The organism is Microbacterium invictum, assembly GCF_014197265.1.
Classification (GTDB): domain Bacteria; phylum Actinomycetota; class Actinomycetes; order Actinomycetales; family Microbacteriaceae; genus Microbacterium; species Microbacterium invictum.
The window spans coordinates 508,114-563,054 of record NZ_JACIFH010000001.1; the positions used below are offsets into that span (position 1 = coordinate 508,114).

The following is a 54,941-nucleotide window of genomic DNA, read 5'->3' on the forward strand; positions in this document are numbered from 1 at the left end:
GCTACCTCGGCGGCCCGAACGCGCACATCCTCCCCGTGCCGCTGTTCAACGTCATCAACGGCGGCTCGCACGCCGACAACGGCATCGACTGCCAGGAGTTCTTCCTCGCGCCCATCGGCGCCGAGACGTTCTCCGAGGCGCTGCGCTGGGGCACCGAGGTGTACCACGTGCTGAAGGGCGAGTTGAAGGCGGCCGGGTTCGCTACCGGTCTGGGCGATGAGGGCGGCTTCGCGCCCGACCTGCCCAGCAACCGCGAGGGCCTCGACTTCCTCATGCGGTCGATCGAGAAGGCCGGCTTCACGCCGGGCGCCGACATCGCGCTGGGCATGGATGTCGCCGCGACCGAGTTCTACGACGACGGCACCTACACCTTCGAGGGCAAGCCGTGGACGGCCGATGCGCTCACCGACTACTACGTCGACCTCGTCGCGTCGTACCCGATCGTCACGATCGAGGACCCGCTCGATGAGGACTCGTGGGACGCCTGGAAGGCCCTCACCGACAAGCTGGGCTCGAAGGTGCAGATCGTCGGAGACGACCTGTTCGTGACCAACCCCGAGCGCCTGCGCAAGGGCATCGACCTCGGCGTGGCGAACTCGCTGCTGGTGAAGGTCAACCAGATCGGAACCCTCTCCGAGACGCTGGATGCCGTGGACGTGGCCCACCGCGCCGGGTACACCGCGATGCTCTCGCACCGTTCCGGCGAGACCGAGGACACCACGATCGCCGATCTGGTGGTGGCCACCGGTTCGGGTCAGATCAAGAGCGGCGCGCCCGCGCGCAGCGAGCGTGTGGCGAAATACAATCAGCTTCTGCGCATCGAAGAGGAACTGGGTGACGCGGCGGAGTTCATCGGCCGCCGGGCCTTCCCCCGGTTCAAGGGCTGACCCGCACACGCGACGAGAGGAGGGAGCCGTGGTGAAATCGACGGCTCCCTCTTCGCATGCCCGGGCCACGGTCGACGTCCGCGACTGGGTCGGCCGGGTGCGCCTGTCGGCGTTCACCGGGATCATGCTGGGGCTCGTCGTGCTGGCGGCGCTGGTGCTCGTGCCGACCATCGGAACCTACGTCGACCAGCGACAGCGCGTGGCTGCGCTCGAGGAGAGCGTGCGACTCACCGAGACCGAAGTGGCCGCTCTCGAAGCCGAGCAGGAGCAGTGGTCGGATCCGGCCTACATCACCGCACAGGCCCGCGAACGGCTGTACTACGTGCGGCCGGGCGAGGTGGTCTACCTCATCGACGACGACCTGCCTGCCGGCAGTGTTCCCGCCGAGCAGGCGGCGGTCAGCGAGGACGTGCAGGAGACGACGAACGACTGGATGTCGCAGCTGGTGCGCTCGGTGACCGGAGCGGGCCTCGCCCGATCCGTCGGCGTCACGGGAGACGGCGCCACCGGCACCGATCCCGCGACGCCCTGACCGGGCGGCGTTCGGCACCAGTCCAGCAACGGCCCGGTACCCTGGTGCGGTGCATCCCGCGTCCCTGACCCCTGCCACCGCGCCCGACATGCAGGTCCTGCGCGAGCAGCTCGGACGTCCGGCGCGCGGGGTCATCGGCATCGCGGCCCGCTGCGTCTGCGGCAACCCCACGGTCGTGGCGACCGAGCCGCGCCTGCCCGACGGTACGCCGTTCCCGACCTTCTACTACCTCACCCACCCGGGCGCGACGGCGGCCATGTCGGCTCTCGAGGCGACGCAGGTCATGCGCGAGCTGAACGATGAGCTCGCGGCCGACGATGAGCTCACTGCCGCCTATGCCGCCGCACACGCCGCGTACCTTGCCGATCGCGCTGCGCACGGTGATGTGCCGGAGATCGCCGGCATCTCCGCGGGCGGCATGCCCACGCGTGTGAAGTGCCTGCACGCGGTGGCCGCGCACGCATTGGCCGCCGGCCCCGGCGTCAACCCGATCGGCGATCGCGCACTGGCCCGGGGGGACTGGTCGCCGGCCTGTTGCACGTGCGCGAACCCCGCCGCGGCGGGCGCGCACGACACGAGGGTGCTGACCTGATGCGCCGCGCGTGGGGTGTGGTCGCCGCGACCGTCGTCGCGGTCATCGGCCTGACCGGCGCGGCGGCGGCGCCCGCCGACGCCCCCGCCCAGACGCCCCCGCCCGATCCGGTGCGCGCGGCCGAGTACTGGCTCGATGACTACGGCATCACCGATGCCTGGGAGACGACGCGTGGAAAAGGCGTGCGGATCGCCGTGATCGACACCGGCGTCGCCCGTGGTCCGGTCGAGTTCGAGGGCGCGGTGAGCGGCGGCGCGGACTTCTCGGGCGTCGGAGCGGCCGACGGCCGCACGCCCGTCGGCGCGGTCGACGCCAACCACGGCAGCTGGGTGGGATCGCTCGCAGCCGCCCGGGGCACGGGTGAGGACACCGGGATGATCGGTGTCGCCCCCGAGGCGACGCTGCTGTCGGGATCCATCGGGTTCGGCTCCTCGGCATCGGTCCCCTTCGTCGATCAGGTCGCGGAGGCGATGCATTGGGCGGTCGACAACGGGGCCGACGTCATCAACCTGTCGTTCACGACGAACACCCTGGAGTGGGACGAGAGTTGGGACGAGGCGTTCCTGTACGCGTACGAGCACGACGTCGTCGTGGTCGTCGCCGCCGGCAACCGGGGCACCGGCACCGAGCGGGTGGGGGCGCCCGCAACCATCCCGGGCGTGCTGACGGTCGCCGGGGTCGACAAGTCCGGCCGGGTGAGCAGGGAAGCGTCGACGCAGGGCATCACGGTGGGGATCTCGGCCCCCAGCGAGCAGCTGCTCGGCGTGTCGGCGAACGGCCAGATCGTCGAATGGAAGGGCACCAGCGGTGCGGCGCCGATCGTGGCGGGGATCGCCGCGCTGGTGCGTGCCGCACACCCCGAGCTGGATGCCGCGAACGTCATCAACCGGATCATCAAGACCGCGCGGCCCGCAGCCGGAGCCACCGCGGTGCCGGACCGGCTCTACGGCTATGGCATCGTCGACGCGGCGCGGGCCGTCGAGGCGAATGTCCCGGCGGTCGAGGCGAACCCGATGGGCAGCCTGACGGACTGGATCCGGGTGTACCGTCGCGCCGCGGGCCAACCCGCCCCGCAGCCCACCGCGACCCCTGTCGAGGTGCCGTCGCTGCCGGTCGCCGACCCGCCGCGCGACCCCTCGTCTCCGCTGCTGCCGAGCGCGGAGACGCTGATGTACGGAACGGTGCCACTGCTGGCCGGTACCCTGGCGGTTATAATGGTGGGGCTCGGCGTCACTGCTGCTGTCCGACGCATTCGATCGGCGCGCGACCCGCGTACGCCGAGCAGTTGAATCAAGGAGTTCTTCCGAAGTGACCAGCACCGTGCCCAAGATTCTGATCGTCGGAGGCGGCTACGCGGGGTTCTACACCGCGTGGAAACTCGAGAAGCAGCTGCGCAAGGGCGAGGCGGAGGTCACCATCGTCGACCCGCTGCCGTACATGACCTATCAGCCGTTCCTGCCCGAGGTCGCCGCCGGTGAGATCGAGGCGCGGCACGTCATCGTGGGGCTGCGCCGCCACCTGAAGAAGACCCGCATCATCACCGCCAGGGTGACCGGCATCGACCACGCGAACAAGGTCGCCACGATCACGCCCGACGTGGGCGAAGGGTGGGAAGAGGCGTACGACCAGATCGTCGTCACCGCCGGCGCCGTCTCGCGCACGTTCCCGATCCCCGGCATCGCCGACAACGCGATCGGACTGAAGACGATCGAAGAGGCCGTCGCGATCCGCGACCGCATCCTCACGAACTTCGACCAGGCGTCCAACCTGCCGCCCGGACCCGACCGCGACCGGCTGCTGTCGGTCGTCGTCGTCGGCGGCGGCTTCGCCGGCATCGAGGTGTTCGCCGAGGTGCGCGCCCTGGCATCCTCGCTCCTCAAGGACTACCCGCAGCTCCGCTTCGAAGACACCCACTTCCACCTCATCGAGGCGATGGGGCGCATCATGCCCGAGGTCTCGCAGAAGACCAGCGAGTGGGTGCTGAAGGACCTCGCAAAGCGCGGCGCGAACGTGCACCTGGACACCCAGGTCACCGGCGCCGTCGGCGGGAACGTCGAACTGTCGACCGGCGAGGTCATCCCGACCGATCTGATCATCTGGACCGCCGGCGTCATGGCCAACCCGACCGTCGTGCGCGGCAGCGACCTGCCCGTCGAAGAGCGCGGCCGCATCCGCACCCGCGCCGATCTGCGCGTCGGAACCCCGGAAGAGGTCGTCGAGGGCGCCTGGGCCGCCGGTGACGTCTCAGCTGTGCCCGACCTGACGGGCAAGGGCGTCGGCGGGTACTGCGTGCCCAACGCCCAGCACGCGGTGCGCCAGGCGAAGCTGCTCGCGAAGAACCTCACCGCCGTGCTGCGCGGTGAACTGCCCAAGGAGTACATCCACAAGAACCTCGGCGCCGTTGCGGGCCTGGGCCTGTACAACGGCGTCTTCCAGTCCGGTGACCTCGCGCTCAAGGGCTTCGTCGCCTGGGTCGCGCACCGCGGCTACCACGGCCTGGCGATGCCCTCGTGGGAGCGCAAGTGGCGCGTGATCGGCGACTGGTGGCACAACTTCTGGCTGACCCGCGACAACGTGTCGCTGCAGACGGTGCAGAACCCGCGTTACGTCTTCGAGGAGTTCGCCGCGCGTCCGCGTCCGGCTGCTCCCGAGGCGGTGGATGCCGGTGCCGCCAAGGCCCCGGCCGCGAAGGCTCCCGCCGCGAAGGCCGCAGCGAGGACGCCCGCCGCGAAGGCCGCCGCCGCCAAGTAGATCGCCTGCGATTTGCGCCCATGCCCGCTCCGGCGTGCATGGGCGCAAATGCGTCAACGCGGTGGTCTACGCGATAATCGGGGGAGGGCCCCCGTAGCCCAATGGCAGAGGCAGGCGACTTAAAATCGCTTCAGTGTGGGTTCGAGTCCCACCGGGGGTACGACGCGGTCCCGCCGTAGGCTGGTGCCCATGACCCTCGACCTGCTCGCCGCGCCCGATGTCGCGACCGGCGAACCCTGGACGAATGCCGCCGCCTACTGGTCCGCCCGCACGGCGGCCATCGCCGACGTGTCCGGCCCGGTGGCGGCGATCGACGTCGGTGCGCTGCGCTACAACGCACTCGACCTGGTCGTGCGCTCGAGCGGCGTGCCGATCCGGGTGGCCAGCAAGTCGATCCGGGTGCGCGAGGTGCTCGATGCCGCCCTCGCCATGCCGGGGTACCGCGGCATCCTCGCCTTCACGCTGCCCGAGGCGCTGTGGCTGGCCCAGACGCGCGACGACATCGTGCTCGGGTATCCGACGGCCGACCGGGCGGCCCTCGCCGCGCTCATGGCCGACGAGCAGGCTGCCGCGCGCATCACCCTCATGGTCGACGACCTCGCCCAGCTCGACCTCGTCGACGCCGTCGCCGCCCCCGGCTCACGGCCGACCATCCGCGTCGCCATCGACGCCGACGCGTCCTGGCGCGCCCCGGTCCTCGGGCACATCGGGGTGCGGCGCTCACCCGTCCACGATGCCCCCGAGGTCGCCCGACTCGGCCGCGCGATCGCGCAGCGCCCGGGCTTCGCCCTGGTCGGCCTGATGATGTACGAAGCGCAGCTGGCCGGGCAGCCCGACGACACCGGGTCCGGAGATGCCGTCATCCGCTGGATGCAGCGACGCTCGGGTGAGGAACTGCGCCAGCGCCGCGCCGCGATCGTCACCGCGCTGCGGCAGATCGCGCCGCTGGAATTCGTGAACGGCGGGGGAACCGGCTCGCTCGAGACCACGGCATCCGATCAATCCGTCACCGAGACCACCGCCGGCAGCGGACTGCTCGCCGGGCACCTGTTCGACCTCTACCGCGCGTTCACACCGGCGCCCGCGGCGGCCTTCGCTCTCGAGGTGGTGCGCAAGCCCGCTCCCGACATCGTCACCGTGCTCGGCGGCGGCTGGATCGCCTCCGGCCCGCCCGTGGCATCGCGCCAGCCCGTGCCGGTGTGGCCGCCGCGCCTGCGCACCCTCGGCCGCGAAGGAGCCGGCGAAGTCCAGACGCCACTGCAGGGTGCCGCCGCGCGGTCGCTCCGCGTGGGCGACAGGGTCTGGTTCCGGCACGCCAAGAGCGGCGAGCTCGCCGAGCGCGCCGACCGGTACGTGTTGACCTCGGGTGACCGCACTGTCGGCGAGGTGCCCACGTACCGGGGCGAAGGGAAGAGCTTTCTATGACGCGTCCTGGTGGCACATGGGAGAACTGGGCGCGCACCGAGAAGGTCCGCCCGCGCCGCGTGGAGTTTCCGTCGACCATCTCCGCCGTGCGGCGCTCGGTGCAGTCCTCGGCCACGCGCGGGCTGCAGGTCAAGGCCATCGGTGCAGGGCACAGCTTCAGCGGCATCGCGGTGTCGCCGGGCACTCTGCTCGACCTCAGTGACCTGTCCGGGCTGGTCTCGGTCGACCGTGAACGATCGCGGGTCAGGCTGCTCGCCGGCACCCGGCTGCACCGGATCCCCACCCTGCTGAAGCCCTACGGGCTCGCGATGGCAAACCTGGGCGACATCGACCGGCAGTCGATCTCGGGCGCCATCTCGACCGGAACCCACGGCACCGGATCCGCATTCGGCGGCATCGCCACGCAGGTCGTCGCCGCCACGCTGGTCACCGCCGACGGAGAGCTGCTCACCGTCGACGACGACGAGAACACCGACCTGCTGCCCGCGGTGGCACTGGGCCTCGGGGCCCTCGGCATCCTCGTGGACGTCACGCTGCAGTGCGTGCCGGCGTTCGGCCTGCGGGCTGTCGAGCAGGCCGAGCCGCTCGACGACGTCGTGCTGACCCTCACGGACCGGGCGGCCGCCGCCGACCATTTCGAGTTCTACTGGTTCCCGCATACCGACGTCGCGCAGACGAAGACGAATGCCCGGATGCCGGCGGACGAGCCCGTCGAACCCCTCTCACCCGCGCGGCGCTGGGTCGACGACCGGCTCATCGGCACCGCTGTCCACCAGGCGGTGTGCACCGTGGGCCGGATCGTTCCCCCGCTCGTTCCCACCATCAACCGCGCCTCGGCGGCGGTGTGGGGGCAGCGCACCTTCTCGGACCGGTCCGATCGGGTGTTCGCGACCACTCGCGGCGTGCGATTCCGCGAGATGGAGTACGCCGTGCCGGTCGAGCGCCTGGGGGAGGCGTTCACGCAGCTGCGGACGCTGATCGATGACAGCGGGTGGCGGATCGAGTTCCCGGTCGAAGTGCGCACGGCGTCCGCCGATGACCTGTGGCTGTCGACGGCGCACGGTCGTGAGACCGGCTACATCGCCGTGCACCGCTACCTCCGCGCCGATCCGACTGCGTACTTCGCCGCCGTCGAGGAGATCATGCTCGCCCACGACGGACGGCCGCACTGGGGCAAGATGCACACCCAGCGCGCCGCGACCCTGCGCGAGCGCTATCCGCGCTTCGATGACTTCGTCGCCCTGCGCGACCGGCTCGACCCGACGCGCATGTTCAGCAACGCATATCTCGACCGCGTCCTCGGTGGGTAACGGCTGGGAGATCGGTTGCGTGCCGGTCGCCGACGGCGACCGCGGTTAGGATTGGAGCACAACGATGGGAGTGCTATGGAATGGCTGATCCCGGTACTGATCGTCGTCGGTCTGGTCGTGATCGTCGGCATCTACCTCTGGGCGACATACAACTCGCTGGTCGCACTGAAGGTGCGTGTCGATGAGGCGTGGAGCGACATCACGGTCCAGCTGAAGCGGCGCGCTGATCTGCTGCCCAATCTCATCGAGGCGGTGAAGGGCTACGCGGCGCATGAGAAGGCCGTGTTCGAGAACGTGACGCGGGCGCGCGCCGAGACTCTGGCCGTGTCGTCGCCGGCGGATGCCGGGGTCGCAGAGGGCCACATGCAGCAGGCGCTCAAGTCGCTGTTCGCCGTCGCCGAGGCCTACCCGCAGCTCCAGGCGAGCCAGAACTTCCTGCACCTGCAGCAGGCCGTCGTCGACACCGAAGACAAGATCCAGGCGTCCCGCCGCTTCTACAACGGCGGCGTCCGCGAACTGAACACCAAGATCAAGGTGTTCCCGAACAACCTGTTCGCCCGCAACCTCGGCTTCACCGAGCGGGAGTTCTTCGAGGTCGTCGACGGCGCCGCCATCGCAGAGCCGCCACGCATCCAGTTCTGAACCCGCGGCCGGCGTGAGGAGGCCGTGACATGTACTCCGCCATCGCCCGCAACAAGCGGAACACCTGGTTCATCCTCATCGGCTTCGTGCTGATCCTGGGCCTCATCGGACTGGTCGCCGGCTGGCTGGCCGGCAACAACTGGTGGATCACCGCCTTCATCCTGGTCTTCGCGGGCGGGTACGCGACGGTGCAGTACTTCCTCGCCGACCGCGAGGCGCTCGCCCTGTCGGGGGCGCGGGCGGTGACCGCGGCGGACGCACCCCGCTACCACCGGCTGGTCGAGAATCTCTGCATCACGACCGGCAGCCCGATGCCCGCCCTCTACGTGGTGCAGGACCCGTCGCCGAACGCGTTCGCGACCGGGCGCACGCCCGACAAGGCGGCCATCACGGTGACCACGGGGCTGTTCGAACGGCTCACCGATCGCGAGCTCGAGGGTGTGCTGGCCCACGAGCTCGCGCACATCCGCAACTACGACATCCGGGTGTCGCTGGTCGTCTTCGGGCTCGTCGTGGCGATCGGCATGCTGGCCGACATGTTCCTGCGGTTCGCCTTCTTCGGCGGTCGCCGCGCCGGCAACAACCAGGCGGCGGTCATCTTCATGCTGTTCGGCGTCGTCGCGGCGATCGTCTCACCGCTGCTGGCCGGCGCCGTCCAGGCGGCCATCTCCCGGCAGCGCGAGTATCTGGCCGACGCGACGGGCGCGATGACCACCCGCGACCCTGACGGACTGGCATCCGCCCTCGCGAAGATCGCCCAGCACGACGCCCCGCTGCAGCGGGCGCACACCTCGACGGCCCACCTGTGGCTGAGCAATCCGCTGCGGCCGAAAGGCCTGGCGAAGCTGTTCGCCACCCACCCGCCGATTCCCGACCGCATCGCCCGGCTCGAGCACATGGGCGGCCGGTTCTGAGGCCGCCCCGGCGCATTCCCGGTGCGGAACGCGTACGCCCCTAAACTGACACAGTGACTGGCACCGACGACAAAGCTCGGGGCGGATTCCTCGAGGCACTGCGCACCCGGACAGTGAGCACCGAGATCTCCGAGGGTGTGCCGCGCGGACTGCGCGTGGCGACCGCCTACGCGTGGCGGTTCATCGTGATCGCCGCGGCCATCGCTGTCGCGATCTGGCTGATCATCGAGCTGAAGCTGTTGGTGGTGCCGCTGCTGGTGGCGATCCTCGTGGCGGCGCTCGTGTGGCCCGCGTTCTCCTTCATGATCAGGCACCGGTTCCCGCGGTGGCTCGCGATCGTCATCGCCGTCATCGGCACGATCGCCATCATCACCGGCCTGGTATGGCTGGCGGTCTGGCAGATCGGGCTGCAGTGGGACTCAGTGCGGCTGCGCACCGGCGCCGCCGTCGAGGAGTTCCGCACCTACCTGATCGACGGCCCGCTGCACCTGACCGCCGAGCAGATCGACGACATCCTCGCGCAGACGTGGACCCTGCTGCAGGAGCAGGTCGATCTGCTGCTGTCGGGTGCGCTGGCCATCGGCAGCACAGTCGGCCACGTCGTCACCGGTGCGCTGCTGGCGCTGTTCATCCTGCTCTGCCTGCTCGCCGACGGCGCCGGCATCTGGCGCTGGGCGGTGCGGCTGTTCCCGCTGCGCGCGCGCCCCGCGGTCGACGGCGCCGGTCGTGCCGGCTGGCGCACGGTCGTCACCTACGCGCGGACCCAGCTGCTCGTCGCCACGATCGACTCGATCGGCATCTCGCTGGGGGCATTCTTGCTGGGCGTCCCGCTCGCCATCCCGATCGGCGTCCTCGTCTTCCTCGGCTCGTTCATCCCGTTCGTCGGCGCCGTCATCACCGGCGCGCTCGCGGTGTTCCTCGCCCTGGTCTACAACGGCCCGTGGATCGCGTTGTGGATGCTCGTCGTCGTGCTCGGCGTCCAGCAGCTGGAAGGCCACGTGCTGCAGCCGCTCCTGATGGGCGCGGCCGTCAAGGTGCACCCGCTCGCCGTCGTCCTCGTCGTCGCCGGCGGCGCGATGGTCGGCGGCATCCCCGGGGCCCTGTTCGCGGTGCCCCTGGCCGCGTTCGTGAACGTGGTCTGGATCTACATCTCGCGCCGCGCCTGGGAGACGGGCGCGGCCGCATTCCGGTCGGACGATCTGATCTGGAGCACCGTGCCGCGCACGAAGAGGAGCCCCGCGTGACCCACCCCACCCTGGCCGAGTTCGAAGACGCCGCCCGGGCGCTCAGCGACGTCATCCTGCGGACGCCGCTCGAGGACTCGGAGCACCTCAGCGATGTGCTCGGCGCACCCGTGCTGCTCAAGCTCGAGAACCTGCAGCGCACCGGCTCGTTCAAGATCCGCGGTGCCGCCTACCGCCTATCCCGCCTCACCGAGGCCGAACGCGCACGCGGTGTCGTCGCCGCCTCCGCGGGAAACCACGCCCAGGGCGTCGCACGTGCCGCGCAGGCACTCGGCATCGCCGCGACGATCTTCATGCCGCTGGGTGTACCGGTGCCCAAGCTCCTCGCCACTCGGGGCTACGGCGCCGACGTGGTGCTCGAAGGGGCCACCGTGGAGACCCCGCTGCGCCTCGCGGCGGAGTTCGCCGAGCGCACCGGGGCGGTGCTGATCCACCCGTTCGACCACCGCGACATCATCATCGGGCAGGGCACCCTGGGCCTCGAGATCATCGACGAGGTGCCCGACGTCGACACGGTGCTGGTGGGCATCGGCGGCGGCGGACTCATCGCCGGTGTCGCCGCCGCTATCAAGGCACGGGCGGCCGAACAGGGGCGCCGCGTGCGGATCATCGGAGTGCAGGCGGAGAACTCGGCCGCGTATCCGACCTCCCTGGAGGCCGGGCACCCGGTCGAGGTGGCAACGACACCCACGATCGCCGACGGCATCGCGGTGGCCCGGCCGGGAGACGTGCCGTTCGAGATCATCCGCGACCTGGTGGACGAGGTCGTCACCGTCACCGACGATGACATCGCCCGTGCGCTGCTGGTGCTGCTCGAGCGCGCGAAGGTCGTCGTGGAACCGGCCGGCGGCGTCGGGGTGGCGGCCATCCTGGCGGGAAAGATCCAGGCCACGGGAACGACCGTGTCGATCCTGTCCGGTGGCAACATCGATCCCCTGCTGCTGCAGCGGGTCGTGTCGCACGGGCTCGCGGCATCCGGTCGCTACATGACGTTGCAGATCCCGCTGCCCGACCGTCCCGGCCAGCTCGCGCGGGTGTCCGAGCTGCTGGCGATCGCCGGTGCGAACGTCATCGAGGTGCTGCACACCCGCCACGGTCAGGGCCTGCAGATCAGCGAGGTCGTGCTGCAGCTGAGCGTGGAGACCCGCGGTCGGGAGCACCGCGCGCAGGTGATCACGATCCTCGAAGAGGCCGGGTTCAGCCCGAAGCTCGTCGAGGACTGAACCCGAGCAGGGTCACTGGCCCGTGTAGGTCTCGACCTTCACGATCTCGACGGCGATCTCGCGGCCGTTGGGCGCGGTGTACGACGTCTTCTCGCCTTCCTTCAGCCCGAGAATGGCGCTGCCCAGCGGCGACGCCTCGCTGTAGACGTCGAGCTCGGAGTTCGCCGCGATCTCGCGGTTGCCGAGCAGGAAGACCTCTTCGCCGCCGGCGACCACGGCAGTGATGACGGTGCCCGATTCGACGGTGCCGTCGGACTCGGGGGCCTCGCCGACCTGGGCGTCCTTGAGCAGTTGCTGCAACGTGCGGATGCGCGCCTCCTGCTTGCCCTGCTCGTCCTTGGCGGCGTGGTATCCGCCGTTCTCCTTCAGGTCACCCTCTTCGCGGGCCGACTCGATGCGCTTGGCGATCTCTTCGCGACCGATCGTCGAGAGATGCTCGAGCTCGGCGGCGAGGCGATCGTACGCGTCCTGAGTGAGGAAGGTCACCGTGCTGTCGCTGGACACATCGTCTCCTTGATGATGGATGCCGGGGGAACGCCGGGGCGTAAGCCAAACGCCCCGGCGTCGAGCCGGGGCGCGCAATGTTCGGATCAGTTTACGGGATCCAGCAGTTGCTGGCCAATCCCGTGGTCGCCTCCGCAGTGGTCGGCACCGTGACGCTCAGCGCGCGTGAGGTGCTGTCACTGCCGGGGAACTCGACCACGCGCCACCCGACGACGCCGTGCTCGGGGTCCTGGGCCTCGACGGCGCACGCGACCGGTGTGCCGGGCCGGGACGTCACCTGGAAGCGGACCGTGACGCTGTGCGCGTCGTGCAGCTCGTAGCCGGTGGTGTCGTAGTCGACCGAATTCACCGCGCCGCTGACCGTCGTCCAGCCGACATAGCCGATCAGTCCGGCCGCGAGGACGCCGACCACGATCCACAGCCCCCAGCGCGGCCGGGAACGGCCATACCGGTCGGCGAGCTTGCGCTCGATCGCGTCGGTGGTCATGCGGCATCCGTTCTAGGCTGGACTTCCAGGCTAAGCGCTCGCGGGCGGGAACGAGGACACATGGATGCACTGATGTGGCTGGCGACGACTCCGACTCCGAGCCCGACCCCGGTGCTGCCCGATCCGGAAGCTGTGACACCGGGCTTTGCGGGCTTCCTGGCCATCGCGGTGCTCGCGCTCGCCGTCGTGCTGCTGCTGATCGACATGCTGCGGCGCATCCGCCGGGCACGATACCGCTCCGAGATCGGCGAAGACCTCGACGCCGAAGCCGCCGCGCTGGAAGCCGGCGCCGCCGAGGACCGCGCGATCGACAGCGACGAGATTCCGCCTACGCCCCCAGCGAAGGACTGACCGGGTTCAGCGCGATCAGCAGACACGCCGTCCAGTGGCACAGGAACGCCAGGACCGTGCACGCGTGGAAGATCTCGTGGAAGCCGAAGTGGCCCGGCCACGGGTTCGGCTTCTTCAGGCCGTAGACGATCGCGCCGCCGGTGTAGAGCAGGCCGCCGACGATCACGAGGACCATCATGGCGGGGTCGGCGCGGAACAGGTCCACCATGTACATGACCGCCGCCCAGCCCAGCACCAGGTAGAGCGCGACATACAGCCAGCGGGGCGCGTTGATCCAGAACACCCGGAACAGAATGCCCAGGAGCGCACCGGACCACACCAGGATCAGCAGCAGACGCCCCTGCTCCGGCGGCAGGGCGAGCACCGCCAGCGGGGTATAGGTGCCGGCGATCAGCAGCAGGATGTTCGCGTGATCGATGCGCTTGAGAACGGCCTTGGTCCTGGGTCCCCAGTCGAACCGGTGATACAGCGCCGAGTTGCCGAACAGCAGGAGGGAGCTCGCCATGAAGACCGCGCACGCCCACTTCGCCGCGCCGCCCTCCGCGAGCATGATGAGCACGATGCCCGCGGCTATCGCGATCGGGAACGTGGCGGCATGCAGCCACCCGCGCCAGCTGGGCTTGAGCTCCACGTGGGCGCTCACCGCCGCGGCATCCATCAGCGGAAGCTGCGGCATCTCGGCGCCATCGTCGGCCGGGGGTCGGGTCACGAGATGAGCCTACGCCGCGCCATATGCCGGGGCGTACATGCCGGGCTCGGGGCGGTAGCGTAAAGGACGTGGCGCGTGCGGATGGGACTCAGGGGCGAGGACTCCTCTACCGTGTGTACTCGTCGCGGCTCAAGCGGCAGCTGACGCCCGATGCCGTGCCGCGCCATGTCGCGATGATGATCGACGGCAACCGCCGCTGGGCACGTCAGGCCGGGTACCCGACCGCCGCCGAGGGACACCGGGCCGGCGCCGCCAAGATGCGCGAGTTCCTGTGCTGGTGCGACGAGCTCGGCATCCACGTCGTGTCGCTGTATCTGCTGTCGACCGACAATGTGCGCAAGCGCGACTCGCAGGAGCTCGCCGACCTCATCGAGATCATCGCCGAGCTCGCCGAGGGACTCTCGCACGAGCCCGGCTGGCGGGTGAAGCACGTCGGCCGCGCCGAGATCCTGCCGGCTGACCTCGCACGGGTGCTGCACACCGCCGAAGAGCACACCAAGGACAACACCGGCATGCACGTGAACCTCGCCGTCGGCTACGGCGGACGCGGCGAGATCGTCGATGCGGTGCGCAGCATCATCGCGCAGCATCGCGTCGGCGGCGGTTCGCTGGAGGAGCTCGCCGAGAGCCTCACGCCCGAGCAGATCGGCGAGCACCTCTACACCGGCGGGCAGCCCGACCCGGACCTTGTGATCCGCACATCGGGGGAGCAGCGCCTCAGCGACTTCCTGCTGTGGCAGTCGGCGCACTCGGAGTTCTACTTCGTCGAGGCGCTCGGCCCGGACCTCCGCGAAGTGGACTTCCTGCGTGCGATCCGCGATTACGCCACGCGCGACCGTCGCTACGGAAGCTGACGCCTCCGGTCGCGGGGCGTTCGCGTGCCACAATGTGAGGCGTGACCGATCTGGAACCGTACCTCGCCTCGTTCGACGCTGAGCCGGGCTATCTGAACTGGGCGGCGTATGGGCCGCTGTCGCCGGCGGTGCGTGCCGAGGCACTCGCGGATGCCGAGTTGCTGGGCACGGGGCGCTCGGCGGGCATCGAACTGGTCTCGGGACGATCCGTCGAGGCGCGCGAGCTGCTCGCCGAGCTGCTCGACGCCGCCACCGACGAGGTGACCCTGCAGCCCTCGACCACGTACGGGCTGCAGCAGGCGTTCTTCGGCCTCAGCGGCGACGTGCTGCTGTCTCCGCGCGAGTTCCCCGCGATCCCGGTCACCGCGCGGCGGGCGCAGGATGCCCGCGGCCTGCTGCGCGTGCAGGAGCTGGAGGCCTCCGACGGCCTCGTCACCCCTGACGCCGTCCGCGAGGCACTCACCGACGACGTCACCGCGCTCGCGCTGAGCCTGGTCGACTTCCGGACCGGGTACCTCGCCGACCTCACCGCGTTGCGCGATGTCATCGGCGACCGTCTGCTGATCGTCGACGCGGTCCAGGGCTTCGGAGTCGTCGACGCCGACTGGGCCGCCGCGGACGTCGTGTGCGGCAACGGCTACAAGTGGCTGCGCGCGGGCCGGGGCACCGGCTTCGCCCGCTTCTCACCCCGGGCGCGCGAGCGCATCGAGCCGGTCCTGTCGAGCGCAATGGGCATGGACGGCGACGTCACCACCGTCGGCGTTCCGCAGCCGCGCGCCAGTGCTCAGGCGTACACCGTCTCCCCGCCCGACATGCTCGCGTCGGCGCGGCTGGTCACGGCGCTGCGTGAGGTGGCGGATGCCGGGGTGCCGGCGATCGCAGCCGAACTGCGCGACCGCGCGCAGCACGTCATGACGCTGGCCGACCGGTACGGCGTGCAGGTGATCACCTCGCGCGAGCACCATGCCGGCATCGTCACGCTCGCTCCGGCACCGCGGGAGGCCGGCGCGCTGGCGGCGGCCCTGGCCAACCACGGCGTGACCGCGACGGCGCGCGAGGGCATGCTGCGCATCGCGCCCCACGTGGGCACCGGCGCCGACTCGTTCGGCCTGCTGGGCGACGCCCTCGCGGCCGTGGCCGCCCACCGCGTGGACGACGACGCTGCCCCGGTCGTCACCGAGAGTTAGCATTGCGGACAGCCCACGCGGCGTGTCGATTGCGGCTCGCGGGCCGGCTCCGACGTACCGTCAGAGGCATCGGGCAGAGTGCCCGGTCGGGTCGGCCTCTCCACTGACTCGTGGCCCCTGGTCGACTCGAGACTGCCGGGCGGGATCCGCCCGGGGCGGGAGTGGGTCGTGATCACACAGGCACCTCAGCAGCAGCATCTCGAGGATCCGAACCGGCTGGACGACGTCGAATCGCAGCGTGCGGAGCAGGATCTGCGCACCTACGTGCTCGATACGTCGGTGCTCCTCAGCGATCCGCGTGCGTTGTTCCGGTTCGCCGAGCACTCCGTGGTGATCCCGATCGTGGTGATCAGCGAGCTCGAGGGCAAGCGCCACGACCCCGAGATCGGCTACTTCGCGCGGCAGGCGCTGCGCCACCTCGATGAGCTGCGCATCGAGCACGGCCGCCTGGACCACCCGGTGCCCGTCGGCGTCGACGGCACCGTGCGGGTCGAGCTGACCAACACCGATCCGAGCGTGCTGCCGATGGGCATGCGCCTGGGCGACAACGACACGCGTATCCTCGCCGTGGCCATGCACCTGTCCCAGGAGGGACACCAGGTGACGGTGGTCTCCAAGGACATGCCGATGCGCGTGAAGGCCGCCTCGCTCGGCATCCACGCGGAGGAGTACCTCGCCGAGCAGGCGGTGGACTCGGGGTGGACCGGTATAGCCACCGTCGACATCTCCGGCGACGAGATGAGCGACCTGTACGAGAGTGAAGTGGCCACCAGCGATGCGGTCCGCGGGCTTCCGGTGAACACCGGCCTCGTGGTGCACTCCGAGCGGGGCTCGGCCCTGGGTCGGGTGACCGGCGACGGCAGCTATCGTCTCGTCCGCGGCGACCGCGACGTGTTCGGTCTGCACGGGCGCTCGGCCGAGCAGCGGATCGCGATCGACCTGCTGGTGGACCCCGAGGTGGGCATCGTGTCGCTGGGCGGCCGGGCCGGCACGGGCAAGTCGGCGCTGGCGCTCTGCGCGGGCCTCGAGGCGGTGCTGGAGCGTCAGCAGCAGAAGAAGATCATCGTGTTCCGGCCGCTGTTCGCCGTCGGCGGGCAGGAACTGGGCTACCTGCCCGGCGACCAGGGCGAGAAGATGAATCCCTGGGGACAGGCGGTCTTCGACACCCTCGGCTCCGTGGTCTCGGGCAACGTGCTCGAAGAGGTCATCTCACGGGGCCTTCTCGAGGTGCTGCCGCTGACGCACATCCGCGGGCGGTCGCTGCACGATGCGTTCGTCATCGTCGATGAGGCGCAGTCGCTCGAGCGCAACGTCCTGCTCACCGTGCTCAGTCGCGTGGGGCAGAACTCGCGAGTCGTCCTCACTCACGACGTCGGACAGCGCGACAACCTGCGTGTCGGGCGCCACGACGGCGTGGCGAGCGTCATCGAGACCCTCAAAGGTCACGACCTGTTCGCGCACGTGACGCTCGTCCGCTCGGAGCGTTCGGCCATCGCCGCGCTGGTGACCGATCTGCTCGAGGCCGGCGAACTGAGCTGACCGGCCGCGCGAGGGCGGCTGACAGAGGGGAGGGATGCCGCAGGGAGTGGGCGGGGGACCGCTCAGTCCCAGCGGTAGCCCTCGCCGCGCACGGTCACGATGTTCTCGGCGCCGAGCTTCGCGCGCAGGTAGCGCACGTAGACGTCGACCACGTTCGAGCCCGGGTCGAACTCGAGCCCCCACACCCGGCTCAGCAGCATCTCGCGTGTGAGCACTTCGCCGGGGTGACGGAGGAACTGCTCGGCCAGAGCGAACTCCCGCGCCGACAGGTCGACCTCGCGGCCGCTGACGGTGACCCGCCGGGCGAGGATGTCGAGGGTGACCTCGCCGCGCGAGAGCATCACGCCGGCGGCGGGTGCCCGCTCACGCAGGCGTGACCGGACGCGGGCGAGCAGTTCGGCCACGGCGAAGGGCTTGGGCACATAGTCGCTGGCACCGGCGTCGAGGCCCTCGATCGCGTCACGCGTCGAACTGCGGGCGGTGAGCATGATCACGGGGACGGCGCTGCCGGAGGCGCGCAGGTGCCGCAGCACCTCGAATCCGTCCATGCCGGGCAGGCCGACGTCGAGCACGACGAGGTCGACGTCGCCTTCGAGCGCGAGGTCGAGCGCCTGGTGTCCGTCTTCGGCCACGACGGTCTCGAACCCTTCGGAGTGGAGTCCACGCGTGACCAGGGAGACGATGTGGGGTTCGTCGTCGACGACGAGGATGCGGGTCATCCGGTGGCCTCTCGCTGCATGACGACGTCTCCGGCTCGCACCGGCGTGGGAAGATCCGCACGAGTGCCGATGGGGACGTCCAGGGTGAAGGTGGCGCCGCCACCGGGGGTGTCGGCGATCGTGCAGCGACCGCGGTGCGCTTTCGCGATGGCATCCACGATAGCCAGCCCCAGCCCCGACCCGCCCACGACGCGTTTGCCGGGACCGCGGTCGAAGCGCCGGAAGATCCGGTGCCGCATGGCGTGGGGGATGCCGGCGCCGTGGTCGCGCACCCACAGCTGCGCCCCGGCCGCATGGACGGCGCTGCCCAACTCGATCGGGCTGCCCGGCGGTGTGTACTTGGCGGCGTTGTCGGCCAGCTGCAGCCACGCCTGCAGTAGGCGGTCGCCGTCGCCGCGGATCACGACCGGCGCGGTCTGCTCTATGCTCCACGTGTGGCCGGGGATCACCGCCACGAGCTCCGACACCCGCCGGGTGAGCGCGGCGAGGTCGACGTCGCCGATCGAGTACTGGTCGGATTCCACGGCGGCGAGCAGATCGATGTCGCCGATGAGCCGGGTCATGCGGTCGAGTTCGGCGATGCCGAGATCGCGGATCGCCGTCACGTCCTGCGCATCGGTGGGATCCATGACCTCGAGGTGCCCGCGCACGATCGTGATGGGTGTCTTCAGCTCATGCCGGATGTCGTCGAGGAGCCGTCGCTGCGTGTCGAACGCACTCTCCGCGGTGTCGGCGGCACCGGCATCCGGACCCTCGTCATCGGCCACGATCCACACCACCACGCCGAGGACGACCAGCGTGCCGGCGGCCACGGCGCCGTACACGCCGACGGCCGCCCACGGGAGGGGGAGGTCGGTCACCAGGTGCACCACGCCGATGCCCAACGCAGCCACCGCGAAGCCCGCGCCGGCCACGGCCAGGACGAGCCCAGCGGTACGGGTGCGGCGCTGCCGAGGCGCCGAAGTGCGGTTCACACTCTGATTATCAACCAGGGCGGGTCATCGAGAGCAGATCGAGCTTCTCATCGAGCTGTTCGATGCTGATCTCACCGCGCTCGACGTAGCCCAGGTCGATGACCGCTTCGCGCACGGTGATGCCCTTGGCGACCGAGTGCTTGGCGATCTTGGCAGCCGCCTCGTACCCGATGACCTTGTTGAGCGGGGTCACGATCGACGGCGACATGCCCGCGAATGCGGCTGCGCGCTCGAGGTTGGCCTCGAGGCCGTCGACGGTCTTGTCGGCGAGGACCCGCATGGCGTTGGACAGCAGGCGGATCGACTCCAGCAGTGCGGTGCCCATGACGGGGATGGCGACGTTGAGCTCGAACGAGCCGGACGCGCCGGCCCAGGCGACGGTGGCGTCGTTGCCGATCACGCGCGCGGCGACCATGAGGGTGGCCTCGGGCACGACCGGGTTGACCTTGCCGGGCATGATCGACGAACCCGGCTGCAGGTCGGGGATGTGCAGCTCGCCCAGACCTGTGTTGGGGCCGGAGCCCATCCATCGCAGGTCGTTGTTGATCTTGGTCAGCGACACCGCGATCGTGCGCAGCGCGCCGGACGCCTCGACGAGGCCGTCGCGGTTGGCCTGCGCCTCGAAGTGGTCCTTGGCCTCGGTGATGGGCAGCTCGGTCTCGGTCTGAAGCAGCTCGATGACCTTCTGCGGGAAGCCGAGCGGGGTGTTGATGCCGGTGCCGACGGCCGTGCCGCCCAGCGGGACCTCGCCCACGCGGGGGAGGACCGACTGGACGCGCTCGATGCCGAGGCGGATCTGCCGCGCGTAGCCGCCGAACTCCTGACCGAGGGTGACCGGCGTGGCATCCATCAGGTGCGTGCGGCCGGACTTGACGGCGTCCTTCCACAGCTCGGCCTTGGCCTCGAGCGCCACCGCGAGGTGGTCGAGTGCCGGGATGAGGTCGTCGATGAGCGCCTGTGTGACGGCGATGTGCACCGAGGTGGGGAACACGTCATTGGAGGACTGCGACGCGTTCACGTGGTCGTTGGGGTGCACGGCGGCGCCGAGGATGCGGGTCGCGAGGGTCGCGAGCACCTCGTTCATGTTCATGTTCGAGGAGGTGCCCGACCCGGTCTGGTAGGTGTCGACCGGGAACTGGTCGTCGTGACCGCCGGCGGCCACCTCGTCGGCTGCCGCGGCGATCGCGTCGGCGATCGCACCGTCGAGGGTGCCGAGATGCTTGTTGGCCAGCGCCGCCGCCTTCTTGATGCGGGCGAGGGCCGCGATCTGAGTGGACTCGAGGCCCTTGCCCGAAATGGGGAAGTTCTCCACGGCGCGCTGCGTCTGCGCGGAGTAGAGCGCGTCCTTGGGCACCCGCACTTCACCCATGGTGTCGTGTTCGATGCGGTACTCGGCGGTGTCGGTCATGTCGGTCACGTCCTCGTTTCCTCGTGTGTGGTCCAGGTGCCGGCTGCCCGCTGCGGGGTGGCCGGCGCGGTTTCTCAGTCGTCGAGTCCCACGGTCACGTGCGCGACCGCGGTGCCCTCGTCGAGACGGTAGTTGGCGCCGACGATGCCCAGGCGGCCGGCGGCGACGGCATCGCTGATCAGCTTCGACGACTCCAGCAGATCGTCGACCGTGTTGCGCAGGTGCTCGCGACCGACGATCTCCGCGTCGAGCGTGGCCGGGGTCGCACCCGGCGTCGCACGCAGCACGCGCCGCACCGCGGGCACGATCTTCGCGATCAGGCGCCAGATGTGCGGGGGCAGCTCCTCGGCGTCGGGGGCCGTGGAGTCGATCGCCGCGCGCACGGCCCCGCACTCGTCGTGGGCCAGGACGACCACGAGCGACACGTCGAGCATCGCCACCGCGTACTCGAGGCTCGCGATCGCCGAGTCCGAGACGACCTGACCGGCGTTGCGGACGACGAACAGGTCGCCGAGCCCCTTGTCGAAGATGATCTCGGCCGCCAGACGCGAGTCGGAGCACCCGAACAGCACGGCCCGCGGTGTCTGGGTGTGCGCGAGTTCGTGACGTCGTTCGACATCCTGACGGGGGTGCCGGGGGTCACCGGCGACGAATCGCGCGTTGCCGCGGCTCATCTCGTCCCACGCCTTGAGCGGTGTCGGGCGTTCGGTCACTGGTTCTCCTCGCGCAGTTCGCGGATCTGGTCAGCGACGCCGGCGGCGGCCGTCGCGGCGGTGTCGGCCGGGGCCGAGCCGTAGATGACGATCGTGTCGGATCCGGCGGGGGTCGCGATGGCGTACGAGACGTTGTCGTCGGATGCCGTGACGGTGAACTCATCCCATTCGATGCCGTCGATGGTCACCGTCCCCGTGGGGGTCGCGCCGCCGAGCAGCCGCGATGCCGCGGGCGCATCGGCGGCGATGAGCTGCGCGACCCGGATGAACTCGGGTTCCTCTGACGGTGCGTAGACGACGCGCCACATGGCGCCTTCCATGCGCGCGGAGTTCGCCCGCCATGAGTCCGGAACCTCGGGGATGAGCAGTTCGGTGCCGGTCGACCCGGCAGCGGCCTGCGCCGATGCGGCGACGTCGATCTCGCCCTGTTCGTCGTACGCGCCGCGCGGAACGCCGAGCACGACGATCAGGACGACTGCCAGGGTGACCAGCAGCGCCACGAGCAGGTTGCGCATCGTCTGGCTCGACCGGTACGCGTGCGACGAGGCGGCCTTGCGGGCCGCGGTCTCATCCGGAGTCTCGGGTCGTCCCAGTTCGGCGACGACGCGGGGTGATGATGCCATCACGACTCCGAGTCGGCGGTGCGGGCCGCGTCGAGCCGCTGTTTCGCGCCGAGCAGCCACTGCTCGCAGCGGGCGGCGAGGGCCTCGCCGCGCGTCCACAGGGTCAAGGACTGCTCGAGCGTCGGAGCGCCTTGCTCGAGTTCGGCCACGACGCGCACGAGCTCGTCGCGAGCCTGCTCGAACGACAGCTCGGCGACATCGGCAGAAGCGTCGCTGGACATGTCTCCCATCCTAGTTCGACCCCGACGGCGCCGATGTCGTGGCGTCGCCCTCGGCGACGGCACCCTCGGAGCGGGCGGCGAAGGAGCCCTGGGCCACGGTGACCACCAACGCCGTGCCGGCCGGCGCCTGCACGGCGTCTCGCACGATCACCCCGTCGTCGATGTGGGCGATCGCGTAGCCGCGCGCCAGGGTGGCGCCGGGCGAGAGGGCGCGCAGCGATGCGCGCAGCTCTGCGGCGGTGAGAGACGCGGCATCCACGCTCCGGCGCACGATCTCGCGGCCCCGCGAGCTGAGCGTCCAGACCTCCTGGGCTCGCCCGGTGAGCAGCGTCTCGGGGTCGCGCAGGACGGGGCGCGAACGCAGTTGCTCGAGCTGGGCGATGTCGTGGGCCACGCGCTGGGTGAGCCGGGTGCGTGCCCGGCTGCGCAGCTGCTGGACGAGGGCGCGCTGTTCGGAGACGTCGGGCACGACCTTCTTGGCCGCATCGGTGGGGGTGGAGGCCCGCAGATCCGCGACATCGTCGAGAATCGGGTGATCGTTCTCGTGGCCGATGGCCGAGACGATGGGGGTGGATGCCGCGGCGACGGCCCGCAGCAGCTTCTCGTCGCTGAACCCGAGCAGGGTCTGCGGGTCGCCCCCGCCGCGGGCGATGATGATGACGTCGATCTCGGGATCGGCGTCGAGGGTGCGCAGGGCCGCCAGGGTCTCGGGCACGCAGCGATCGCCCTGGACGGCGGCGTGGATCGTGCGGAACCGCACCTGGGGCCAGCGCAGCTCGGCGTTGCGGTGCACGTCCTTCTCGGCGTCGCTGCGCTCACCGGTGATGAGGCCGATGACGTGGGGGAGGAACGGGATCGGCTTCTTGCGTGCGGGGTCGAAGAGGCCCTCGCCGCGCAGCTGCGCGCGGAGGCGCTCAAGCCGCTCCAGCTGGTCACCCAGTCCGACATGCCGCATGTCCGAGACGGTGAAGCTGAACGAGCCGGTCTTGACGTAGTACTCGGTCTTCACGCACGCGACCACCCTGTCGCCGATCTTCAGGTCGGCGGGCAGCCGCCGCAGGGTCGACGACCACAGCTGGAACGAGAGCGTCGCGTCGCCGCTGGTGTCTTTCAGACGGCCGAACACGTTGCCGCCGCGCAGGTTCCACGCGGTGATCTCGCCTTCGACCCAGATGGCCCCCCACTTCTGGATGAAACCCCGGATGGTCTCGTTCAGACGTGACACCGAGGTCGGCGTTTCGAGCGACGAATCGCGCGGGCTCACCGAGTCGGGCGGCGGCGTCTGACCGGCGGCGGTCTGAAACGTCGTCATCTGATCCTCTCGGCGCGGCTGTCTGCGGCCCGCTCACAGCGGCGGCTCCGTAGACTCGGGGTGTGAGCACCTCTGTCGTCCGTCTGCCCTCGCCCCGCGTCCCGGCTGCGCGCGGGCGGCTCCAGGATACCCCGGTGTCCGGACACAAGAAGGTGCTGCTGGCCTCGCCCCGTGGCTACTGCGCCGGTGTCGACCGGGCCGTGATCGCGGTCGAGAAGGCCCTCGAGCGGTTCGGTGCGCCCGTCTACGTCCGCAAGCAGATCGTGCACAACATCCACGTCGTCACCGAGCTCGAAGCGCAGGGGGCGATCTTCGTCGACGAGGTCGACGAGGTGCCCACCGGTGCGCACGTCGTCTTCAGCGCGCACGGAGTGTCGCCGGCCGTGGTCAGCGCCGCATCCGATCGCGGACTCAATGCCATCGACGCGACCTGCCCGCTCGTGACCAAGGTGCACCGCGAAGCCGTGCGCTTCGCGCGTGATGACTTCGAGATCCTCCTCATCGGCCACGACGGACACGAAGAGGTCGAAGGCACGGCGGGCGAGGCGCCCGATCACGTGACGGTCGTGAACTCGCCGGACGAGGCCGACACCGTCGTGGTCAAGGACCCGTCCAAGGTGGTCTGGCTGTCGCAGACCACGCTCTCGGTCGACGAGACCATGGAGACGGTGCGCCGTCTGCGCGAGCGCTTCCCGCAGCTGCAGGACCCGCCGTCCGATGACATCTGCTACGCGACGCAGAATCGTCAGGTCGCCATCAAGAAGGTCGCCGCCGACGCTGATCTGGTGATCGTCGTCGGCTCGGCCAACTCGTCGAACAGCGTGCGGCTGGTTGAAGTGGCCCTCGAGCACGGCGCGAAGGCCGCCTATCGCGTCGACTATGCGGACGAGATCGAGCAGTCCTGGCTCGATGGGGTGGAGACGGTGGGCGTGACCTCAGGTGCCTCGGTGCCGGAGGTGCTCGTGCAGGAGGTGCTCGATGCGCTGTCCGGTGCCGGTTTCCGCGACGTCGAGCAGGTGCGCACGGCGGAGGAGGACCTCATGTTCTCGCTGCCGAAGGAACTGCGTGACGGCCGGGCGCTGGGTGGGCGGAGCCGGGCGTGAGCACGCCGGATGAGCCGCGACCGGCGCCGCAGTACGGGGAGTATGCGACGCCCGAAGAGCAGCGCGCGCGCATCCAGCAGCCCGACCCGGCACTGACGTCGTCTCCGGCAGCCGCACCGGTCGAGCCACCCTATGCACCGCATCCGCCGCACGCGCGGCCCACGACGGACGCCGCCCAGCCCTCGCGTGCTGCCGACCGGATCATCACGTTCGCGCTGCTGGCCTACGGCCTGGTCACCGTGATCACAGCCGTTCCGCAGATGCTCGACTTCACCGGTTTCGCGCAGACGTGGATGGAGGTCGCCGGTGTCGACGCCGAGTTCACCAACCACGAGGCCGGCATCCTGTGGGGCCGGATCGGTGCGCTGATCTTCGCCGGCGGCTGGCTGGCGACCGCGCTGCTGTCGTGGCGCTCGGTGCGCCGTCGCCGGCTGTCGTGGTGGATCCCACTGGTCGGCGCGATCGTGACCTTCATCGCCGCCAGCTTCTGCCTGGTCGTGCCGCTGCTGGGCGATCCCGGGATCGCCCAGCACTTCTCGACGCTGGGCTGAGGTCAGGCTCAGGCGCTGATCGAGTGGCCTGCTGAGCCGAGCTGCTGCGTTGCCTCGACGACGCGGGCGGCCATGGCCGATTCGGCGATCTTGCCCCAGGCGCGCGGGTCGTAGGCCTTTTTGCTGCCCACTTCACCGTCGACCTTGAGGACGCCGTCGTAGTTCTGGAACATGAAGCCGGCGACCGAGCGGGTGAACGCGTACTGCGTGTCGGTGTCGATGTTCATCTTGATGACGCCGTTCGCGACGGCGAGGGCGATCTCCTCGGGCGTGGAGCCGCTGCCGCCGTGGAAGACGAGGTCGAGCGGCTTGGCATCCGTGCCGAACTTCGCGGCGATGCCGGCCTGGATCTCACCGAGCAGCTCGGGACGGAGCTTGACGTTGCCGGGCTTGTACACGCCGTGCACGTTGCCGAACGTGAGCGCCGCGATCCAGCGGCCCTGGTCACCGAGGCCGAGCGCCTCGACCGCCTGGGCGACGTCGGCGGTCGTCGTGTAGAGCGCGTCGTTCGAGCCCTCGTGCTTGACGCCGTCCTCCTCGCCGCCGACGACGCCGATCTCGACTTCGAGAATCGCGTTGATGGCCTTGATGCGAGGGAGCAGGTCCTTTGCGATCTCGATGTTCTCTGCGAGCGGCACGGCCGAGCCGTCCCACATGTGCGACTGGAAGATCGGCTCGCGTCCGGCCTTGACCTCTTCTTCGCTGGCCGCGACCAGCGGCAGGACGAAGTCTTCGAGCGCGGGCTTGGGGCAGTGGTCGGTGTGCAGCGCAACGGTGATCGGGTAGTTCTTGGCGACCTCGGTGGCGAACTTCGCGAACGCGATCGCGCCCTGGGCGCGGCCCTTCACGGTGTGACCGGCGAAGTAGTCGGCGCCGCCGGTGGTGACCTGGATGATGCCGTCGGAGCCGGCTTCGGCGAGACCCTGAAGAACGGCGTTGATCGACTGCGAGCTGGCGGCGTTGATCGCCGGGAACGCATAGCCACCTGCCTTCGCGCGGTCCAGCATTTCGGCGTACTGGTCGGGTGTGGCGACGGGCATGTCAGCTCCTTGGGTGGCGTCGGGGAATGCACCGTCAGCCTATCGAAGCCGGTCGGCCGCGGCGACGGCCACATGGGCGGCACGATTCGGGGGCGTCTTCCGCCCGTGAAAGAATCACGATTCCTTCGTCGCGCAGCGACGGAAATGCCGCGCGCGGCGAGGGACCGGGACCTAGGCTGACCAGCATGGTGAGTTTGACCGCAGACATGAGCCCGCTCCACCCCGACCGCAACCTGGCACTGGAGCTGGTGAGGGCCACCGAGGCGGCAGCGATCCGCTCCGTGCCGTTCATCGGCCGCGGCAAGAAAGAGCTCGCCGACGGCGCGGCGGTCGACGCGATGCGCGCGTTCCTCACGACCGTCAACTTCGACGGGGTGATCGTGATCGGCGAGGGTGAGAAGGACAACGCCCCGATGCTCTTCAACGGCGAGCGGGTCGGCACCGGTCGCGGACCGCAGTGCGACATCGCGGTCGATCCCATCGACGGAACCACGCTGACGGCCGAGGGCCGCAACAACGCGCTGTCGGTGCTGGCGGTCTCCGAGCGCGGCACGATGCTTGACGCGTCGGCGGTGTTCTACATGGACAAGCTCGTCACCGGTCCTGCCGGGGTGGGCGTCGTCGACATCCGCCTGCCGGTCGGTGAGAACATCCGCCGGCTTGCGAAAACGCTCGACAAACCGGTGGACGAGATGGTCGTGTCCGTACTCAACCGCCCCCGTCACGCCCGTCTGATCGAGGAGATCCGCGAGTCGGGCGCCGGCACGCGCCTCATGAGCGACGGCGACGTGGCCGGCGGCATCAACGCGGCCCGCTACAACGCTCGCACCGACATGTGCATCGGCATCGGCGGCAGCCCGGAGGGGATCGTGACAGCCTGTGCCATCAAGGCGCTGGGAGGCCACATCCAGGGCCGGCTGTGGGCGCGCGACGACGACGAGAAGCAGCGCGGCATCGATGCCGGTCTGAAGCTCGACGACCACGTGTACGAAGCCGACGAGCTGGTCACCGGCAGCAACACGATCTTCGTGGCCACCGGCGTCACCAACGGCGAACTGGTCAGCGGAGTGCGCCGTTCGGGGCCGGACTACCTCATCACCGAGAGTGTCGTGCTGCGCGGCGTGTCGGGCACTCTGCGGCGGATCACCTCGGAGCACCTGACCTCGAAGTGGCTGTGATCCGGACCGTCTGAGTTCCCGCGGGGCCGGACACGCCCGTGATGTGATCGAGACGTGCCGATGCGCGTCGGCCCCTGTTCTCTCAGGATGCCTCTGGCACAATGGTCCTTGGCATCACCGACGGCATAGTGTCGTCGTGAGCCACCGGGAGAACCCATGACCGCAGCGTCGAGCACCCCGCAGACCGGGCAGATCGCCGTACCCGTCGACCCCGCACGCAGGCCCGACGTCCTGCTGCGCCGACGTGCGCCCGAGGGACATCAGGTCAACGCATGGTGGATGATCGGCGCCTTCGCCGGGGTGTCACTGCTCGTGGTCGGTCTCATGAACTTCTTCCCCGGCGGCTGAGACGCTTTCGTCTGACCTCTCCTGACCGTTCAGCGGTCACTGTCCAGCCGCTGCCGCAGGTCTCCGACATCGGCGGTCAGCGCCTCGGTCTCGGTGAACTCGACTGCCGTCAGCCGCTTCGGCGTCTTGTCGACGCCGGCCGGCGCGGCCACGGCATCGAGCTTCGTCTCGTCGATCCCCGGGAACTTGCGGGCTGTCACGAGCACGCGTGACTCGAGCGACCCGGCGAACCGGTTGTAGCTGTCGACGGTGCGCTCGATCGCTCTGCGCAGGTCGTCGGCGTGGCCGGCGAGGGCGCCCAGCCGGTGGTACAGCTCATTGCCCAGGTCGAACAATGTGCGGGCCTCGTCGGAGACGTCCTGCTGGGTCCACGTGTAGGCGACCGTCTTCAGCACGGCCCAGAGGTTCACGGGCGAGGCGAGGGCCACGCGGCGGCTGAACGCGTAGTCGAGCAGCGACGGGTCCTCTTCGAGCGCGGCCGCCAGCAGCGATTCGCTGGGGATGAAGCAGACCACGAACTCCGGACTCGAGGTGAGGCCGGCCCAATAGGTCTTCTTCGCGAGCGCGTCGACGTGCGCGCGCACGGCCTTCACATGCTTCTCCAGCAGTGTCTTGCGGCGCGCGCCCTCGTCGCCCTGCGCCGTCACAGGGATGGCGCTCGCCTCGAGATAAGCGTCGAGGGGCACTTTCGCATCGACCGCGAGGGCCTTGTCGCCGGGCAGGCGCACGACCAGGTCGGGCCGGCCTGCCCCGGCGTCGGAGGTGATGGATGCCTGGGTCTCGAAGTCGACGTAGCGGGTGAGCCCCGCCGATTCCACGATGCGCCGGAGCTGGGTCTCGCCCCAGACGCCGCGGGCGGAGTTCGAGCGCAGCGCGCCGGCGAGCGACTCGGTCGTCGCACGCAGCGCCTCATCGGACTGCTGCGCACGCCGGAGCTGCTCGGCCAGTGTGCCGTACTGGGTCTGGCGTTCGCGTTCGAGCTCATCGACCTTGAGCTGCATGTGCTGCAGCGTCTCTTGCACCGGCGCGAGGGCCCGCAGCACCAGCTGCTCGCGACGCTCGCGCTCGTCACGCGCGGCCTGGTCGGCGCGAGCCTGCGCCCCGAGGTCGCGGTGCAGCGCGCGCTGCTGCTCGAGCTGTGCGGTCAGTGCCTCATGCGTGGCCGCGGCCGCGGCGACCCGGGCGGCGAGCGTGGCGTGCTCGGTGGCCGCACGCACGGTGGCACGAGCCGAGCCGGCGAACCAGCCTGCGAGAACGCCTGCGAGAAGGCACGCGACGGTCACGACGGTGGCGAGGAGAGGATCCATATGGCCAGGATGCCGGGAACCCCCGACATCGGGGCCGCAACCCTCAGGCGGTGACGGCGGTGGGAGCGGCGATCTGCGGGACGCGCACCCCAAGAAGCATCGCCAGCTCGACGACGTCCTGCGCGCCTGCGCGGCGGGCCGCATCGACCATGATGTGCGCGCAGGCGAGGGCGTCGGCGGCGGCGTCGTGGTGGGCGAAGTCGAGGAATCCGGCGGCCGCGGCGACCAGCGGCAGGCGGTACGAGGCCAGTTCGTAGCTGCGGCGGGCGACCTGCAGGCTGCACACGTAGCTGTACGGCGGGCAGTCCTGGCTCGTGGCCTCGCACGCGCTCTGCAGCACGCGCATGTCGAACCCGGCGTTGTGTGCGACGAGGGTGTCGTCGCCGATGAAGTCGGTCAGGGTGGGCAGCTGCTCCGCCCAGGTGGGGGCGCCGGCGACGTCGTCCGCGTGAATCCCGTGGATGCCGATGTTCAGCTCGAAGAACCGGTCGTGTCCGGCGGGCGGCTGGATGAGCCAGCCGGTCTGGGCAACGACGTGTCCGTCGCGCACGCGGGTCAGGCCCACCGCGCACGCCGACGCGCTGGAGGAGTTCGCCGTCTCGAAGTCGATCGCGGTGAAGTCCAGGGGCACGGCCCAAGCCTCACACCGGCTGACCCCGGTGCAGGTAGGGCGCGCCGCTGGGCCGCGATGCAGTCGCACCACGGCGCCGCGTAGGGTCGGTGGTATGGCGACGGAGCGCGAGATGTCCATGTCCTTCGGTCGCGCGGCCGACCTCTACGAACAGGGCCGACCGGACTACCCGCCCGAGGCCGTCGCCTGGATGCTCGAGCCCGTGCGTCGGCCCGGGCACGCCGTGCGCGCAGCCGATGTCGGCGCGGGAACCGGAAAGCTCACCCGTGCCCTGGTGGATGCCGGTGCCGAGACCGTTGCGGTCGACCCTGACGCCGCCATGCTCGCCACGCTGCGAGCGAACGTCGCCGGCGTGCCCACCTTCGTCGGCACCGCCGAGCGGCTGCCTCTGCCCGACGCGGCGCTCGACGCCGTCGTGCTCGGCCAGGCGTGGCACTGGGTCGATCATGCGGCTGCATCCGGGGAGGTCGGGCGCGTGCTTAGGGCGGGCGGCGTGCTCGGCACGGTCTGGAATATCCGCGATGCGTCGGTGCCGTGGATCGTGCGGCTGACCGAGATCATGCACGGCAGCAACGCCGAGCGCATGATGCGCGCCGGCGATCCGCCGCTGTCGTCACCGTTCGCGGGGTGGGAGTCGCGCACCTGGACGTGGGCGCGCCCGGTGGACCGCGCGGTGCTGACGGCGATGGTCCACTCGCGCAGCTACCTGATCACCGCGGGCGATGCGGAGCGCGCCCGCGTCGACGCCGAGATCGCCGATCTGTTCGACGAGATCGGTGCGGTCGGCGAAGCCCTCGTCGCCCTCCCGTACGTGACGAAGGCGTTCCGGGTGCTGCGGCCCTAGCATCGCTCATGCGAAAACTCATGGTCTGCAACTTCGTCACGGTCGACGGCAGGTACGAGGACGACGATGTCGCCGAGTGGCCCCACACCCGCATCGTGCGGATCGCCGATGCCTGCGACGAGGTGCGCGGGGTGGGCGGCGGGTAAGACGACCGCGATGGCCGCCACGTAGACTCGATGCCCGTGGCTCTCACTATCGGCATCGTCGGCCTGCCCAACGTCGGCAAGTCCACCCTGTTCAACGCCCTGACCAAGAATCAGGTGCTCGCGGCGAACTATCCGTTCGCGACGATCGAGCCGAACATCGGGGTGGTGAACCTGCCCGATCCACGGCTGAACACCCTCGCCGGCATCTTCGGCTCGGAGCGGATCCTGCCCGCCGCAGTCTCGTTCGTCGACATCGCCGGCATCGTCCGCGGGGCGAGCGAAGGGGAGGGGCTCGGCAACAAGTTCCTCGCGAACATCCGTGAAGCGGATGCCATCGCGCAGGTCGTCCGCGGCTTCGCCGACGACGATGTGGTGCACGTCGAAGGTGCGGTCAATCCGCAGAACGACCTGGAGACCATCAACGCCGAGCTGCAGCTCGCTGACCTCGAGACGGTCGAGAGGGCGATCGCGCGGTACGAGAAGGAGGTGCGCGGCCGCAAGCTCGACCCTTCGGTGCTCGCCGCGGCGGTTGAGGCGAAGGACGCACTGGAGCGCGGCGTGCTGCTGTCGGCGTCGGGTGTCGACCTCGAACCCCTCAGGGAACTGGGGCTGTTGACGGCCAAGCCGTTCATCTTCGTGTTCAACGTCGACGAAGCGGTGTTGACGGATGCCGCGCGCAAGGCCGAACTGGAAGCACTCGTCGCCCCGGCGAAGGCCGTCTTCCTCGATGCGAAGATCGAGTCGGAGCTCATCGACCTCGACCCGGAGGACGCGGCGGAGCTGCTGGCATCCACCGGGCAGGACGAGTCGGGTCTCGATCAGCTCGCCCGCATCGGATTCGACACCCTCGGACTGCAGACATACCTCACGGCCGGGCCGAAAGAGGCGCGCGCCTGGACGATCGGCAAGGGGTGGAAGGCGCCGCAGGCGGCCGGGGTGATCCACACCGACTTCGAGAAGGGCTTCATCAAAGCTGAGGTCATCTCATTCGACGACCTGGTGGAGCTCGGCTCGGTCGCCGAGGCTCGCGCGAAGGGCAAGGCGCGCCTGGAGGGCAAGGACTACGTCATGCAGGACGGCGACGTGGTGGAGTTCAGGTTCAATGTCTGAATCGAGGTTCGATGTCTGATCGGATGCCGCCGTGCCCTGAGTGCGCGAGCGAGTACGCCTATGAGTCCGGTGCGCTGCTGATGTGCCCGATGTGCGGTCACGAGTGGGCACCGGGCACGGAGGGGGCGGCTGCCGAACCCGAACACGTCGTGAAGGATGCGGTAGGCAATGTCCTCAGCGATGGCGACACGGTCACCATCGTGAAAGACCTCAAGGTCAAGGGCGGAGGTGGCGGCGTCGTCAAGGTCGGCACGAAGATTCGCGGCATCCGGTTGATCTCCGACGGCGTCGGCGATCATGACATCGACGCGAAGGTGCCCGGGTTCGGTCAGATGCAGCTGAAGTCGAGTGTGGTGAAGAAGGTCATCTGATCGGCCCGCCTGCGCACGTGCCGCACACACGGATCTGACAGCAGGCGACGTCGCAAGGCTTCGCCGATTGTTCGACGCCGAGTACCATCAGGGTTTCGGGGAGTGGGACCCGGACTTGCCATATGGCTATGCTCCGCATGACCTCCATGTCATCGCTCGGCAAGAGGACGAGGTTGTCGGCCATGTCGGCTGGGCGCGACGCGCTATAGGTGTCGGCCGTCGCGAGCTTGCTATTGCAGGCGTGGGCGGAGTGTTGATCTCGGACCATGCGCGACGCAGGCGACTGGGCGAGCGTCTGATGAGCCGTGTGGCAGGGGCGCATCGACGCGGATCAGGGTCTGTTGCCCAGCCGCGACGAGCGTCCGCTGCCCGCCGTTGTGGGCGTAGACATCGAGTCGGCAGATCGTGAGTGTGCGCCCGGGCTTGATCACCGTGCCGATGGCCTCCAGCTCGTCGCCGATCGCGGGAGCCAACAGATTGATCTTGTATTCCACGGTGAGGACCTCCGAGGCTGGGTCCATCAGTGTGAGGGCCGCGTAGCCCCCGGCGCTGTCGGCGATGGTGCTCGTGGCCCCGCCATGGAATAGCCCGTGCTGCTGGGTCACGGCGTTGCTCATCGGCAGATGGATGTGCACCTCTCCTGGCGCCGTGTGCCCGAGCCGAGCGCCGAGTGTGCTCATGAGGCCCTGTTTGGCGAAGCTCACGGCAATGTGGGTGTGGTCGCTCTCGTGAGGGGGGTCATGTTTCAAGAGCTCCTCCTTCCGCAGTGATGGTTCAGATCGTCGCGTGGTGAGAGACGACGGTCTTCATGATCAGCGTCGCTGTCAGTCGCTGGACACCGGGCAGCTGGCTCAGCTGTTGGTCGTAAAGCTCTTGGTAGTGCTGTTTCGAGTTCGCGGCGATGTAGAGCTGATAGTCGGGCTCGCCGAACAGCCGATGTGCCTGCACGATGTTCGGGATGGCGGCAACGGCGCCTTCGAACGACGCGACCGCAGAGGCATCCCCGGCCTTCATCGTCACGAAGACAAGCGCCTCGAACGGCAGCCCGAGAAGGTCCAGGTCGAGGTCGACGCTGAACCCGCGGATCACCCCGGAGGCCTCCAGATCGCGGAAACGGCGGTGGCAAGCGGACAGGCTCAGCCCGACTTTCGAGGCTACCTCCGTCATCGTCGCCCGCCCATCCCGCTGGAGGAGCGAGAGGATCTCCCGGTCAAGTGCGTCCATGAGAGAGAGTCTCCCCAGTTCATTGCCAGGATGCAAGTAGGAGTGAAGCACATTGCGTAGAAGGATGAATAATATTGCCCCACGGCGGTGAGAGGAAGTACCGATGGAAGCCGGGCTGGTGGTCGCGTTCTGGGGCGTGTCGATGCTGTTCGTCGTCACCCCCGGCGTGGACTGGGCATACGCGATCGCCTCGGGAACGAAGCACCGGACAGGTGTACTCCCAGCCGTGTCGGGAATGCTTGCCGGGCACCTGGCGGCCACGCTCGTCGTCGCGGCCGGTGTTGCCGCACTCCTGGCCGCATCCGGTGTCGCGATGACCGTTCTCACCGTTGCCGGAGCCGTCTACCTCGTCTGGCTGGGCGTCGGCGCACTGCGGCATCACGCGGCTCCAGATCTTGCTGGCGAGCCCGGTGTAGCGGGGAACGGGACGCTGTTCGCCAAAGGCATCGGCATCAGCGTGCTCAACCCGAAGGTCTTCCTGCTGTTCCTCGCCCTGCTCCCGCAGTTCGCCTCAGAGCGTGCCGGGTGGTCCGTCGGTGCGCAGATGGCCATGCTCGGCGGCGTTCACGTCGCCAACTGCGCGATCGTCTACTTCGCCGTCGGCTACGGGGCCGCCGCAGTGCTCACGACGCGCCCGAAGGCGGCGAAGATCGTCGGTATCGTCTCGGGTGTCGTCATGATCGGTCTCGGCATCGCGCTTGTCGCGGAGAAGGTTCTCAGCAGCATCCACTGATCGCGGGGACGGGCCTCGCACCGGGTACCAGGTGCCGATCGTCGACACCGTCCTCAGGTATGGGGCCGCTGACGCTGAGTCGTGAGGTCAGGCCGGGTACCCCTGGTTGCGCAGGCTGCGCGCGAGGTGGACGGCGCCGGAGACCGCGGTGGACATCGCCGAGCTGACGGCTTCGGGCGTGGCATCCAGATCCTTGTAATCGGTCGTCTGCATGGCTTCACCGTTCCAGTACACGCATCCCTGCGCGGGGATCGTGAAGCCGACGTCGTTGAGCGCCTGAAAGAGGATGCCCACGATGTGGTGTGCGCCGTCTTCATTGCCCACGACGCCGACCAGCGCCACCTTGTCGAACAGGATGGGCCTGCCCTCGTCATCGGTCTCGCTCAGCTCCGCGTCGAGACGCTCGAGCACCCGCTGCGCAATGCTCGACGGCTGGCCCATCCAGGTCGGCGTGACGAACACCAGGATGTCGGCGTCGAGCACCTTCTGCCGAAGCGCGGGCCATTCGTCGCCCTCGCCCATATCGGCCTCGACACCGGCCAGGATCTCATGGTCGACGGCGCGGGCGCTCCCTCCCTCGACCCCGAGCTTGCTGAGTTCTTCGCCGATCTGGCGGCCGAGCAGCTCGGAGCTGGACTCCGCGGGAGAGGACTTCAGTGAACAGGAGATGGTGAATGCGGTGATGTCTGCGTCCATGGGAGACGTGTCTAGCAGCGGGTCCGGCACGCCGACGAGGGCATTCCCTCCGTGGCGTCAATGCGGTAAGGCGCACCGCACGACGGCTGCGCGCCTGTGCGGGTCGCCGGTTCGCACATCGCGCACGGCACCGTCAACCCCCTGGGGCCACCCCATCGTGCGGCATTACGGTGAGCCACCGCGTTGATACCAGACGAGTTGAAACCAGACGAGAGGACATCCCATGTGCCCCGACGACCCGCGCACGAAGCACCCCGAGGGCGGCTTTCCCGATCAGGAGCAGACGCAGCCCGGCTTGACGACCGAGACCGAGCCCACGCCCGACCATGGTGAGGACTCCTACCGCGGGTCGGACCGCCTCGCGGGCCGGCGTGCGCTCATCACCGGCGGTGACTCGGGCATCGGGCGCGCTGTGGCGATCGCGTTCGCCCGTGAGGGCGCAGACGTGGCGATCACCCATCTGCCCGAAGAAGCCGAAGATGCCGCCGACACGTTGGCGCTCGTCGACGCGGAGAACCACCGCAGCCTCGACCTCTCGGGCGACCTGCGCGACGAGGACTTCGCCGACCGCATCGTCTCCGACACCGTCGAGGCGTTCGGTGGACTCGACGTCGTCGTTCTCAACGCCGCCTACCAGCGCGACCGGGACGGACTCGAGAACCTCGAGACGAGCGAACTCGACCGGGTCATGCGCACGAACCTCTACAGCCTGCTGTTCACCGCACGGGCCGCCGTTCCGCATCTCGAGCCGGGCGCATCGATCATCGTCACCTCGTCGATCCAGGCCTTCCAGCCGTCACCGGGACTGATCGACTATGCCATGACGAAGGCCGCGCAGGTCGCGTTCGTCCGCGCTCTGGCGGAGGAGCTAGGGCCGAAGGGCGTGCGCGTGAACGCGGTGGCGCCCGGACCCATCTGGACGCCGCTGATCCCCGGCACCGGCTGGGATGCCGAGCGCATCGCGACGTTCGGCACCGACACCCCCCTCGGGCGTCCAGGGCAGCCCGCGGAGCTGGCCGGCGCGTACGTGTACCTGGCATCGGCGGCGGCCTCGTACGTCTCCGGGGCTGTGCTGCCGGTCACCGGTGGCAAGGGGCTGTAGGCCGTGGGCCGGCGGGGGCGGGGAACCGTCGTCGGCGTCCTCGTGCTCGCGCTCGCCGGGTGCGCGGTGCCGGTCGACCCCGACGGCACCCTCGAGCGCATCGGCACGGGGATCGTGCGTGTCGGCGCCTCGCCCAGCGGTTCGCTGGTCGTCATCGACGACGGCGACGTCTCTGGCGAGCTCGCCGATCTCGTCACCGGTTTCGCGAGCGCGCGCGGCGCGAGCGTGGAGTGGACAGTCGGCAGCGAAGAGGAACTGGTCACCGCCCTCGAAGACGGCCTGCTCGACCTCGCGATCGGGGGCATGACCGACAGCACGCCCTGGATCGACCGGGCATCGGCGACACGGGGCTACTCCGGCATCCGCGGTGCCGGTGACGCGGCGGTGGTCGTTCTGCTGCCCTTGGGGGAGAACGGCACCCAGGCGGCGCTGGAGCACTACCTCGATGAAGCGGTCGCACCGTGAAGACGCTCGGCCGCACCGACCTTCCCGACGAACAGCAGCGTGCGCTGCGCAGCGCCGTGCGGTGGGAGTGGTTCACCATCGGCTACACGGTGGTCACCATCGCACTGATCGCGCTCGTGGTCGGCGGGTCGCAGGCGATGAAGACCGCGTGGATCGAGGACATGCTGTCGCTCATTCCGCAGATCTCGTTCCTGGTGGCTCTTCTGCTCATCCGTCGTGGCCCGACCCGGGCGTTCCCGTATGGGCTGCATCGCGCGATGGGAGTCGGGCACCTCGTCGCCGGTGTCGCGCTCCTCGCAGTCGGCGGGAGCCTCGCGGTCGAGTCCCTCAGCGGACTCCTGCGCGCAGAGCACCCGGCGATCGGAACGGTGCGCGTGTTCGGGCAGACGGTGTGGCTGGGCTGGTTCATGGTCGCGGTCATGTCGGTCACCGTGATCGGCCCGTTCTTCTACGGCCACGCGAAGGCCAAGCTCGCGCCGCTGCTGCACAACAAAGTGCTGTTCGCGGATGCCGATATGGCAAAGGCGGACTGGACGACCACCGTGGCATCGATCGTCGGCGTCCTCGGCGTCGGGATCGGGTGGTGGTGGCTGGACGGCGCGGCCGCCCTGTTCATCTCGGTCGGCATCGTGTGGGACGGGTGGAAGAACTCTCGCGCCGCCGTGCTCGACCTCATCGACCAGCGTGCCCGCACCGAGGACGACGCCGAACCTCAGCCGCTCATCGCGCAGATCGTCCGGGCACTCGATACGCAGCCGTGGGTGCGCGAGTCGGCGGTGCGCATGCGCGACATGGGGCAGGTCTTCCATGTCGAGGCGTTCGTCGTGCCGGTGCGCCGCACCGTGTCCGTCGCGCAGGTGGAAGCTGCACGCGAGGGCATTGCGCGGATGGACTGGAAGATGCAGGACGTCGTGGTCATCGTGGTGCCGAAGCTGCCGGACGAAGCCGAGCGCTGAGCGGGGCGTCGACGGGGCATGGCAATCTGGTGCCATGCCCGAGTCTCCCGAAGTGCAGGCGCTCGCCGAGTTCCTCGACGAGCACGCACGCGCACGCAGCATCGAAGCCGTCGAACTCGACGAGTTCCGGGCCCTGAAGACGCGCGGGCGGTCACTGAGCGAACTGGCCGGGGCGACGATCACCGGCATCCGTCGCCGCGGCAAGCATCTCGATGTGGCGACCGGCGCGGCTCACCTCGTCATCAGCCTCGGGCGCGCCGGCTGGGCGCGCTGGAACGGCGAAGTCGCACCCGGCGAGGCCCCCGTCCTGGCGCGGATCCCGCTGGCCGGGGCGCTGATCGAGCTGACGGATGCCGGGCAGTGGCTCTCGCTGGGGCTCTTCGTCGTCGATGACGCCGCCGAGGTGCCCGCGATCGCGAAGCTGGGGCCCGATCCCGCATCGCCGGACTTCACCCGCGAGCAGTTCGACTCCGCGGTGGTCGGGCGGCGGAAACAGCTCAAGGCGCTGCTGCAGGAGCAGGAGACCTTCGCCGGTGTGGGCAACGCCTACTCGGATGAGATCCTGCACGTCGCGCGGCTGTCGCCGGTCGCGCACGCCGCCGCGCTGGACGACGGCGAGCGGAACCGGCTCTTCGCCGCGCTCACCACGGTGCTGCGCGATGCCGTCCATGCGCGCCGCGGCATCCCGCCCCACGAACTCAAGGCGGCGAAAGTCGCGGCGATGCGCGTCCATGGACGTGGGGGACAGGCCTGCCCCGTCTGCGGCGGCACGATCCTGGATCACGGGACCGGGCAGTACTGCCCGACCTGCCAGACCGGCGGAGAGCAGCTCGCATGAGGGCCGGGCAGCAGCGCTTGTTGGCGAAGATCGGCCGGATCCTCATGTCCGAGGAGTCGATCTACGGGCTCATCCTCATCTCGGGCATGATCGTCGTGAGCAACTCGCTCACCGGCACCTCGGTCACCGCGCTGGTCACGGTGGTCGTGACCGTCGTCGTCTTCTTCGCCGCGCACGTCTACGCCGGCACCATCGCCGGCATCGCGAGGGAGCGCACCCGCGGTGACGTCAGCCGGAGTTTCTCCGCCGCGTTCCACCACTCGGAAGGGATGCTGCTCGTCTCGATCGCACCTCTCGCGGTGCTGCTTCTCGGGGTGACCCGCATCGTCGACGACGACGTGGCGATCTGGACGGCGCTGCTGGTCGACACGGTCATCCTCGGCGCACTGGGCTGGTTCGCCGTCGCGCGCTGGAACCCGCGGTTCTGGCCGCGAATGGCCAGCGCGCTGGTCACGGCGGCCTTCGGCGCGGTGCTCGCCGGGCTCAAAGCGCTGATCCACTGAGGTCCGCACCGGAATCTTCGGGCGCCGACGCCGGCCGACTGGACGCGGGGTGGCAGCCGACGTCGCCAGAGAATCAGGCGTCGGCGTACCGTATGACGACGCGGCCCTCGATCCGGCCCTGCTCCATGCGCTCGAAGATGTCGTTGATGTCGTCGAGCGTCTCGACGGATGACACCGTCGGGTGGATGAGACCCCGGGCATAGAAGTCGAGCGCCTCGACCATGTCCTGCCGGGTGCCGACGATCGATCCGCGGATCGTGATCCGATTCAGCACGGTGGAGAAGATATCGGCGGGGAAGGTTCCCGGGGGAAGGCCTACGAACACGACCGTCCCGCGCCGCCGGCACATGCCGGTGGCCTGCCCGAACGCCTCCGGGTGCACGGCGGTGACCAGCACGCCGTGCGCGCCGCCGGTCTGCTCCTGGATCGCCGCGACCGGATCGACGGTCGCCGCGTTGACCGCGACTTCGGCGCCGTGGCGGCGCGCGAGTTCGAGCTTCTCGTCGTCGATGTCGACCGCGGCGACGCGCATGCCCATCGCGACCGCGTACTGCACCGCGACATGCCCGAGACCGCCGATGCCCGAGATGACGACCCATTCACCCGGCCTCACTTCGGTCTCCTTGAGTCCCTTGTACACGGTGATGCCGGCGCAGAGTATCGGCGCGACCTCGACGGGGTCTGAGCCGGCGGGGATCCGCGCGGCGTAGCGCTCGTCGACGAGCATGTACTCGCCGAAGCTGCCGTCGACGCCGTAGCCGCCGTTCTTCTGGTCGGGGCACAGCGTCTCCCACCCGCTGCGGCAGTACTCGCACACGCCGCACGCGCTCCACAGCCACGCGTTGCCGACCTTGTCGCCGATCGCGAGCTCGGTCACGTCCGCGCCGACGGCGACGACCTCGCCGTAGCCTTCGTGGCCAGGGATCAAGTCGGCTTTCGGGGGCACCGGCCAGTCGCCGCGCGCGGCGTGCAGGTCAGTGTGGCAGACGCCGCTGGTGATCACACGCACCAGGGCTTCGCGGGGACCGGGAGCGGGGATCGGCACATCGGTGACCCGCAGTGGTCTATCGGGCGCGACCACCACGGCCGCGCGCATGACGCCTTCTCGGACGGCTCCTTGATCGACGGTGCTCGGCACCTCACTCATGGTGCTCATCTCCTTCTTCGTCAGTGGATGTGTTTCATGACAAAGATACTCCGGTGTGGTCCGACCACACAGGAACACTGTGGGAATGTACAAACGCGCCCGCTGCGCTCACGGGCGCCTACGATGGAGCGATGACCACCTCGAACCTTCCCGCGCCCGCACCGCAGCCGCTGACCACCGCCGCCGACGACAAGAACCTGCTCACCGTCGTCGAGGACGGCGCCTCCTGCTGCGGCGGCACGAGCTGCTGCGGGAGCTGACGCCCGGACTCACCGATCGGCGACGCCCGGCCCATGATGGGCACGGACGTCGCCGATTTTCAGTGACCGACCGGGAGTTCCGGCAGCTCGTCGGCGGGCTTGCGGATCAGGAAGGCGCCGATCAGCAGCGGCAGTGACACGATGGCCGCCAGCAGGAACGCGGCGTGCACGCCCGCGGCTCCCGCTTCGGCCTCGGGCAGGCCCGCGGCCAGCTGCGTGGCCTCGACCGACGACATGACCGTGATCATGATCGCGATGCCCGCAGCGCCGGCCACCTGCTGCAGCGTTCCGACGACCGCCGAGCCGTACGAGTAGAACTTCGGGGTCAGCGACGCCAGTGACGCGGTGAACAGCGGCGTGAACGAGAGCGCGAGACCCAGCGACAGGATCGTCTGTGCGACCACGACGACCCATAGCGGGGTCGTGGCGGTGAAGGTCGTGTAGAACCACAGCATGCCGATCGCGATGACCGAGCCCGGCACGAGCAGCACCCGAGTGCCACGCGCGTCGTAGATGCGACCGATCACCGGTCCGGCGAGGCCCATCAGCACCGATCCGGGAAGAACCGCGAGACCCGTCTGCAGCGGCGAGATGCCGAGCACGTCCTGCATGTACAGCGGCAGGATCGTGATCGTGCCGAAGAACGACATCGACAGCAGCGCCATCTGCCCCACCGACAGCGAGAAGTTCGCGCTGCGGAACACGCGCAGGTCGAGCAGGGCGTCGTCGATCTTCTGCAGCTCCAGCTGCCGCCAGATGAACAGGCCCAGGGCGATGACGCCGACGCTGAGCGACACGATCAGTGAGACGGTCGACAGGCTCTGCGCCGCGGCATCCGCAGCCGAAGAGCCGGTCGTCTCCGCGCCGCCGATCTGGCTCAGTCCGTAGACCAGCCCGCCGAAACCGAACGCCGACAGGATGATCGAGAGCACATCGATGGGGGCTCGGGTCGTCTCGCCGAGGTTATGGATCCAGCGGGCGCCCATCGCCAGGGCGATCAGGGCGATCGGCAGGACGATGGCGAAGATCCAGCGCCAGTTGAGCGTGTCGAGCAGGAATCCCGACAGCGACGGACCGATCGCCGGCGCCAGCGACATCACGATCGAGACGCGGCCCATCATGCGGCCGCGCGAGTGCGCCGGGACGATCGTCATGAGGGTCGTCATCAGCAGCGGCATCATGATCGCGGTGCCGGATGCCTGCACGACGCGTGCGACCAGCAGGACTTCGAAACCCGGCGCGAGCAGGGCGATCAGGGTGCCCGCCGAGAACAGGCTCATCGCCGTGATGAAGATCTGGCGCGTGGTGAAGCGGCGGAGCAGGAACCCGGTGATCGGAATGACCACGGCCATGGTCAGCATGAACGCGGTCGTCAGCCACTGCGCGGCGAGGTAGGTGATGCCGAGGTCGTCGACCAGATGCGGGATCGCGACGCCCATCGTCGTCTCGTTGAGGATCGCCACGAACGCTGCGGCCAGCAGCAGCCAGATGATCCGGGATGCGCCGGGCGGCAGCGCGTGCGGGTCGGCGGCGACCGGGACGCTGCCGGTGCTGGGGTGGGTGTCTGTGGAGGACAAGAGGAGCTCCTGGGATCAAGGGGCGCGAGATGCCGTGCATGAGGCCGACCGCGGGCATGAGCATCGGACGGCAAGCGAAGAGAATAACCGGTGCGGCGGACACCGCATTCCCAGAGAGGCGACGAATCCGGAAATCCGTCCCCGGTGACGGCTACTCGGCCGAGTTCCAGTCTTCCGAGCCGATCGAATCGGTCGGTTCGGGCGTCGGCTCGCGGTCGATGAGATCTGCCGGCGTGGGGTTGACCAGCTCTTCCTCGGGGATCGACTTCAGCTCGTCGATCTCTTCTCGAAGCGCGTCCAGGTCGGTGTGCTGCGGCTTCGGCCCGTCGGATGAGGTCATGACGGACAGCCTATCGATCCGCGACCCATCCCGAAACGGTGAAGCGGCCCGATGAGCCCCGCGTGGGAGCGCGTGGTCATAGGCTGACGAAGATGAGCATGCGTGGGGGTGGTGGCCGAGGCGGTTCCGGCATCGGGACCGCCGATGCCAAAGCGCAGCGCCGCCTGAATGCCGAAGCGCCCCAGGTCGCCCATCTGGGGCGCCGCGTGGTCGCACTGTTCCGCCCCTACCGCGGGCGCATCATCGTCACCGGCCTGCTGGTGATCATCGGCGCGGCCGTCGCCGTCGTGCCACCCCTCCTCGTCCAGCGGGTGTTCGACGATGCACTCTTCCCCGTCGACGGGTCGGCGCCCGACCTGCCGCTGCTGGTGCGCCTCGTGCTCGCCATGATCGGGCTGTTCCTGCTCTCGGCGGTGCTGGGCGTCGCGCAGACGTGGCTGACCGCCACCGTCGGCAATCGGGTCACCGGCGACCTGCGGGTCAGACTGTTCGACCATCTGCAGCGCATGGACCTGGGCTTTTTCACCCGCACCAAGACCGGCGTCATCCAGTCCCGGCTGCAGAACGACGTCGGCGCCGTCGCCGGGGTGCTCACCAACACGGTGACGAGCATCCTCGGCAACGTCGTCACCGTCATCTCCGCTCTGGTCGCGATGATCCTCATCGACTGGCGCCTGACGATCGTCGCCGTCATCCTCATGCCGTTCCTCGTGTTCGTGCAGCGCCGCGTAGGCCAGGTGCGGGCGCGCATCGCCGGGCAGACCCAGGAGTCCCTCTCCGAGCTGACCTCGATCACGCAGGAGACGCTGTCGGTCTCCGGCATCCTGCTGTCGAAGTCGTTCAATCGCCAGCGCGCCGAGTCCGCCCGCTACGGCGACGAGAACGTCAACCAGATCCACCTGCAGGTGCGGCGGGCGATGAGCGGTCAGGGGTTCTTCGCCGTCGTGCAGGTCCTGATGTCGTCGGTGCCGGCGATCATCTACCTGGTTGCGGGCTATCTCGTCTCCGGTGGCGACACCGCCATTACGGCCGGTACCGTCGTCGCGTTCACCACCGTGCAGGCGCGGCTGCTGATGCCGCTCATGGGCCTCATGCGCGTCGCGCTGGATCTGCAGACCTCGGCGGCCATCTTCGCCCGCATCTTCGAGTACCTCGATCTCACGCCCGCGATCGCGGACGCGCCTGATGCGCAGACGGTGGCCGAGGCCCCGGGCCCGGTCGGGCGCATCGAATTCCGCGATGTCGTCTTCAGATATCCCGACGCCGGTCCCGATGCCCGACCGACCCTCGACGGCGTCTCGTTCGTCGCCGAACCCGGCCAGCACGTCGCCTTCGTCGGACCCTCCGGTGCGGGCAAGACCACCGTGCTGTACCTCGCGCCGCGGCTCTACGAGGCGACCGGGGGAGCAGTGCTGTTCGCGGGCGCCGATGTCCGCGACCTCACGATGGAGTCGATCATCGACCACGTGGGCATCGTGTCGCAGGAGACGTATCTGTTCCATGCGACGATCCGCGAGAATCTGCGCTACGCCCGGCCGGAGGCGACGGATGCCGAGGTCGAGGCCGCGTGTGTCGCCGCGAACATCCACCATGTCATCGCCGGATTCGAGCGCGGCTACGACACCGTCGTGGGAGAGCGCGGCTACCGGCTGTCGGGTGGTGAGAAGCAGCGCATCGCGATCGCGCGGGTGTTGCTCAAGGACCCGCCGGTGCTGCTGCTCGATGAGGCCACGAGCGCCCTGGACACCGTGTCGGAGCGCGTCGTGCAGGAGGCCCTGGAGGCGGCATCGCGCGGGCGGACGACGCTCTCGATCGCGCATCGGCTCTCGACGGTCGTGGGTGCCGATGCGATCCACGTCGTCGAGGACGGCCGCATCGTCGAGTCGGGCACCCACGCCGAGCTGCTCGCCCGCGACGGCCTCTACGCCGAGCTGGCCGTCCAGCAGCTGGCCTCGTCGCACATCGCGGGCCTCGCGCACACGCCGCCGGCGCTTGCCGATCGGCGGGCGGACCGTGCGCCCGACGACGCGGCGCACTGACGCGGCTGCGCCGCCGTCACCACAGCCGTGCGGCGTCGCGCAGCGCGGCGCTGGAGGGATCGAGGGCGATCGCATCGGCATCCGCCCACTCGATCAGCTCGCGCACGAAGTCGCCCAGCGTGCGCCGGTACTCGTCATCGGGGTGGGTCTGGGCGATGCGCACCAGCGGCGGCACGTCCATGTCGAGGATCAGCCGGACGCGCGCCTGGGCGGCCGCGTGGTGGCCGGCGGCATCGAGCACCGCGAGTCCTGACCGCATCGCCGCGAGGTATTCGACCAGCACGGGCCGTTCGCTCGTGTGCTGGGTGATGGACGAGCCGTCGGCGCGCTCGCGCCAGTGCACCACCACGTCGGGGACGACATCGAACGCCCGCGCCCGCGTGTACATGCGCTGGGCGACGATCTGGTCCTCATACAGGTGCCCCTCGGGGAAGCGCAGGTCGTTGCGCCGCCAGAACTCGATGCGGCTCACCTTCGACCAGGCCACGATGTTCCCCGACACTTCGGGGTGGTCGGCCAGCGTCGTCCCGCTGCGCGCCGGCTCGGTCGCCGCGGCGACCCAGGGCTGCACGGGACCGGGGGCATACCGCCCGAACCGGTCGGGCCGCAGCCGCACGTACGCGCCCACGGCGAAGTCGCTGCCGCTGTCGGTGAGCGCGCCCACGAGCACCTCGAGTGCGCTCGGGGTCAGCAAGTCGTCGGCGTCGAGGAAGGCCACCAGGGGCGTCTCGACGAGATCGAGCGCGAGGTTGCGTGCCGCGCCGAGGCCGATCGGCCGCGTGTTGTGCAGCACCCGGAACCGGCGATCGGATGCCGCGGCGTGATCGAACAGGGTCCCCGTGGCATCGGTGGATCCGTCATCGACGAGGATCGCGCGCCACCCGGTGAGCGTCTGCTCGAGCAGTGACGAGATCGCGTCGGCCGCGTAGTCCTGAACGTCGCGGCCGGGAACGATGACGGTGACGACGGGAGAGCTCACCCTCTCGATCGTACCGCCGCCACGGCGTCGGCGACCGCACGCGCGATCGGCTCGGAGTCACCGGCGAATCCGTGCCCGAACGTGAATCGCACCGCGGTCTGCGCGATCTCGGGGGCGATGCCCATCGCGAGGAGCACGTGCGACGGCTCGTCGCTGCCGGCGGCGCAGGCCGATCCGCTCGAGGAGATGACTCCGCGGCGCTCGAGCTCGAGCAGCACGGCCTCCCCGCTGATGCCCGCGAACGTGAAGCTCGCCGTACCCGGCAGGCGGTGCACCGGGTCGCCGGTGAGACGGGCGCTCGGCACGAGGGCGAGCACCGCGGCGATGAATGCGTCGCGGTGCCCGGCGACCCGGGTGGCTGCATCGATGCGGTCGCGTTCGGCCAGCTCCAGCGCGGTGGCGATCGCCACGGCCCCCGCGACGTTCTCGGTGCCGCTGCGGCGATCGCGCTCCTGCCCGCCGCCGTGCAGCAATGGTTCCAGGGGGATCCGGCCGCGCACCGCCAGCACGCCGGTGCCCTGCGGCGCACCGATCTTGTGCCCCGCGATCGAGAGGGCATCCGCACCGGTGCCCGACAGCGGCAGCCACCCCGCGGCCTGCACCGCATCGAGGTGCAGCGGCACTCTGGCGGCTGAGGCGATGGATGCCAGGGCCGCGGCATCCTGCACCGTCCCGACTTCGTTGTTCGCGTAGCCGACGGTGACCAGAGCGGTCTGCTCGGTGATCGAGGCCGCCACCACTGCCGGATCGATGCGGCCCCCGGCATCCACCGCCACACGGGTCACCTCGAACCCGTGGATGCGCTCGAGGTAGCGGCACGACTCCAGCACCGATTCGTGCTCGATGGGCGACGTGACCACGTGCGCACGTCCCGGGTGCGCCGATGAGGCGGCGATCGCGATGCCCTTGATGGCGAGATTGTTCGCCTCGGTGCCGCCGGAGGTGAAGATGACGTCGCCGGTGCGCATGCCGAACACCGCCGCGACCCGTTCGCGCGCGTCCCGCAGCGTCGCCGCAGCCCGCTCGCCCACCGTGTGGTGGCTGGACGGGTTTCCGAACCGATCGGTCAGGTAGGGCAGCATCGCCTGCAGCACTTCCGGACGCACCGGCGTCGTGGCGGCGTTGTCGAGGTAGAGCATCACGTGTCGATGCGCAGGTCGAGTCCGAGGTCGAGCGCGCCGGCGGAGTGGGTCAGCGCCCCCACGGAGATGACGTCGACGCCGGTCTCCGCGATCGCGCGCACCGAGTCGAGGGTCACCCCGCCCGATGCCTCGATCGTGGCGCGCCCCGCGATGAGGGCGACCCCGGTGCGCAGGTCGTCGATCGAGAAGTTGTCGAGCATGATCGTGCCGATGCCCGCGGCCAGCACCGCGGGGATCTGGTCGAGCCTGTCCACCTCGACCTCGACGTGCGTGGTGTGGGGGAGCCGAGCGATCGCGGCCTCGAGGGCCATCGTCACCGAGCTGCCGTCGCGGGTGAGGACGGCGAGGTGGTTGTCCTTGGCCATGACGGCGTCGGACAGCGAGTAGCGGTGGTTGTGCCCGCCGCCGGAGCGCACCGCATGACGTTCGAAGGCACGCAGGCCGGGGGTCGTCTTGCGCGTGTCGGCGATGCGGGCGCCCGTGTGGGCCACCTCGGCGACGTAGAGGTTCGTGAGGGTGGCGATGCCGCTCATCCGCTGCGTGAAGTTCAAGGCGACGCGCTCGGCCGTCAGCACGGCGCGGGCCGGTCCGGTGACGCTGGCCAGCCGCGTGCCGGCGGGGAAGAACTCGCCGTCCTCGACGTGCAGGCGCACCTCGATGGCCGGATCGGTGAGCCGGAACGCGGCGGCGAACACCTCGCCGCCGCTGAACACGCCGGTCTGCCGCGCCACGAGGTCGGCAGTGGCCACCGACTCTGCGGGAATCAGGTACGCGCTGGTGACATCGCCCCACGGGGCGTCTTCCTCCAGCGCTGCGGCCACGGTGCGGTCGATCTGGGCGCGGGTGAGCATCACGCGGGCACCTTCCTGTGAGAGCGGGCGGCGGGGCCGTCCACGCGGTCGTCGGATCGGAAGTGCGCGCCGACGGATCCCCGGCGTGCCTGTGCCGCGGCCACCACGCGTGCGGCCAGCAGACGGAGGTTCTCGTCCTCGTGGTCGGTCACGGTGTGCGGCGGGCGGGCGGGCGCGCGCCATGCGTCGAGGACGGATGCCGCGTGCGCAAGCCCCGCGGCATCGCGCACGAGCCCGGCGTCGCGCCACATCAGATCCTGCAGCGCGGGGCGGGAGAAGGGTGCGCGGAGCACCGCGATCGGCCGCGTCGCGCCACCTGGCGCCGGCGTCGGCGTCGGCGCGACAACAGGCCACGCCGCACCGGCGGCATCAGCGGCGATCACGTCGCCCGCCCGGGCGCCGAACACGGCCCCCTCGAGCAGCGAGTTCGATGCCAGCCGGTTCGCCCCGTGCACGCCGGTGCGGGCCACCTCGCCGACGGCATACAGCCCCGGCAGGCTCGTGCGTCCGTGCAGATCGGTGACGACGCCGCCCATGAGGTAATGCGCCGCGGGGGTCACCGGGATCGGCTCGCGCGCCCAGTCGAGACCGCGGTCGCGGACCGCCGCGCCGATCGTGGGAAAACGGCGACCCAGGAACGCCGCCGTCTCGGCCGGGGTCGGCCGGAGGCCGGTGGCGTCCAGGCGCACGGGCCGGCCGTCCTGGCGGGCCATCTGCTCGGCGATCGCCCGGGCCACCACATCGCGCGGCGCCAGTTCACCGTCCGGGTGCGCATCGAACGCGAACCGGCGGCCGGAGTCGTCGATGAGCGTCGCGCCCTCGCCCCGCACGGCTTCCGACACCAGGAACGCGCCGGCGGCGTTCCCGCCGGGCAGGACGGTCGGGTGGAACTGCACGAACTCGAGGTCGGCGACGGCCGCGCCGGCCCGGACGGCCGCGGCGATGCCGTCTCCGGTGGCGACGGACGGGTTGGTCGTGTGCGCGTAGAGCTGCCCGGCGCCGCCGGTGGCGAGCACGACCGCATCGGCGGGCAGCAGCTCGCGCGTGCGGCCACCGATCAGCAGGTCGACACCGGTCGCCCGGCGGCCGGTGAGTACCAGGTCGACCAGGAAGGCGTGCTCGATGACGCGCACATCACTCGCGCGCAGCCGGGCCACGAGGGCTCGCTCGATCGCCGTGCCGGTGGCGTCACCGCCGGCGTGCAGGATGCGCGGGTAGGAGTGCGCGGCTTCGAGCCCCTTCACGAACTCCCCGTCGGCGCTGCGGTCGAAGGCGACGCCGAGCGCGATGAGCTCGCGGATCCGCGCAGGCCCCTCCTCGGCGAGCACGCGCACCGCCTCGGGGTCGCACAGGCCCGCCCCGGCGACGACGGTGTCGTGGATGTGGTCGGCGACACGGTCGTCGCCGAACATCACGCCGGCGATGCCGCCCTGGGCGAAGCGGGTGTTCGCGTGATCCAGCACGTCCTTCGACACCAGCGTGACCCGGCATCCACTCGCCACCGCATGCAGCGCCGCGGTCAGCCCGGCGATGCCGGAGCCGACCACGATGACGTGCGGAATGGTCACGGCCGGGCCGCCAGCATGCGCTCGAGCGCGAGACGCGCGGGGTCGGCGACATCGGCGGGCACCTGGATGCGGTTGTGCACCGTGCCGGCCACCAGTGCCTCGAGCACCCAGGCCAGGTAGCCCGGGTGGATCCGGTACATCGTCGAGCACGGGCACACCACCGGGTCGAGGCAGAAGATCTCGTGCTGCGGGAACTGCGCGGCCAGGCGCTGGACGAGGTTGATCTCGGTGCCGATGGCGAAGGTGGTGGGTTCGGACGCCGCGGCGATGGCCTTTCGGATGTAGTCGGTCGACCCGGATTCGTCCGCGGCGTCGACGACCTCCATCGGGCACTCGGGGTGCACGATCACGCGCACGCCGGGGTGCTCGGCACGGGCCTGGTCGATCTGGCCGACGGTGAACCGGCGATGCACCGAGCAGAATCCGTGCCACAGGATGACCCGGCTGTCCCGGAGGGTCGCGGCATCGCTGCCGCCGAGCGGGCGGCGGGGGTTCCACATCGGCATCTGCTCGAGGGGGACGCCCATGGCCTTGGCCGTGTTTCGGCCCAGGTGCTGGTCGGGGAAGAACAGGACCCGGCGGCCGCGGGCGAAGGCCCACTCCAGCACGGTGCGGGCGTTCGACGACGTGCACACGATGCCGCCGTGGCGGCCCACGAAGCCCTTGATCGCGGCCGAGGAGTTCATGTACGTGACCGGGATCACCGGGACGAGGCCGTCGGCGTCGGGGGTGTCGAGATCGCCGAGCACGTCGGCAAGCTGCTCCCAGCACTCCTCGACCTCGTCGATCGAGGCCATGTCTGCCATGGAGCAGCCGGCGGCGAGATTCGGCAGGATCACCGCCTGCTCGGGCCGGGAGAGCAGGTCGGCGGTCTCGGCCATGAAGTGCACGCCGCAGAAGACGATCGCTTCGGCGTCGGGGTGCTCAAGGGCGGCGTTCGCGAGCTGGAAGGAGTCGCCCACATAGTCGGCGTGGACCACGACCTCCTCGCGCTGGTAGAAGTGGCCGAGCACGACGACGCGGTCGCCGAGAGTGGCTTTGGCGGCACGGACGCGCACGTCCAGCTCCTCCTCGGACGCCTCGCGGTACTCGGCGGGCAGCTCGCCCTGCCGGGGCGCGCCGGTCGGGATGACATCGCCCATCGACGAGCCGGGACCGTAGCCGGGGCGGGTGTCGAAGTCCCACGGACCGGTGGCGAGGTCGGTCGTGCACGTGGAGGCGGTCGAAGAGCCCGCGACGATCGCCTGAATCGCGTGGTCGACCGACGCGTCGAGATCGGGCCGCGGCTGCAGTGTGACGTTCACGGCGGACATGAGGGACTCCTTGTGTGCGGGTGATCAGCGGACTTCGAGCGGGCCGCGCTCGGCCAGTTCGACGTCTTGGTTGTAGCGGTACAGGCGGGCGGGCCGGTGGCTGCCCGTGCGAAAGCGGTCGGTCGGGATGAGGGTTCCGGAGTTCTCGACCTGACGGCGGAAGTTCGCCGGATCCAGGCGCCGCCCGAGAATCGCCTCGTAGACCTCACGGAGCTCGGCGAGGGTGAACTCGTCGGCGAGCAGGCCGTGCGCGATGCGGCTGTAGCCCACTTTGTTGCGCAGGCGCCAGAGTGCGTAGTCGACGATCAGGCGATGATCGAAGGCGAGCTCGGGCAGCTCGGTCGCCGTGAACCACGCGACGTTCTCCTGGGCACCCTCCTGGCTCGACGACATCTCGTCCTCGCGGACGAGCGCCCAGTACACGATCGACACGACGCGGGTGGGGGAGCGGTCGACATCGCCGAACGCATACAGCTGCTCGAGGTAGCTCGGCGCCAGCGCGGTGGTCTCGGCCAGCGTGCGGGAGGCGGCGACCTCGAGGTTCTCGCGCTCGCCGAGCCAGCCGCCCGGCAGCGCCCACTGTCCCTCGTGCGGGTCGCGGGTGCGGCGCACCAGCGGCAGCACGACGCAGGTGGCGTCGGAGCCCGGCAGATGGCGCAGGCCGAAAATCACGGTCGACACCGCGACGCGCGTCGGGGTGTCGGCGGACTCTGCTTCGGTTCTGGTCATGGTGACATTAACTCCTGCAGTCGATCATAGTGTCACTATGACCAGAACTACAACTCGCGATGTCGCACGGTGACGCCGGGGTGACGATCACCGGGATCACAGCATCGCGCCCGTAGGCTCGATCCGGATGGGGAGGATGCCGATGATCGTCGTCGACGTGCTGGTCGTGGTCGTGCTGGTCGCGGCCCTGATCACCGGCATCCGCCGCGGACTGTTCGCCAGCCTGGGCACGCTCATCGGCCTCGTCGCCGGCGGCGTGGCCGCGTTCTGGCTGACCCCGCTCGTGAGTGCCTGGGTTCCCGCACCCGAATGGCGCGGTCTCGCCGTCATCGGCGCCACGGTGGGCCTGCTCGTGCTCGGTGCCACCATCGGCGCCGCGATCGGCGGTCTCGTCCGCGCCGGTGCCGACAAGCTGAAGCTGCGGGGTGTCGAGCGATTCCTCGGCGGCGTCGCGGGTGTCGTGGTGGCCGCCCTGACCCTCGCGCTGGTGGCCCCGGCCATCACGGCGGTGGGGATGCCGGTGGTCTCGGCCGCGGTCGCCTCCTCCCGCGTCCTGCAGACGATCGATGCGATCACGCCCGCACCGATCGACACCGCCCTGGCCGAGGTGCGTGCCGCCGTCCTCGACGACGGCCTGCCGCAGCTGGGCGCGCTGCTCGGGCCGGGAACGGTGGAGCTCTCACCACCGGTATCGCTGGATGACCCCGAGCTGTCCGAGGCCGCGGCATCCGTCGCCCGCGTCTCGGGCACGGCATACGCCTGCGGGCGAAGCGTCACCGGCAGCGGATTCGTGGCGGCGACCGATCGCATCATCACGAACGCGCACGTCGTGGCCGGCGTCGACCGTCCGGTCATCGAGCTGCCCGGCATGGGCGCCCGCGAGGGCCGCGTCGTGTACTTCGACCCGATCGACGATGTGGCCGTCATCGCCGTCGACGATCTGGGCGTGGCGGCTCTGCCCCTGGATACCGACGACATCGTGGGCACGACCGCCGTCGTCCTGGGCTACCCGCACGGCGGCCCGTTCACGATGACCCCCGCGGGGGTGCTGTCGACGGGGACGGTCCCCGTGCCCGACATCTACGACGAGACCTGGAACCCGCGCGACATCGCCTCGCTGCAGGCCCAGGTGCGCCCGGGGAACTCCGGCGGTCCGCTGCTGACCGGCGACGGCGAGGTCGCCGGAATGGTCTTCGCGCGGGCGGAGAACGACCCGGATCTCGGGTACGCGATGACCACTGCCGCGCTGACGACGGTCGTCCAGCGGGCGCCGGCGCTGACCGGCGCCGTGCTTCCGGGCCGCTGCGTTGCGTGAGCCGGCGGCGCCGTCGGGCTAGACTCGCGGTGAAAACCGAAAACGACCGTCCACCCGTCACGGGAGAACGCCGCCGAGCGCGGCTGCCGTAGGAGCAACCCCTCCCGGAATCTCTCAGGCACCCGTACCGTGACGGCAGGTCACTCTGGAAAGCGGCGCCGCGGCGCCCGCCGACGGGGCAAGTGCGACCCACCTCGCGCGGAAACTCTCAGGCACATATGACAGAGCGGGAGGAACTCACCACAACCGGCAGCGATGCCAGGGAAAGGAGTTCCTCGACATGAGCGAGGCAGAGCACGCCGGACCGGGCTCGGCGCCCCCACCGCGCCGCACCACGCTGGCCGATGTCCACGAACGACTCGGCGCGACCTTCACCGACTTCGGCGGCTGGCTCATGCCGGTGCGCTACTCGTCCGATCTCGCCGAGCACCACGCGGTGCGTCAGGCGGCGGGACTGTTCGACATCTCGCACATGGCGGAGTTCACCGTGGCGGGGACGGATGCCGGGGCCTTCCTCGACCACGCACTCGCGGGCCGACTGTCGACGATGCCGGTCGGCAAGGCCAAATACTCGCTCCTGCTCGCCGAGTCCGGCGGCATCATCGACGACGTCATCGTCTACCGGCTCGCCGACGACCGGTTCCTCGTGATCGCCAACGCCGGCAACCGCGAACCGGCGGCCGGGGCGCTGCGCGATCGCGTCGCAGCGTTCGACGGGACCGTCGAGGTCGCGGATGTCAGTGACGCGTACGCGCTGCTGGCGGTCCAAGGCCCGGCCGCGCAGGCCGTTGCCGCCGCCGTCGACGGCATCGCCGAGCTCGGCACGCCCTGGGATGAGCAGAAGTACTACGCATGGACCGATGCCTCCTTCCTCGGCGAACCGATGCTCATCGCTCGCACGGGCTACACCGGTGAGGACGGCTTCGAGATGCTCGTGCCGGTCGCGGTCGCCGAGCAGCTCTGGGGCGCGCTGATGGGGGCCGGTGAGCCGCTCGGGCTCGTCCCGGCGGGCCTGGCCGCGCGCGACACCCTGCGCCTCGAGGCCGGTATGCCGCTGTACGGGCACGAGCTGTCGCTGGACATCGTCCCGGCACAGGCCGGACTCGCGCGCGTCGTCGCCGCGGACAAGGAATCGTTCGTCGGGAAGACGGCACTGGCATCCATCGTCTCCTCCGCCGCGCCGGTGCTCGTCGGCCTCGTCAGTGAGGGCCGCCGCGCCGGGCGCGCCGGCTACGCGCTGTACGCCGGCGACGAGCGGGTGGGCGAGATCACCAGCGGTGCGCTCAGCCCCACGCTGGGTCACCCGATCGCCATGGGGTTCGTGCCCCCCGCCGCCGCGGCACCCGGCACCACCTTGACCATCGACGTGCGAGGGACGAGGATTCCCGCAACCGTCACCGCGCTGCCCTTCTACCGGAGGAAGAAATGACCGATCTGAACGCCCTCAAATACACCGCCGAGCACGAGTGGATCGCCGTCGACGGCGACACGGCCACGATCGGCATCACCGACTACGCGGCCGACCAGCTCGGTGACGTCGTCTACGTCGACCTGCCCGCCGTGGGCTCCGAGCTGAGCGCCGGCGACGTGTGCGGCGAGATCGAGTCGACCAAGTCGGTCGGCGAGCTCTATGCGCCGCTGAGCGGCACCGTCGTCGAGGTCAACGAGGCGATCGTCGACGACCCCTCGCTCGTGAACGACGACGCCTTCGCCGGGTGGCTCATGAAGCTGTCGGTCACGCCCGGCGACGCCGACGGGCTGCTCGACCGCGCCGCCTACGTCGCACTCACGGGCGGCGAGGCGTGACCGCCGCGTTCACCGACCGCCATATCGGCACGGACGCATCCGCCCAGGAGCGGATGCTGCGGGTGCTCGGCCACGAGAGCCTCGACGCGCTCGTCGAGCGTGCGGTACCGGCATCCATCCACGCGCGGCCCGTAGCCGACAGCGTGATCCCTCCGGCGGCCACCGAGGCCGAGGCGCTGGCCGAGCTGCGCGAGCTGGCCTCCCAGAACCGCTCCGCCCGCTCGATGATCGGTCTCGGCTACTACGACACGTTCACGCCGTCGGTGATCGCACGCAACGTGCTCGAGAACCCGTCCTGGTACACGGCCTACACGCCCTACCAGCCTGAGATCTCGCAGGGCCGGCTCGAGGCGCTCATCAACTTCCAGACGATGGTGAGCGATCTGACCGGCCTGGACACCGCGAACGCCTCGATGCTTGACGAGTCGACCGCCGTCGTCGAAGGCATGCTGCTGGCGCGCCGGGCATCGAAGGCGAAATCGAACGTGTTCCTCGTCGACGCCGACGCGCTGCCGCAGACCAAGGCGCTGCTCGCACACCGTGCGGCGGCTCTGGGCATCGAGCTGCACGAGACGGCCTACGACGTTCCGGCCGACGTCGACGTGTTCGGCGCGTTCATCCAATACCCCGGGGCGTCGGGACGGGTCTGGGACCCGTCCGAGGCGATCGCCGCCGTCCAGGCGCAGGGCGGTCTCGTCGTCGTCGCCGCCGATCTGCTCGCGCTCACCCTGCTGCGATCGCCGGGCTCGCTCGGCGCCGACGTCGCGGTCGGGACCACCCAGCGCTTCGGCGTGCCGATGGGCTTCGGCGGCCCGCACGCCGGCTACATGGCCGTGCGCTCCGGGCTCGAGCGGCAGCTGCCCGGTCGCCTCGTGGGCGTGTCGATGGATGCCGCGGGGCACCCTGCGTACCGGCTCTCCCTGCAGACGCGTGAGCAGCACATCCGCCGCGAGAAGGCGACGTCGAACATCTGCACCGCGCAGGTGCTGCTGGCGGTCATGGCCGCGATGTACGCGGTGTACCACGGCCCCGGCGGCCTGCGCGCCATCGCTGCGGAGGTCGCCGGCAAAGCGGGACTGCTCGCGAAATGGATCACCGATGCCGGGGGCATGCTGCTGCATGACGCCTACTTCGACACGCTCGTCGTCTCGACGCCGGGTGATGCCGAGCGCGTGGTCGACGTTGCCCGCCGGCGGGGCTTTCAGCTGTGGTTCCGCGACAGCGACTCGGTGGGCATCTCGGTCGACGAGACCACCACCGTCGCCGAGCTGCACGCACTCGCGCAGGTGTTCGGCGGGCCGGAGCGGCGCGCGTTCGGGTTCGTCGCAGGCGACCCGCTGCAGCGGGTGCCCGAGTCGCTGCAGCGTCAGGACGAGTATCTGACCCACCCGGTGTTCCACTCGCACCACTCCGAGACGACGATGATGCGGTACCTCAAGCAGCTCGCCGACCGCGACTACGCGCTCGACCGCGGCATGATCCCGCTCGGGTCGTGCACGATGAAGCTCAACGCCGCCACCGAGATGGCCGCCGTCTCGTGGCCCGAGTTCGCACGCGTGCACCCGTTCGCGCCGGCAGAGGACGTCGCCGGCTACCTGGTCATGATCG

60 protein-coding genes, 1 tRNA gene, 1 pseudogene and 2 riboswitches (2 of these 64 only partly in view) are annotated in these 54,941 nt (G+C 69.9%); of the genes and pseudogenes, 37 read left to right on the plus strand and 25 right to left on the minus strand.

Annotated features, from left to right (window positions below):
- The 12 genes from eno to ilvA form a co-directional block, all read left to right on the plus strand.
- A protein-coding gene (eno, locus tag BKA10_RS02440) for a phosphopyruvate hydratase (RefSeq protein ID WP_183498444.1) crosses the window boundary here: on the plus strand, positions 1-887 show its 3' portion. 394 nt of this gene lie to the left of the window's left edge; only the last 887 of its 1,281 coding nucleotides appear in the window; the start codon falls outside the window, past its left edge; the stop codon is at positions 885-887.
- Positions 888-915: 28 nt separating this feature from the next.
- Positions 916-1,419, plus strand: a complete 504-nt coding sequence (locus BKA10_RS02445; RefSeq protein ID WP_248199062.1) for an FtsB family cell division protein — start codon at positions 916-918, stop codon at positions 1,417-1,419.
- Between the two features lie 88 nt (positions 1,420-1,507).
- Positions 1,508-2,011, plus strand: coding sequence for a DUF501 domain-containing protein (locus BKA10_RS02450; RefSeq protein WP_183501017.1), 504 nt, complete (start codon positions 1,508-1,510; stop codon positions 2,009-2,011).
- Positions 2,011-3,300 carry a S8 family peptidase gene (locus BKA10_RS02455; RefSeq protein WP_183498445.1) on the plus strand — a complete coding sequence of 430 codons (1,290 nt, stop codon included), beginning with the start codon at positions 2,011-2,013 and terminating at the stop codon, positions 3,298-3,300. Before BKA10_RS02450 ends, BKA10_RS02455 begins: the two co-directional genes overlap by 1 nt.
- 31 nt (positions 3,301-3,331) lie before the next feature.
- Complete coding sequence (locus BKA10_RS02460) at positions 3,332-4,762, plus strand: NAD(P)/FAD-dependent oxidoreductase (RefSeq protein ID WP_183501019.1); 1,431 nt, start codon at positions 3,332-3,334, stop codon at positions 4,760-4,762.
- 87 nt (positions 4,763-4,849) lie between these two features.
- A tRNA-Leu gene (locus tag BKA10_RS02465) sits at positions 4,850-4,922 on the plus strand.
- Positions 4,923-4,951: 29 nt separating this feature from the next.
- Positions 4,952-6,187 (plus strand): alanine racemase, encoded by a 1,236-nt coding sequence (locus BKA10_RS02470; protein WP_183498446.1) that lies wholly within the window; start codon positions 4,952-4,954, stop codon positions 6,185-6,187.
- Positions 6,184-7,497: a D-arabinono-1,4-lactone oxidase gene (locus tag BKA10_RS02475; RefSeq protein ID WP_183498447.1), complete on the plus strand. Its 1,314-nt coding sequence runs from the start codon at positions 6,184-6,186 to the stop codon at positions 7,495-7,497. Before BKA10_RS02470 ends, BKA10_RS02475 begins: the two co-directional genes overlap by 4 nt.
- Before the next feature lie 75 nt (positions 7,498-7,572).
- The gene (locus tag BKA10_RS02480) at positions 7,573-8,139 is read left to right on the plus strand and encodes a LemA family protein (protein WP_183498448.1); all 567 of its coding nucleotides are present in this window, start codon (positions 7,573-7,575) and stop codon (positions 8,137-8,139) included.
- 29 nt (positions 8,140-8,168) lie between these two features.
- Positions 8,169-9,053, plus strand: coding sequence for a M48 family metalloprotease (locus BKA10_RS02485; protein WP_183498449.1), 885 nt, complete (start codon positions 8,169-8,171; stop codon positions 9,051-9,053).
- Between the two features lie 53 nt (positions 9,054-9,106).
- A complete protein-coding gene (locus tag BKA10_RS02490; protein ID WP_183498450.1) occupies positions 9,107-10,297 on the plus strand; it encodes an AI-2E family transporter in 1,191 nt (396 codons plus the stop codon).
- Complete coding sequence (ilvA, locus tag BKA10_RS02495; protein ID WP_183498451.1) at positions 10,294-11,520, plus strand: threonine ammonia-lyase; 1,227 nt, start codon at positions 10,294-10,296, stop codon at positions 11,518-11,520. The genes BKA10_RS02490 and ilvA overlap by 4 nt, the downstream gene beginning before the upstream one ends.
- A 12-nt stretch (positions 11,521-11,532) precedes the next feature.
- On the opposite strand, the gene greA is transcribed toward ilvA, so the two are convergent.
- Together greA and BKA10_RS02505 are read right to left on the minus strand one after the other, a co-directional pair.
- Positions 11,533-12,024, minus strand: coding sequence for a transcription elongation factor GreA (greA, locus tag BKA10_RS02500; RefSeq protein ID WP_183498452.1), 492 nt, complete (start codon positions 12,022-12,024; stop codon positions 11,533-11,535).
- A 91-nt stretch (positions 12,025-12,115) separates the two neighbouring features.
- The gene (locus BKA10_RS02505; RefSeq protein WP_183498453.1) at positions 12,116-12,511 is read right to left on the minus strand and encodes a DUF4307 domain-containing protein; all 396 of its coding nucleotides are present in this window, start codon (positions 12,509-12,511) and stop codon (positions 12,116-12,118) included.
- Between the two features lie 60 nt (positions 12,512-12,571).
- Here BKA10_RS02505 and BKA10_RS02510 point away from each other — a divergent pair, with 60 nt between their 5' ends.
- On the plus strand, positions 12,572-12,862 hold the full coding sequence (locus tag BKA10_RS02510) for a hypothetical protein (RefSeq protein WP_183498454.1): 291 nt from the start codon (positions 12,572-12,574) through the stop codon (positions 12,860-12,862).
- Here the strand turns inward: BKA10_RS02510 and trhA are convergent.
- On the minus strand, positions 12,840-13,538 hold the full coding sequence (gene trhA / locus BKA10_RS02515; RefSeq protein ID WP_183501020.1) for a PAQR family membrane homeostasis protein TrhA: 699 nt from the start codon (positions 13,536-13,538) through the stop codon (positions 12,840-12,842). The two genes, BKA10_RS02510 and trhA, sit on opposite strands and share 23 nt — an antisense overlap.
- A 101-nt stretch (positions 13,539-13,639) precedes the next feature.
- Here trhA and BKA10_RS02520 point away from each other — a divergent pair, with 101 nt between their 5' ends.
- The 3 genes from BKA10_RS02520 to phoH2 all read left to right on the plus strand — a co-directional run bounded on the left by BKA10_RS02520 (position 13,640) and on the right by phoH2 (position 17,151).
- Entirely contained in the window at positions 13,640-14,425 is a 786-nt protein-coding gene (locus BKA10_RS02520) for an isoprenyl transferase (protein ID WP_248199057.1), read from the plus strand.
- Positions 14,426-14,466: 41 nt separating this feature from the next.
- On the plus strand, positions 14,467-15,612 hold the full coding sequence (locus BKA10_RS02525) for an aminotransferase class V-fold PLP-dependent enzyme (RefSeq protein WP_248199053.1): 1,146 nt from the start codon (positions 14,467-14,469) through the stop codon (positions 15,610-15,612).
- A 216-nt stretch (positions 15,613-15,828) separates the two neighbouring features.
- On the plus strand, positions 15,829-17,151 hold the full coding sequence (phoH2, locus tag BKA10_RS02530; protein WP_183501021.1) for an RNA 5'-3' helicase PhoH2: 1,323 nt from the start codon (positions 15,829-15,831) through the stop codon (positions 17,149-17,151).
- 62 nt (positions 17,152-17,213) lie between these two features.
- Here phoH2 and BKA10_RS02535 read toward each other — a convergent pair whose 3' ends face one another.
- From BKA10_RS02535 to xseA, 7 genes are all read right to left on the minus strand, one after another.
- Positions 17,214-17,870: a response regulator transcription factor gene (locus BKA10_RS02535; RefSeq protein ID WP_183498456.1), complete on the minus strand. Its 657-nt coding sequence runs from the start codon at positions 17,868-17,870 to the stop codon at positions 17,214-17,216.
- On the minus strand, positions 17,867-18,844 hold the full coding sequence (locus BKA10_RS02540) for a sensor histidine kinase (protein WP_248199050.1): 978 nt from the start codon (positions 18,842-18,844) through the stop codon (positions 17,867-17,869). Before BKA10_RS02540 ends, BKA10_RS02535 begins: the two co-directional genes overlap by 4 nt.
- 10 nt (positions 18,845-18,854) lie before the next feature.
- Complete coding sequence (locus BKA10_RS02545; protein WP_183501023.1) at positions 18,855-20,252, minus strand: class II fumarate hydratase; 1,398 nt, start codon at positions 20,250-20,252, stop codon at positions 18,855-18,857.
- 74 nt (positions 20,253-20,326) lie between these two features.
- Positions 20,327-20,926 (minus strand): carbonic anhydrase, encoded by a 600-nt coding sequence (locus BKA10_RS02550; protein WP_183501024.1) that lies wholly within the window; start codon positions 20,924-20,926, stop codon positions 20,327-20,329.
- 35 nt (positions 20,927-20,961) lie between these two features.
- The gene (locus tag BKA10_RS02555; protein ID WP_183498457.1) at positions 20,962-21,588 is read right to left on the minus strand and encodes a DUF4245 family protein; all 627 of its coding nucleotides are present in this window, start codon (positions 21,586-21,588) and stop codon (positions 20,962-20,964) included.
- Positions 21,588-21,809: an exodeoxyribonuclease VII small subunit gene (locus BKA10_RS02560; RefSeq protein ID WP_183498458.1), complete on the minus strand. Its 222-nt coding sequence runs from the start codon at positions 21,807-21,809 to the stop codon at positions 21,588-21,590. The genes BKA10_RS02555 and BKA10_RS02560 overlap by 1 nt, the downstream gene beginning before the upstream one ends.
- Positions 21,810-21,819: 10 nt before the next feature.
- Positions 21,820-23,121 (minus strand): exodeoxyribonuclease VII large subunit, encoded by a 1,302-nt coding sequence (gene xseA / locus BKA10_RS02565; protein ID WP_183498459.1) that lies wholly within the window; start codon positions 23,119-23,121, stop codon positions 21,820-21,822.
- Positions 23,122-23,255: 134 nt separating this feature from the next.
- On the opposite strand from xseA, the gene BKA10_RS02570 reads away from it, so the two are divergent.
- Together BKA10_RS02570 and BKA10_RS02575 are read left to right on the plus strand one after the other, a co-directional pair.
- Positions 23,256-24,224: a 4-hydroxy-3-methylbut-2-enyl diphosphate reductase gene (locus BKA10_RS02570; protein WP_372491436.1), complete on the plus strand. Its 969-nt coding sequence runs from the start codon at positions 23,256-23,258 to the stop codon at positions 24,222-24,224.
- On the plus strand, positions 24,221-24,775 hold the full coding sequence (locus BKA10_RS02575) for a DUF6264 family protein (RefSeq protein ID WP_183498460.1): 555 nt from the start codon (positions 24,221-24,223) through the stop codon (positions 24,773-24,775). The genes BKA10_RS02570 and BKA10_RS02575 overlap by 4 nt, the downstream gene beginning before the upstream one ends.
- 8 nt (positions 24,776-24,783) lie before the next feature.
- Here BKA10_RS02575 and fbaA read toward each other — a convergent pair whose 3' ends face one another.
- Positions 24,784-25,815, minus strand: coding sequence for a class II fructose-bisphosphate aldolase (gene fbaA, locus BKA10_RS02580; RefSeq protein ID WP_183498461.1), 1,032 nt, complete (start codon positions 25,813-25,815; stop codon positions 24,784-24,786).
- Between the two features lie 185 nt (positions 25,816-26,000).
- Here fbaA and glpX point away from each other — a divergent pair, with 185 nt between their 5' ends.
- Both glpX and BKA10_RS02590 read left to right on the plus strand, forming a co-directional pair.
- Positions 26,001-26,993: a class II fructose-bisphosphatase gene (gene glpX / locus BKA10_RS02585; RefSeq protein ID WP_183498462.1), complete on the plus strand. Its 993-nt coding sequence runs from the start codon at positions 26,001-26,003 to the stop codon at positions 26,991-26,993.
- Between the two features lie 156 nt (positions 26,994-27,149).
- A complete protein-coding gene (locus tag BKA10_RS02590) occupies positions 27,150-27,341 on the plus strand; it encodes a UDP-N-acetylmuramyl pentapeptide phosphotransferase (protein ID WP_183498463.1) in 192 nt (63 codons plus the stop codon).
- Positions 27,342-27,370: 29 nt separating this feature from the next.
- Here BKA10_RS02590 and BKA10_RS02595 read toward each other — a convergent pair whose 3' ends face one another.
- Both BKA10_RS02595 and BKA10_RS02600 read right to left on the minus strand, forming a co-directional pair.
- Positions 27,371-28,648 (minus strand): DNA recombination protein RmuC, encoded by a 1,278-nt coding sequence (locus BKA10_RS02595; protein ID WP_183498464.1) that lies wholly within the window; start codon positions 28,646-28,648, stop codon positions 27,371-27,373.
- A 43-nt stretch (positions 28,649-28,691) separates the two neighbouring features.
- A complete protein-coding gene (locus BKA10_RS02600; protein ID WP_183498465.1) occupies positions 28,692-29,279 on the minus strand; it encodes an exonuclease domain-containing protein in 588 nt (195 codons plus the stop codon).
- A gap of 94 nt (positions 29,280-29,373) precedes the next feature.
- Between BKA10_RS02600 and BKA10_RS02605 the strand changes: the two genes are divergently transcribed.
- The 5 genes and pseudogenes from BKA10_RS02605 to BKA10_RS16575 form a co-directional block, all read left to right on the plus strand.
- On the plus strand, positions 29,374-30,123 hold the full coding sequence (locus BKA10_RS02605) for a class I SAM-dependent methyltransferase (RefSeq protein ID WP_183498466.1): 750 nt from the start codon (positions 29,374-29,376) through the stop codon (positions 30,121-30,123).
- A gap of 8 nt (positions 30,124-30,131) precedes the next feature.
- Positions 30,132-30,269 (plus strand): hypothetical protein, encoded by a 138-nt coding sequence (locus BKA10_RS02610; RefSeq protein ID WP_183498467.1) that lies wholly within the window; start codon positions 30,132-30,134, stop codon positions 30,267-30,269.
- 36 nt (positions 30,270-30,305) lie between these two features.
- Positions 30,306-31,379, plus strand: a complete 1,074-nt coding sequence (ychF, locus tag BKA10_RS02615) for a redox-regulated ATPase YchF (RefSeq protein ID WP_183498468.1) — start codon at positions 30,306-30,308, stop codon at positions 31,377-31,379.
- An 11-nt stretch (positions 31,380-31,390) separates the two neighbouring features.
- A complete protein-coding gene (locus BKA10_RS02620) occupies positions 31,391-31,750 on the plus strand; it encodes a zinc ribbon domain-containing protein YjdM (RefSeq protein ID WP_183498469.1) in 360 nt (119 codons plus the stop codon).
- A 115-nt stretch (positions 31,751-31,865) separates the two neighbouring features.
- Positions 31,866-32,006 (plus strand): annotated as a pseudogene (locus BKA10_RS16575) (GNAT family N-acetyltransferase); the annotation flags it as partial.
- On the opposite strand, the gene BKA10_RS02630 reads toward BKA10_RS16575, so the two are convergent.
- Together BKA10_RS02630 and BKA10_RS02635 are read right to left on the minus strand one after the other, a co-directional pair.
- Positions 31,981-32,454, minus strand: coding sequence for a PaaI family thioesterase (locus BKA10_RS02630; RefSeq protein WP_248199046.1), 474 nt, complete (start codon positions 32,452-32,454; stop codon positions 31,981-31,983). The pseudogene BKA10_RS16575 and the gene BKA10_RS02630 overlap by 26 nt on opposite strands.
- A gap of 70 nt (positions 32,455-32,524) precedes the next feature.
- Positions 32,525-32,974: an Lrp/AsnC family transcriptional regulator gene (locus BKA10_RS02635; RefSeq protein ID WP_183498470.1), complete on the minus strand. Its 450-nt coding sequence runs from the start codon at positions 32,972-32,974 to the stop codon at positions 32,525-32,527.
- A 103-nt stretch (positions 32,975-33,077) separates the two neighbouring features.
- On the opposite strand from BKA10_RS02635, the gene BKA10_RS02640 reads away from it, so the two are divergent.
- Positions 33,078-33,707, plus strand: a complete 630-nt coding sequence (locus BKA10_RS02640) for a LysE family translocator (protein ID WP_183498471.1) — start codon at positions 33,078-33,080, stop codon at positions 33,705-33,707.
- Positions 33,708-33,794: 87 nt separating this feature from the next.
- Here BKA10_RS02640 and BKA10_RS02645 read toward each other — a convergent pair whose 3' ends face one another.
- Positions 33,795-34,403, minus strand: a complete 609-nt coding sequence (locus BKA10_RS02645) for a flavodoxin family protein (RefSeq protein WP_183498472.1) — start codon at positions 34,401-34,403, stop codon at positions 33,795-33,797.
- 223 nt (positions 34,404-34,626) lie between these two features.
- Between BKA10_RS02645 and BKA10_RS02650 the strand changes: the two genes are divergently transcribed.
- Genes BKA10_RS02650 through BKA10_RS02670 form a run of 5 tightly spaced genes read left to right on the plus strand, consistent with a single transcriptional unit; the run spans position 34,627 to position 38,267 of the window.
- Positions 34,627-35,505, plus strand: coding sequence for an SDR family oxidoreductase (locus tag BKA10_RS02650; RefSeq protein WP_183498473.1), 879 nt, complete (start codon positions 34,627-34,629; stop codon positions 35,503-35,505).
- A 3-nt stretch (positions 35,506-35,508) separates the two neighbouring features.
- Positions 35,509-35,970, plus strand: coding sequence for a transglycosylase SLT domain-containing protein (locus BKA10_RS02655; protein WP_183498474.1), 462 nt, complete (start codon positions 35,509-35,511; stop codon positions 35,968-35,970).
- Positions 35,967-36,926: a cation diffusion facilitator family transporter gene (locus BKA10_RS02660; RefSeq protein WP_248199044.1), complete on the plus strand. Its 960-nt coding sequence runs from the start codon at positions 35,967-35,969 to the stop codon at positions 36,924-36,926. Before BKA10_RS02655 ends, BKA10_RS02660 begins: the two co-directional genes overlap by 4 nt.
- A 34-nt stretch (positions 36,927-36,960) precedes the next feature.
- Complete coding sequence (locus tag BKA10_RS02665) at positions 36,961-37,764, plus strand: DNA-formamidopyrimidine glycosylase family protein (protein ID WP_183498475.1); 804 nt, start codon at positions 36,961-36,963, stop codon at positions 37,762-37,764.
- Positions 37,761-38,267, plus strand: a complete 507-nt coding sequence (locus BKA10_RS02670; protein ID WP_183498476.1) for a hypothetical protein — start codon at positions 37,761-37,763, stop codon at positions 38,265-38,267. Before BKA10_RS02665 ends, BKA10_RS02670 begins: the two co-directional genes overlap by 4 nt.
- Before the next feature lie 73 nt (positions 38,268-38,340).
- On the opposite strand, the gene adhP is transcribed toward BKA10_RS02670, so the two are convergent.
- The gene (gene adhP / locus BKA10_RS02675; RefSeq protein WP_183501028.1) at positions 38,341-39,363 is read right to left on the minus strand and encodes an alcohol dehydrogenase AdhP; all 1,023 of its coding nucleotides are present in this window, start codon (positions 39,361-39,363) and stop codon (positions 38,341-38,343) included.
- A gap of 182 nt (positions 39,364-39,545) precedes the next feature.
- Between adhP and BKA10_RS16580 the strand changes: the two genes are divergently transcribed.
- On the plus strand, positions 39,546-39,674 hold the full coding sequence (locus BKA10_RS16580; RefSeq protein WP_277816563.1) for a hypothetical protein: 129 nt from the start codon (positions 39,546-39,548) through the stop codon (positions 39,672-39,674).
- A 59-nt stretch (positions 39,675-39,733) separates the two neighbouring features.
- Here the strand turns inward: BKA10_RS16580 and BKA10_RS02680 are convergent, their stop codons facing one another.
- Positions 39,734-41,251, minus strand: a complete 1,518-nt coding sequence (locus BKA10_RS02680) for an MDR family MFS transporter (RefSeq protein ID WP_183498477.1) — start codon at positions 41,249-41,251, stop codon at positions 39,734-39,736.
- A gap of 151 nt (positions 41,252-41,402) precedes the next feature.
- Positions 41,403-41,591 (minus strand): hypothetical protein, encoded by a 189-nt coding sequence (locus tag BKA10_RS02685; RefSeq protein WP_183498478.1) that lies wholly within the window; start codon positions 41,589-41,591, stop codon positions 41,403-41,405.
- Between the two features lie 92 nt (positions 41,592-41,683).
- Between BKA10_RS02685 and BKA10_RS02690 the strand changes: the two genes are divergently transcribed.
- On the plus strand, positions 41,684-43,630 hold the full coding sequence (locus BKA10_RS02690) for an ABC transporter ATP-binding protein (protein WP_372491420.1): 1,947 nt from the start codon (positions 41,684-41,686) through the stop codon (positions 43,628-43,630).
- A gap of 16 nt (positions 43,631-43,646) precedes the next feature.
- Here BKA10_RS02690 and BKA10_RS02695 read toward each other — a convergent pair whose 3' ends face one another.
- The 6 genes from BKA10_RS02695 to BKA10_RS02720 are packed head-to-tail and all read right to left on the minus strand — an operon-like array spanning position 43,647 to position 50,212.
- Positions 43,647-44,609, minus strand: coding sequence for a glycosyltransferase (locus BKA10_RS02695; RefSeq protein WP_183498479.1), 963 nt, complete (start codon positions 44,607-44,609; stop codon positions 43,647-43,649).
- Positions 44,606-45,748: a cysteine desulfurase family protein gene (locus tag BKA10_RS02700; protein WP_183501029.1), complete on the minus strand. Its 1,143-nt coding sequence runs from the start codon at positions 45,746-45,748 to the stop codon at positions 44,606-44,608. The genes BKA10_RS02695 and BKA10_RS02700 overlap by 4 nt, the downstream gene beginning before the upstream one ends.
- Positions 45,748-46,602, minus strand: a complete 855-nt coding sequence (gene nadC / locus BKA10_RS02705) for a carboxylating nicotinate-nucleotide diphosphorylase (protein ID WP_183501031.1) — start codon at positions 46,600-46,602, stop codon at positions 45,748-45,750. Before nadC ends, BKA10_RS02700 begins: the two co-directional genes overlap by 1 nt.
- The gene (gene nadB, locus BKA10_RS02710) at positions 46,602-48,164 is read right to left on the minus strand and encodes an L-aspartate oxidase (RefSeq protein WP_183501032.1); all 1,563 of its coding nucleotides are present in this window, start codon (positions 48,162-48,164) and stop codon (positions 46,602-46,604) included. Before nadB ends, nadC begins: the two co-directional genes overlap by 1 nt.
- Positions 48,165-48,166: 2 nt before the next feature.
- Positions 48,167-49,483, minus strand: a complete 1,317-nt coding sequence (gene nadA, locus BKA10_RS02715) for a quinolinate synthase NadA (RefSeq protein ID WP_183498480.1) — start codon at positions 49,481-49,483, stop codon at positions 48,167-48,169.
- Between the two features lie 24 nt (positions 49,484-49,507).
- Positions 49,508-50,212, minus strand: coding sequence for an NUDIX hydrolase (locus BKA10_RS02720; RefSeq protein WP_183498481.1), 705 nt, complete (start codon positions 50,210-50,212; stop codon positions 49,508-49,510).
- 142 nt (positions 50,213-50,354) lie between these two features.
- Between BKA10_RS02720 and BKA10_RS02725 the strand changes: the two genes are divergently transcribed.
- From BKA10_RS02725 to gcvP, 4 genes are all read left to right on the plus strand, one after another.
- Positions 50,355-51,527 carry a MarP family serine protease gene (locus BKA10_RS02725; protein WP_183498482.1) on the plus strand — a complete coding sequence of 391 codons (1,173 nt, stop codon included), beginning with the start codon at positions 50,355-50,357 and terminating at the stop codon, positions 51,525-51,527.
- A gap of 50 nt (positions 51,528-51,577) precedes the next feature.
- A riboswitch (glycine riboswitch) is annotated at positions 51,578-51,667 on the plus strand.
- A riboswitch (glycine riboswitch) is annotated at positions 51,668-51,762 on the plus strand.
- 45 nt (positions 51,763-51,807) lie between these two features.
- Positions 51,808-52,956 (plus strand): glycine cleavage system aminomethyltransferase GcvT, encoded by a 1,149-nt coding sequence (gene gcvT, locus BKA10_RS02730; protein WP_183498483.1) that lies wholly within the window; start codon positions 51,808-51,810, stop codon positions 52,954-52,956.
- Positions 52,953-53,333, plus strand: a complete 381-nt coding sequence (gene gcvH, locus BKA10_RS02735) for a glycine cleavage system protein GcvH (protein WP_183498484.1) — start codon at positions 52,953-52,955, stop codon at positions 53,331-53,333. Before gcvT ends, gcvH begins: the two co-directional genes overlap by 4 nt.
- Before the next feature lie 53 nt (positions 53,334-53,386).
- Positions 53,387-54,941, plus strand: partial view of an aminomethyl-transferring glycine dehydrogenase gene (gcvP, locus tag BKA10_RS02740; protein WP_241740129.1) — the 5' portion only. 1,247 nt of this gene lie beyond the right edge of the window; 1,555 of the gene's 2,802 nt are visible here — the first part of the coding sequence; it begins with the start codon at positions 53,387-53,389; its stop codon lies beyond the right edge, outside the window.

What these genes read in the sequence shown, in the direction of transcription:
- BKA10_RS02545 (WP_183501023.1), bottom strand. Translation starts at nt 20,252, where the DNA reads ATGACCGACACCGCCGAGTACCGCATCGAACACGACACCATGGGTGAA.
- BKA10_RS02480 (WP_183498448.1), top strand. Translation starts at nt 7,573, where the DNA reads ATGGAATGGCTGATCCCGGTACTGATCGTCGTCGGTCTGGTCGTGATC.
- BKA10_RS02725 (WP_183498482.1), top strand. Translation starts at nt 50,355, where the DNA reads ATGATCGTCGTCGACGTGCTGGTCGTGGTCGTGCTGGTCGCGGCCCTG.
- BKA10_RS02590 (WP_183498463.1), top strand. Translation starts at nt 27,150, where the DNA reads ATGACCGCAGCGTCGAGCACCCCGCAGACCGGGCAGATCGCCGTACCC.
- BKA10_RS02635 (WP_183498470.1), bottom strand. Translation starts at nt 32,974, where the DNA reads ATGGACGCACTTGACCGGGAGATCCTCTCGCTCCTCCAGCGGGATGGG.
- BKA10_RS02555 (WP_183498457.1), bottom strand. Translation starts at nt 21,588, where the DNA reads ATGGCATCATCACCCCGCGTCGTCGCCGAACTGGGACGACCCGAGACT.
- BKA10_RS02475 (WP_183498447.1), top strand. Translation starts at nt 6,184, where the DNA reads ATGACGCGTCCTGGTGGCACATGGGAGAACTGGGCGCGCACCGAGAAG.
- BKA10_RS02605 (WP_183498466.1), top strand. Translation starts at nt 29,374, where the DNA reads ATGGCGACGGAGCGCGAGATGTCCATGTCCTTCGGTCGCGCGGCCGAC.
- BKA10_RS02665 (WP_183498475.1), top strand. Translation starts at nt 36,961, where the DNA reads ATGCCCGAGTCTCCCGAAGTGCAGGCGCTCGCCGAGTTCCTCGACGAG.
- BKA10_RS02470 (WP_183498446.1), top strand. Translation starts at nt 4,952, where the DNA reads ATGACCCTCGACCTGCTCGCCGCGCCCGATGTCGCGACCGGCGAACCC.
- BKA10_RS02685 (WP_183498478.1), bottom strand. Translation starts at nt 41,591, where the DNA reads ATGACCTCATCCGACGGGCCGAAGCCGCAGCACACCGACCTGGACGCG.
- BKA10_RS02535 (WP_183498456.1), bottom strand. Translation starts at nt 17,870, where the DNA reads ATGACCCGCATCCTCGTCGTCGACGACGAACCCCACATCGTCTCCCTG.
- BKA10_RS02610 (WP_183498467.1), top strand. Translation starts at nt 30,132, where the DNA reads ATGCGAAAACTCATGGTCTGCAACTTCGTCACGGTCGACGGCAGGTAC.
- BKA10_RS02700 (WP_183501029.1), bottom strand. Translation starts at nt 45,748, where the DNA reads ATGCTCTACCTCGACAACGCCGCCACGACGCCGGTGCGTCCGGAAGTG.
- xseA (WP_183498459.1), bottom strand. Translation starts at nt 23,121, where the DNA reads ATGACGACGTTTCAGACCGCCGCCGGTCAGACGCCGCCGCCCGACTCG.
- gcvT (WP_183498483.1), top strand. Translation starts at nt 51,808, where the DNA reads ATGAGCGAGGCAGAGCACGCCGGACCGGGCTCGGCGCCCCCACCGCGC.
- trhA (WP_183501020.1), bottom strand. Translation starts at nt 13,538, where the DNA reads ATGCCGCAGCTTCCGCTGATGGATGCCGCGGCGGTGAGCGCCCACGTG.
- BKA10_RS02450 (WP_183501017.1), top strand. Translation starts at nt 1,508, where the DNA reads ATGCAGGTCCTGCGCGAGCAGCTCGGACGTCCGGCGCGCGGGGTCATC.
- gcvH (WP_183498484.1), top strand. Translation starts at nt 52,953, where the DNA reads ATGACCGATCTGAACGCCCTCAAATACACCGCCGAGCACGAGTGGATC.
- BKA10_RS02550 (WP_183501024.1), bottom strand. Translation starts at nt 20,926, where the DNA reads ATGAGCCGCGGCAACGCGCGATTCGTCGCCGGTGACCCCCGGCACCCC.
- BKA10_RS02505 (WP_183498453.1), bottom strand. Translation starts at nt 12,511, where the DNA reads ATGACCACCGACGCGATCGAGCGCAAGCTCGCCGACCGGTATGGCCGT.
- adhP (WP_183501028.1), bottom strand. Translation starts at nt 39,363, where the DNA reads ATGCGCGCGGCCGTGGTGGTCGCGCCCGATAGACCACTGCGGGTCACC.
- BKA10_RS02720 (WP_183498481.1), bottom strand. Translation starts at nt 50,212, where the DNA reads ATGACCAGAACCGAAGCAGAGTCCGCCGACACCCCGACGCGCGTCGCG.
- fbaA (WP_183498461.1), bottom strand. Translation starts at nt 25,815, where the DNA reads ATGCCCGTCGCCACACCCGACCAGTACGCCGAAATGCTGGACCGCGCG.
- BKA10_RS02485 (WP_183498449.1), top strand. Translation starts at nt 8,169, where the DNA reads ATGTACTCCGCCATCGCCCGCAACAAGCGGAACACCTGGTTCATCCTC.
- BKA10_RS02645 (WP_183498472.1), bottom strand. Translation starts at nt 34,403, where the DNA reads ATGGACGCAGACATCACCGCATTCACCATCTCCTGTTCACTGAAGTCC.
- BKA10_RS02620 (WP_183498469.1), top strand. Translation starts at nt 31,391, where the DNA reads ATGTCTGATCGGATGCCGCCGTGCCCTGAGTGCGCGAGCGAGTACGCC.
- BKA10_RS02455 (WP_183498445.1), top strand. Translation starts at nt 2,011, where the DNA reads ATGCGCCGCGCGTGGGGTGTGGTCGCCGCGACCGTCGTCGCGGTCATC.
- BKA10_RS02595 (WP_183498464.1), bottom strand. Translation starts at nt 28,648, where the DNA reads ATGGATCCTCTCCTCGCCACCGTCGTGACCGTCGCGTGCCTTCTCGCA.
- BKA10_RS02510 (WP_183498454.1), top strand. Translation starts at nt 12,572, where the DNA reads ATGGATGCACTGATGTGGCTGGCGACGACTCCGACTCCGAGCCCGACC.
- BKA10_RS02670 (WP_183498476.1), top strand. Translation starts at nt 37,761, where the DNA reads ATGAGGGCCGGGCAGCAGCGCTTGTTGGCGAAGATCGGCCGGATCCTC.
- nadC (WP_183501031.1), bottom strand. Translation starts at nt 46,602, where the DNA reads ATGCTCACCCGCGCCCAGATCGACCGCACCGTGGCCGCAGCGCTGGAG.
- BKA10_RS02560 (WP_183498458.1), bottom strand. Translation starts at nt 21,809, where the DNA reads ATGTCCAGCGACGCTTCTGCCGATGTCGCCGAGCTGTCGTTCGAGCAG.
- BKA10_RS02690 (WP_372491420.1), top strand. Translation starts at nt 41,684, where the DNA reads ATGAGCATGCGTGGGGGTGGTGGCCGAGGCGGTTCCGGCATCGGGACC.
- BKA10_RS16580 (WP_277816563.1), top strand. Translation starts at nt 39,546, where the DNA reads ATGACCACCTCGAACCTTCCCGCGCCCGCACCGCAGCCGCTGACCACC.
- BKA10_RS02640 (WP_183498471.1), top strand. Translation starts at nt 33,078, where the DNA reads ATGGAAGCCGGGCTGGTGGTCGCGTTCTGGGGCGTGTCGATGCTGTTC.
- BKA10_RS02650 (WP_183498473.1), top strand. Translation starts at nt 34,627, where the DNA reads ATGTGCCCCGACGACCCGCGCACGAAGCACCCCGAGGGCGGCTTTCCC.
- glpX (WP_183498462.1), top strand. Translation starts at nt 26,001, where the DNA reads ATGGTGAGTTTGACCGCAGACATGAGCCCGCTCCACCCCGACCGCAAC.
- nadA (WP_183498480.1), bottom strand. Translation starts at nt 49,483, where the DNA reads ATGTCCGCCGTGAACGTCACACTGCAGCCGCGGCCCGATCTCGACGCG.